The organism is Paenibacillus sp. CMM36, assembly GCF_053570945.1.
Window position 1 is genome coordinate 115343 of sequence record NZ_JBSEDY010000011.1, and the last position, 57671, is coordinate 173013.

The window sequence follows — 57671 nt, forward strand, 5'->3', positions numbered from 1 at the left end:
TTACAGAATTGGATAGTTACTATGAAAAAAGACCGCAATATGAGGAACGCTGGATCTTCTTGAAGAAGGACGGAAGTGTATGGAAAAATACAAGGTCCTTGCAGGGCTTCGAGCTTGTTCCATCATTAAAGGATATTACTGCTATCTCCAAAAACATAGCCTTAAAGAAAGACGGTACTGTATGGACATGGCCCAAAGAATTTGATAAAAATGTAACTCCGTCCGAAACTTTATCCGTATCGCAGATTCAAGCCTTATCGGACATCAAAATAATTAAGACCAATGGAAGTTCCAATCTCGCGATTGATCGACAAGGACGGTTATGGTTCTGGGGTGAAACGGTCACAGGTTACTCAGATAATACAACCTATCACAATGAAAATACCCCTGTGCTATTATCAGGAGTAAAAGATGTTAAAGACGCCTTTTTCGCCGAACGCTCCATACTCGCCCTCACCACAGCTGGGAATGTATATGTTGCGTCTCTAGATGGTGAAAAGTTACCATCCAACGCCCCCTTTACATTGCTTGCTAAAAATATTCAAAGTATCAAAGCAGGTCCACGGCACGTAATCATGCAAAAAGCAGATGGGGCCTTATGGGGCTGGGGTGTCAACAAACACGCGCAGCTAGGTATAGGAGACTATGAGTTTCTGTATAGTTCACCAGTTCCTGTACAAAAACCGATTCTTGTCCGTCTCAATGGTTCGCCTGTCTCTCTGAGTAATGGTGTCATTACCCGCAACGGGCAAGCGTTTATTCCCCTTCGTTCTGTTTTTGATAAACTGGGGGCCGAGATCGCTTATGATTTCAACAGCAAAATAGCAAAAATAGATCAGTCCAAGGCAGAAGATCACCCTGTCTTTCTAGAAATAAATTTCAAAACCAGCCAAGCAAAAGTGAACGGTAAGGCTGTAAAGCTTACCAATCCGCCCTTCATGGTGAATGGTATTGGTTATCTTCCATTAAGGCTGATCAGCGAAACGCTGGGGGCCAAGGTAGATTGGATACAAAAAGAAGATACTATTGAAATTACGACAAAATAGTAAATCAAAAACCAGTCCAAACATGATTCATGTTGGACTGGTTTTTAATGCTATATACTGTGTATAATATGCGATCTCTTATCTATTTCAACAATTTGTTATAGCGCAGAATCTGCTTATTGTTTAGCTTTATTCTCTTTTTCTCTTTCGACCAGCATATCTACGATCATATCAATCTGTCCTGTAATAGCGATTGGATCATAGCGATAATACGTATCAAAATCGTTAAAGAACACTCTATTGTTCTTCACCGCAGGAAGATTCCCCCATACAGCGGACGACTTCAGTTGCTTGAGCGCGTCACCCTTTTTCTCCGGGTCATACGTAGTCAGGAACATATAATCTGCGTCATACTGCGGCAATACCTCCATCGAAAGCTGTACCGTTTGTTCCTTGGAGTTCACTGTTTTCTTTGGCAAGTTCAGTTTGAGCGCATTGTACACGGCTTGTCCACCGCGACCCGCATTGTCGCCAAAGATCCAAAGTGCATGCTTGTCCGTCAGCTCATACAGACCGAAAGTTGCCTTTTCGTCAATCACACCTTTAAGACGTGCGCGACCTTCAGCGGCCTTTTTATCAAATGCAGCAATAAATTGCTCAGCCTTCTCCTTTTCCCCGGTGATATCGCCGAACAGCTTGACCGTATCATAAATATTAGTCGTCGTGCCGTACGGAATGTACAGGGTAGGTGCAATTTTAGACAAAGCCTCATAATTCGTATCCTTCATAACCACGATCAGATCGGGTTTGAGTTCCAACGTCTTTTCCAAATTGGTCGGATCACCCACCTCTTTGGTTCCTTGTTCCTTCAGCAAATCGGTCAGAAAAGGATTTTGAAACGCAGTCGGCTCTACACCCACCACGTTAGCACCCACGGACAGCAATTCTCCACCGTAAAAATCCGTTACAATGCGCTGTGGCTTGGTCGGAATTTGAATATCCCCTTTAACCGTTTTAAAGCTTCTCGTCTCTCCAGTAGAAGCCGACTCTTGCTTATCTCCTGAAGATGAAGCCGGATTACTTCCATTATTATTTCCGCCGCAAGCGCTGATGAATACAGACAATACAAGTAACATAGCTGTCATCATAAAATACGATTTCCTTTTCAACTGATTAGCCCCCTATATATTGTGCAGATGATCTCCCGATACATATGATAATGATTATCAATATCGTAAGAAATATATCAAGCGTCGTCCTTGCTGTCAACTGAAAAACGAACTTTGCACATTCCTTTTTAATAAACCAAAAGACCTGCCAAAATGATGGCCAGGTCTTTTTCGTGGAGCCGTCTTCAAAAACCTACACATTGGGGCTAGGTTGCTGAAGACTGCTTTCTGGTGATCGCTGTTTTGTTTTATATTCTTCTCCCCAATCTTTCATCAAGTTAATAATCGGTATGAGCGTTTTCCCGAATTCGGTGAGAGAGTATTCAACCTTAGGCGGAACCTGCTGGTATACTTCACGGTGAACGACACCATCCTCTTCCAGCTCGCGCAATTGGAGTGTCAGCATACGCTGGGTGATCCCCGGACATATCCGCCGAAAATCACTAAATCGCTTAGTCCCATACATGAGATGATACAAAATAATCCCTTTCCATTTGCCCCCAATCACGTCCAGCGTGAACTCAACTGGACACGCCTGATCATTTCCAGCGGTACATTCCCCAAAGCCGCCTTTCCGATTACGCATAGGCTTTTCTCCTCCTTAGTATCATTTTATATACTACAGCACATTAATGTGCGTACTTCAAAAACGGTCATGTATATTCTAATATTAAGCATGTCACTTGGTAAGCGTCAATTTTAATCAACATCCATAAGGAGTGGAATAACGATGGAAACCTTAGCTACTACTAAAGATCAAATCTTATCCGCATACGAGTTCAGACATGCAACGAAGGAATTTGATAGTCATAAGAAAATTAGCGATTCCGATTTTGATTTTATTCTTGAAACCGGTCGTTTATCTCCAAGCTCGTTTGGCTTTGAACCCTGGAAATTTGTTGTCGTTCAGAGTAAAGCTATGCGTGAGAAGCTACTGCCTTACTCTTGGGGGGCCCAAAAACAACTGCCAACAGCCAGCCATTTTGTACTCATCCTCTCTAGACTTCCTGAAGATATGATAGCCTCCTCCGATTATATCAAGAGTATGATGGAGAACGTGCAGCAATTACCAGCTGAAGTGATGCAAGGCAAAGAGAAAGTATATGACGCCTTCCTAAAATCAGATTTTGCGCTGGAGGAAAACAAAAGAGCCTTGTTCGAGTGGGGCTGCCGACAAACCTACATCGCACTGGGCAACATGATGACTGCCGCAGCCCAAATCGGCATTGATTCCTGCCCTATCGAAGGTTTTAATAAACAGGAAATCGAACGCATCCTCTCTGAAGAAGGCATTATGGATGCCAAGCATTTCGGTATTTCTTGTATGGTGGCATTTGGCTACCGTCTCAACGAGCCGCGTGGCAAAACTCGGCGACCTGTAGATCAGGTTATTGAGTGGGTGTAAAACCTTTTCTCTAAAACAAAGGGGTGTCCCCACAGCCATTTCGATGGCTTTGGGGACACCCCTTTTTCATAAAACCTCAGCTCTTAACTCTTTCCAATTACTTACTGATAATTTACTTCTTCTGCAAAGTAAATATCCTTCAAACGATCCTTTACGCGTTGAATTTCATCCGCTGTTAAAGGAGCAGTTGGACATAGCTTGAAGTTCCTTCCGGTGACATAGCTTACGTCCGTGTGACCATCCAAGTTGTAGTCCATCTTCGGAACCGGTTTTCGGGTATAATCGGTAAAGTCAATAATGGACCATGCCGCATCTCCATCCTCTTTGGATAAAATAATCCGCTGTGAGGCATTTTCGGTCCACAAATAGCGCAGATTTGCTGGTGAATTATTGGAATCCATAGCCGTCTTAATACCTGAGCCTCTAAACATGAGCGTAAACTCCGTATGATCATTATTGGATCCTGCTACCGATTCATAAATCTGTTTCAGCCCGTCCACGCCTACAATCTCAACCTTGCGATCAACAGGGAAGTGGTTCACAAAATTCTCCCATATTGGAGCCATGTTATGGGTGTTGGCAAGTGCGTTGATGTCCAAAATAATGGACAAGTAGCTTACCGTATTTATACGTTGATAAGGGTTATCCAAATATTGCTGTACTATATACAGTTGTGGTGCTGCATCCGTCTCAGTCACATATGGGTCAAGCGGATGAAGAGTCCAGCGTGAGGAATCTTTCGTATAGCGTGATCCAATCGGATCAATCGTAACCGAGTTCATGAATACGGTACCGCTATTATCTGCTAGTCCCTGTGCGGGAACAATTGGATTGTCCTTATGGGACCAGTAAGGCATCAATGGAGAGCCCTCACCATACATACCGTTCACATTATATTGTGTAGCCGACCATCCCATCGCGGAAGTAATCCGATAGTGATCTTTAAGCCATTGAGTCTGTTCGGGATTTACCGTAAAGCTGGTCAATGATTTCGGAAGATACTTCCGATATTGGTCTGTATCCATGCTTTCAAACACCGATGGTGATCCCATTGTACCGGATTGGTGCAGCTCATTGAATGCATTGTAACGATACATATACATCCACTCGTCCATTCGAGCTTCCCAAATAGGAAACTTTAACTGGTTCGGATACCCATCCAACATTCCGACTTCATCTCCATACTGATCGACGAATGCCAAAACCTGTTTAAGCTGCGGGCGATTTGCTTCTACAAAAACAAATCCGTTTTCCATCGCCCACGTCACTTTGACATTGGGACCAAAGTGGTCCATCAGCAATTGACGCGCTTGCTTGATTTGATCTACCGTCGTCGCGCTTCCCTGCAGCATGATGGAGACAGCAAAGTATTGCTTTTTGCGTTCCCCGGGTTCTACCGTTAATTCCGCATCAGATGTGAAGTGAACCCCTTGAGATGGCGACTCAACCGTGATCTTTAATGGAATGACCGAGTTTACTGTCGGAATCAAATGCAGGTTGGCAATCTTCCCATCCTCATCAAATATTCCTCTGGAATCCTCTACCCGAAGTATCAAGTCTGAGGGCAGCAATCCAGGAGCTATAACCTCTCCATTAGCATTATGAAATACGTAGGACATATTCCAAGCAGCAGGATCTAAAGTAGCAGCCTCTGAAATGGTATACGTAGCCAAGTATACGGACCTGATTACGTTCGGTGGCTCTGCCGGCGGAGTCTTCCCTTTCACGATTAGCTTGGCCTGAGCTGTAAGGACCTGATAAGGTTTGGCAACGGTGACCTTCATTTCTACAGGAATGAAGCTGTCCGCAACCGGAATATTTTCGGGATGTGCAATTTTCCCTTGTTCATCAAAAATACCTAACCCATCACTAAATGTGTACGTAACACTTGTGACGCTGGCAGCAGGAATGCTTACGGGTCGCCCTTTATTGTAGAGCTGAAAAGATAGCTGATACGAAGGGTATGTCTCCGGTTGATTTACCAGCTCCTGCGCCTTGATCACGACCTCATCTACCAGAAAATCCGAAGAATGATCCGGTGGATCTACCGGAATTACTGGTGGTTTGGGTTTAGGTCCCGGCGGTGTCACCGACGGTTCCGGCTTCGGTTCTGGTGGTGTCACCGGAGATGCTGGTGAATCAGGGCTTGGGCGATGCCTTTTAGGCTCCTCGACTTCCGAATTCACAGGTTGTTGACTAATTTCCGGTGTCACATCGACCTCGATCTTCTTCGATTCTTGTTGGCTGGTCGTCTGAGGCATCGTTGCAGTTCCATCTCCTAATGACCCTAGCAAACGCTTGGCACGTTCTCTCAGACCGTCACCGCCTAACCATATTCGATAAGCAACCAGCGTGGCATCCTGCCGTCTCACAGACTCTTTAGGATGGAAATAGTGATTCGTATCTCCCTCGATCAGTTCCAGCCGTTCCATCAGCCATACGCTCGTTTGTGCATAATCTGATATATCAGATTGATCCACAAAACTGGATATACCAGCCGATCGGGTATCTTCAGTAACACCAAAATAGCGGGCATACCAAACGGCCATATCCTGACGAGTCATATTGTGCTTGGCACCGAATAATTGATCACTAATTCCTTTCGTAATGCTCTCTTCCTGTAAGGCCTGTACATAAGGTAGAGCCCATGGTGACACATCACGAAAAGAAGTTACGCCTCTGTTATTCGATGTTCGCTTTAAGGTTTTAGCGAAAATGCTTGCCCATTCCTGTCGCGAGATAAAATGTAAAGGTCGAAAGCTCCCATCCTGATATCCCGTAACATAACCTTGAGCAGCCATGGCCTCAATCGCATCAGCTGCATAGGAATGTTCGATATCGTTAAAGGCTCTGTCCGCAAAAACAGGCGCACTATGTATACAGAACAACCAGACAGCCAGTAAACCAGCCATGTAATGCCTAATTTGTTTTAACTTTTTTTCATAATTCATTATTCGGAATCATTACACCTCCTTTACTAGATAGCACTGAGCCACTTTCGCCTGTACTTTCATATCAACTTTGAAAATTAGTCTCTCTTGTTTTCAATCGGTTTTTCATTACTGTTAACACCAAACTGTATATACTTGAATTATCGGAATAATCTCCCTAGGATTGAATAAAGCCAGTAAAAAAAGTAGTTTTGGCAATCTACTATCCTGTTTATTCACCATCTTTTTTTAAGCCGTAATTCCCTATCACTAAACAATGGTTTTCATTGGTAATTAAATATTTATCATCTTTTTGTGTTACTATGTTGATCCCGTATACAAATAAAAAAAGAGATAACATCTGTATCCGCATTCGCTTGAAGAATACAAAATGTTATCTCGTTCTCGTGTACATATATACTTATAAAATCCTGTCTGCTGTTTTAATTCTCTTTAAACTCAGAACCCTTATAAACATAAAAGTAGCCGTTTAAAGCCCCATTTTGTGGATAGGCAGCAGGATCTTTGCCTTTTATTTGACCAACCAACTCTCGATTTATAAACGCAGGGGGGCCTTCCTCAACTAGCGCTTCAGCAGACATTCCAGTGATTGATTTTACTGTGTTGGACCAGAATGTAACTAAGTAGACATCGTCAGCATTAAAATGATAGCGTCCTTCACTTGGAGTTCCCTCATAAAACAGCTCTGCCAAAGAAGCTGCCTCAGACCCTCTCATAAAAATTCGAATCTCATCGGTTCCGTTCCATGTATGAGGAACTCCACCTTTTGGATTAACGTATTCTACAGTTTCTGGCTCCTTGTCGCTAATAAAATCAACAACTGCATATTTATAAACCTCATCTGTTACACTCTTGGTTGCAATTTCAGTTGTTTTCTCTGTTCTATAGCCACTGAACTTTCCATACACATTCGGGGTTTTGCCAATAGCAGCTAAGGCCTTTTCCTGATCCATGAATCCGGCTCTTCCAGCTACTGGTGTCAGCCTGTACGTCTTGATTTCAGTCCCCTTGTACTGATCCCAAGTGTATTCGTAATAATATTTCGCATAAGATACTCCACTGTTCCAGCCTACGGATAACAGCATGAGAATACCTATCATGAATACTAACGGCCATTTTTTCAACTTCATACCCTCAACCTCTTTTCTCCAAGTACACTCAAATCATCATTAGCATTATAGCTTTTCAATAAATCTATCGACAGTTAAATATTAGAAGAAAGTGTGGATAAATTATGTCCTTGATAATTTACTATTTGCCTGTGTTTTACTGATCGGTTGCAGCTTTGAGACGTTTTTCCATTTCTGTAGACACCATAATGTTTAATAGCCCCATAAGATTATTGGTCTCATCTCTTGCTTTTTGATAGGCCGCAGCGAAGGCTTTTTCATTCGCGGCAGGGTTTTTAATGTCACTTAGTTTCTTCCACTCGGGCTTAACGCGTTGATCGTACATATCGTACAAGCTGATGTCTGTAGGTGTCTGGGCAACAGGCATCATAGACTCAAATTTCGAGGCAACCTTAAAAAATCCCAGCGTATTTTGGACCGATGGACTAGAATAATCATGCGTCTTCATCGCTTCTTCTAAAATATGAAGTCCCTCTCGTGACAAATAGAGCATTTTGACGAGTCCTCTTTCAGTATTAGAGGTTTCCTCCCACTTCTTGTAGGACTCACCTGGAGCAACTCCCTCTGTAAAAAAATTATAAGCTTCATGAATAAATTCATCTGTATTCAGGTGGATGGGTTCTTCTGTATATAAATTCACGACAGAATCACTGTAATTTGCAATGTTTACATGTTTCCCAGTTGGATCGGAAACCCGCCGAATCGGATGATCCTGCACTCGTACCAGTCCATAACGATCGGCAAAGGTAAGAAGCTGCTCCTGCGTCGTATTTAACCCTATTTGTCCTGCTGGCTGATCGGGTTTCGCTGCTTCTTTAGCCACGTCGGAATACGTCTTTCCATTACTTTTTGTAGCTTGGTCTGTAGTATTGCTCACAACACCATCCACACCAGCCTGTTCCGCATTGTCCGCCTTGGCATTCTGGGTAGTCGTAGTGGTTGCCGTTGCTGCTCCAGTCGTAGATTCACCTTCAATTTGCTTCTTGGAGTCACCGCATGCGGTCAGCATAGCAGTTAAACTTATTACAGCAGTCAACAAAATAATATACGCTTTTGCCTTCATCAGTATCTTCCTCATTTCCTTATGTATCATTCTTTCGTGGTTTGATAGTAGACTTCAATAATATGGAATTAATCTTATCAAAAATAAAAATGAGAGAATACTGGACCATACTCCTGATTATCTTCGATGATTCTATAGTAATTCGTTGTTTTCTGAACTAAAGTCGTGGCTCTCAACCTACATAATGGGCAAATTGCCCGTTGACTTTCGGAATACTTGATCCTCGGTACTACTCCTGCCTGTTCAAGTTACATCATATTTGGTTCCTAGTTTTCTAAAACCGATCGTGCTGTTTTAAATCAGTAGGTTGTAGTAAATCGAATATTACAAACGAAAGCACCTGTAATTCATATAGAAATGGATGAATTACAGATGCTTATCTATTAGTTAGTAATGAGACTCCCTATTTTATTGTTTTTATGAATATTTTCCGTTCCGGCATCCAATGCAGTTTTGTAATATGAGCATTTATGTTCAATAACTTCCATTGTTTTTTTAAGTTCTTCCATTTGTGCTTCTACAGTTGCTTTTCGTTCCATAAACATGTCATATCTTTGTTGTAGTGTGGAATCCCCACCAGAACACCAATCAATGAAATTTTTAATTTCTTTGATCGGCATCCCGGTGGATTTTAGACATTCAATTATTTTTAAAGCGTCGATATCGGATTCTTTAAATAATCTTGTTCCGCTAGATGTCCGTTCTACAAAAGGCATAAGTCCCTCTTTGTCGTAGTAACGCAAAGCGTATGCTGTAAGATTCAATTCTTTTGCAACTTCGCTGATAGAATACGTCTTCATCATGTATCTCCTATTCTTAATGACATAGACTTCGAGTTAACTCTATGATATAAGGGGGATTCTATCAAGGTATTTGTAGAATGTCAAAGTCCCCTTATAGGAAAAGTAGAATCAGATGCTATCTAACGAAATATAATTAGCAAGAAAACAACATTACTGAATAGACGCTTATAAACCTGCGCTTGACTTAGAGTTAACTATAAGGATTAACATTGATTTGCAAGAGAAAAAGTATAAATGGAAATGAATGAAGGGGAACTTCAACCGACTTCAGCTAGTTTTCAATTTATACCGATATAACTGCATTCTCTTGAAAAATAAAAATAATTGGAGGCTATTTATGATAACTGCTAAAGCACGAGCTGTCGATGGCCCAGACAAACCGTTTCGATCGGCTGAAATTAAACGACGGGATCTTGATTCACACGATGTTCTGATTGAAATTAAATATGCCGGCATATGCCATTCTGACATCCACACTGCTCACGGCGAATGGGGCCCAGTGAACTACCCTCTCGTACCTGGACATGAAATTGCAGGGATTGTCACGGAGGTAGGATCTGAGGTTACAAAGTACAGCGTTGGTGACCGGGTAGGGGTTGGCTGTATGGTTGATTCCTGTGGCGAATGTGAGAACTGTCGTAAAGGAGAGGAACAATACTGCCTTAAAGGAAATGTCCCTACCTATGCTGGTGTTGACAAATACGGCGAGCCTACACAAGGCGGATATTCTACCCACATTGTCGTAACTGAGGATTTTGTAGTGAAAATTCCAGATAACATTGAGCTTGACGTGGCTGCTCCATTACTTTGTGCAGGTATTACGACTTATTCACCGTTGAACCGCTGGGGTGCTGGTCCAGATAAAAAAGTGGCCGTTGTGGGAATGGGAGGCCTTGGTCATATGGCTATCAAGATTGCACATGCTATGGGTGCTGAGGTAACCGTTCTATCCCAAACATTAAAGAAAAAAGATGATGGCTTGCAATTTGGTGCGGACCACTATTATGCTACAAGCGAACCAGAAACATTTAAAAAACTTGCTGGGCACTTTGATTTGATCATTAACACGGTAAGTGCTGCCATCGATATGGATGCTTATTTTGCACTACTCAATCTAGACGGAACTTTGGTGAATGTCGGTGCCCCTGGGGAGCCGTTGTCACTAAATGTGATGTCCCTTATCGGACATCGCCGTTCATTTGCTGGTTCAATGATAGGAGGCATCCGTGAGACACAGGAAATGTTGGATTTTTGTGCAAAACACAATATTGTTCCTAAAATTGAAGTAATTTCGGCCGACCAGATTGACGAAGCCTACAAACGAGTGTTAGCTTCTGATGTGAAGTATAGATTCGTGATTGACATTAGCACAATGTAAGCTATGTAAATCATAAGTTGTACAAGTGATTTTAATTGTGAAGGTGTCCCCAAAGTATTACTTGGGACACCTTCACTTTATTCTGTGTACCATCCTATTGTCCATTTCCTCTTTTTGTATTTATTTGTAATCCAAAGATTCCACCCTTAGAATATAATACATTAGGAATAAATAGGAAGGTGGAACTTATCTATGTTTAAGAAAATGGATATTTACAAAATCCTCACTTTAATATTTGCTGTAGTTGTTATGATCTCTTCCTCTTTATCACTCGCATACCCAAACACCTACGAGGATTTGTACAAAGTCTCACAATTTTTTCTAGGGTTTATATTTTTATTTTCGGGAATTACAGAGTTTAAGGCTAACCGTAAGAGTATGGCAATAATCAACTTCTCCATTTTCGTTCTCACTTTTTTTGTATTTGTATTTACACTTGTAGTGCGAACTGGATAACCACACGGTTCTATACCTCAGTAACAACCTTTCCATAGCCCCTCCCTCGTCATGTAAAAGAAAAGCCGAGCGAACTCAGGTCATCTGAATTGCGCTCGGCAAATGTTACGTATTTAGCAATCTTTTAGTTTTCCTCTAATTCTTCAATTCTCTGCCGCTTTCCTATGCCAAAGACAAAATATCCAACAATGACGATCGCCATGAATGTTGCCCCGACAATCAACGACAAGCGTGTGTCTGGATTAAACCACATTCCAACGATCACAAGCAACAAAAAGACAATGGTGATGTAATTACTGATTGGAAAAAAACGAGATTTAAAGGTGTGATCCTTCATTTCATCCTTCCACTTTTTCCTGAATTTAAATTGACTGATGGCTAATGCAAACCACGGTACCATGCCTGGAAGAACACTGGCGCTGTAAATATACAGAAACAGTTTGGAATCAGGCATTAAATAGTTAAATAACACCCCTACCAGTAGCAAGGAAATGGTCGTTATTATACTATTTCTAGGGACGCCGCTTGGAGAAACTTTCCCAAAGAACTTAGGAGCTTGTCCGTTCTTAGCCAATGTATATAACATTCTGCCCGCACTGTAAATACCACTGTTACAACCAGACATCGCAGCTGTAAGTACAACAAAGTTAATGATACCCGCAGCAGCCACAATTCCTACCTTGGCAAAAGTCAGAACAAATGGGCTACCGATCTCTCCAATTTGGTTCCAAGGATAAATTGTAACAATGACAAAGATTGCACCCACATAAAAAATCAAAATACGCCAGATGATGTTTTTAATGGCTTTTCGCAGTGTCATTTTCGGATTTTCAGCTTCACCTGCCGTAATACCCACCATCTCTATCCCTTGGTAAGCCGCTGTTACAATGCAGAGTGCAAATAGAAACCCTTTCAAACCACCTGCAAAGAAGCCGCCCTGGCTGTACAGATTGGATAGACCTATCGGTTGTCCACCGTTACCGAGGCCAAAGAAGATCATCCCCGTACCCACTACTAGCATGAAGATAATGGCGACAATTTTAATCATCGCAAACCAAAACTCAAATTCCCCATAAAATTTCACAGCCGCCAAATTGGCCAATGCAATAATAATTACACCTGCCAAAGCCGGCAACCATTGCGGGATATCCGGGAACCAGTAGCCCACATATACCCCAATCGCAGTGACTTCTGCCATCCCTACGGTAACCCATAAAAACCAATAGCTCCAGGCGGTCAAGAAACCGGCTAAAGGGCTGATATATTTATGAGCAAATGTAGCGAATGAGCCTGTCACCGGTTCAAGAATCAGCATTTCCCCCATGATCCGCATGACAAAAAACATAATAATCCCAGCTAAGAGATAAGCCAACAGTACTGAGGGACCTGCCCATTTTATCGTACTTGCCGACCCCATAAACAAACCGACGCCAATCGTGCCTCCAAGCGCAATCAACTCAACGTGCCGTGGCTTTAGCCCTCTCGTTAATTGTTTCGATTCCAAAAGAACGCTCCCCTTCGTATATGTTCATCATCAAACGCTAATGATCCGGAAAACTGCCCCCAAACATTATTAATTTTTCAGACTGACGTGGTCGTGAGTGAACGACTACAAAGTAGTTCCACGATTCTTAAATATACAAGGAAACCACGTCCTATTTACCGTCCAAACCTTACTGTTTCTAAGACCGAGTCCGTAGCATTAGATGCATTGTATGACAAAAAACGCCTAAATACAACTGCTAATTAACAGACATATTTAGGCATGAAATGGAAAGGAAGGTGATTCATGTTTTCTGAACAATGGTCAATTTAATGCGATGCATTAGAGTACTAAACACAACTAGTTTTTCAATGATAAATATCACGATATTAAGCCTATGTATTTATTTAAGATTTTTTATAAAATTTTTCTGATCCTTGGTAAACATATAGCCACGTCGTTCATAGAACCTGTGGGCCTGTATCCGACTTGGGTGAGATAACAGTTTGATCCCGGAAAATCCATGGGACTTTCCCCACTGTTCAAGACGCTCAATCAACATGCTACCTACACCTTGATTTCTATACTTTTCTTTAACAACAAATCCTAGTATATTCACCAAAGATTCAGAAAAAAGTAATTCATGTGGGCTTCCATGAATATATCCTAATACCTCGTTGTTTTCTTCATAAACAAAGATCATATCTTTTGATTCCTTTATAATCCTTTCAATCTTCCCTTTTACTTTTACTTCAGGAAATAGATCTAGATTGGGATTAAAGTCTTGGTTTAACAAATAAATATCATGATAATCAGTTCCCCTAATTTCCCTAACATTTTTTTCTTTCACTTTTGAAATGCCCCCTATTTTCATCATCCGATGCTTTATATCGAATCATTACTCCTCGCGCTCTTGCCCGTTAAAACTCTTCAGCATATCAATAAACGCTTCAAGTTTGGAATCCTCCCATGTTGAAATGCGTTGATAAAACTCATTTTCTTTTTCTTTTAAAGCTTCTAGGGCTTTTTCACGACCATTAGCTGTCAGGGATATTAACACTCCCCGACGATCCTCAGGGTGAGTTTCACTTTTTACATAATTCAAGTGTTTAAGCTGAGTAACAAGTCGGCTGACAGAGCTTCGATCCATAGCGGTGGATTCCGCCAAAAATGTAGCGCTTGCCGGACCGTACGAAAGAAGGCAGCGTACGATCAGAAAAGCCGCAGGTTGTAATGATGGATCGAAAAGTGCCGCTGTTCTTACATTGAGTGCATGTGACGCGCTTATAAGTGCATTAAGTTGTTCACCAAGATTCAGTTCTAATTGCTCTCTTGTAGAATTTGAATGTTGAGTTTTATGATCCATATGTCTCCACCTTATTTGAATGAGTTTGAATATATTTGACATATATCAATCAAAATACATATACTTGATATATATCAATCATATTTTCGGCTTTGATAAGTGTCAAGCAGAAGATCTACAGTATAAAGCATCTACAACCTTAAAGCGTAAGCATGAATAAGAATGTAATTGGATCGAGAATTAGGAGGATGATGTATATGTCGACATACCCGACTATTGTAATCACTGGTGCTACTAACGGTCTTGGACAATTAGTAGCAATTGAATTAGCCCAACGCGGAGCGCATCTAGTCTTAACAGCCAGAAATGAAAAGCGTGCTGAAACGACTAAAAATGTTCTAAAAGATCTGGCGCCAAGTACAAAGGTAGACTTTTTTTTCGGGGACTTGTCTCTTATGAAAGATGTCAGGCGTATTGGTGATGAAATTAAAGCTAATTATCCAAAGATTGATGTATTAGTGAACAATGCTGGATTACATGGATTTGAACAGCGAATAACCTTAGAGGGTTTGGCAGAAATGATAGCCGTAAACTATCTTGCCCCGTGGCTGTTAACGCATACCCTACTCAATTCACTCATGGAATCCACAAATGCTAGGATCGTCAATGTGGCTTCTGAAGCATCACGCAACCATGGTGAATTAAAATTACCGGAGGATTTAATAGATACATCTGCATTTACCGCAAGAGGTTCATCTAAGATATACGGAAAGACCAAGCTTCTTAATATCATGTTTACAGAAGAACTTGCACGTCAGCTGGATGGAACCGGAATCGTAGTTAACGCACTTAATCCAGGATTTAACGTTACTGGCCTTGGCCGTGAGTTGGGATTTTCTTCAGTACTTGCAAAAATATTGAACGCTTTGCATATTGGAGACCCACGGAGAGGAGCAGAAATTATTATTCGTTTAGCAACAGAATCTCAATATCGAGAAGTGACAGGTGGATATTTTAATGTTGGCACTGGTAAGCCGATTGTGCCGACATATCCTGGTGGGGATAGCAAGATGCAACGCCTACTTTGGAGTACTACAAACCAGTTGTTGCGGCAAAAAGGGGTTTTGGAATGAAATAGAATTTAAAATCGAACAATGTAGCCCCCAACGAATGGTTCATTTTGTAAACTAAATCTCTCTTTTAACCGATAAATACATATGCTGGTTCTGTACTTAAATATCTCCTCCCATCTTTACATATTCAAGTACAAACGTGTATTTTTCCTAAAAGGGGGCTTCCTATGAACTATCTAGACGAGCATATACTTAGCCTCAAAGCTAAAATGGTGGATCGGAAGACAGCTAATAACGATAATGTGAAATCCATTCCAGCTCAAACTCAGAAATCGGAACAGGACGGTTCCATGTTTGAAGAAACAAAGCTACTTCATATTGAAAACGATTATCTCGCATTGGAGCCCATTACAATACTACACGGAGAAATTGGTTTCTACATTCCCAAGTCCTTTACTCCTATGCCAATGGAGCAAGCTATAATCAAATATCCTTCAGAGCATCGACCAAAGGTCATTTATACCTCATCTGAGGAGACTATCAATATCACTTTTAATCCTACAGATACTGCCCTGGAAGCGGAAGAACTGCCCGATTTTGTAGAGCAAATGGCGGATATTTTACGGTCTGTACAACCGATTCGCAACTGGTTAGGTACCGAAATGGTTATCAACGGTTCCGGACTTTCAGTTGGGCAGATTCGTTTTGTGGCGGCGGGGATCGACGGTAATCTATACAACGAAATGCTATTCTTCATCCACAATGGACGAGTTGTCATAGGTTCCTTTAGCTGTCTGGAGGTAGATCTCGAAATCTGGTTACCTGTAGCAGAATACTGGGTTCAATCCCTTTCTGTCCTTCCACCCTCCACCTATTCTACAAATGAGAAAGGAATGACTACACCATGAGTCTGGGATACGATCAAATTCACATTCACCCTTATGAACAAATGGATCTAGAAGAGCTTACCTTAACGAAAAAAGTTAACGAGCATACTCGGCTTTATTTTACAGGTGTTATCCCCGAAGACTTGCAAGACAGTTACGTGGAAACGACAGAAAAAAATACCATCATTGAAGTCAGTCAACAAGATGAGTCTGGCGTAAGCAAACCGCTATTTAGTGGGATTGCCCTCTCGGTCGAGGTAAAAGTCGTGCGAGGTGTGTACTATCTGGAAGTGGAAGCTATTTCCCATACGTACCGGATGGACATCAAGCAGCGTACCCGCTCTTTTCAGTATACGAAAATGACGATTCCTCAAATGCTGGAGCACATAGGTAAGGACTATGAAGGACTGGATGTGATCGACGGGGCTACTGGCGGAGAAGCCATCGGGCGGCTTGCCATTCAGTATCAGGAGACAGACTGGGCTTTTTTAAGACGCATAGCCTCCCGTTATCATACGAGTCTGATGCCTGTAGCCCGTTTTGACAGTCCCAAATTTTATTTTGGTATTGAGGACAGCCCTGCACAGGCGATACTGGATCATACCCGTTATACCGTACGTAAGCAATTGCTTCCTTTTCGTTATTTTCAGGAGAATGAACAGACCAAACTGAGTGAACACGATTTTATTTTTTATGAGGTAGAAACAGATGAGGTACTCGACTTGGGCGCTCAGTTGAATTTTCAGGGGCATAACTTGTATGTCATGGAAGCCTACACCGCCATGAGTCAAGGACTGCTGCGGCATCAGTATGTGTTGGGTTCTTACCAGGGATTTCGGCAAAAAAGCTACTACCAGGATAAGCTGGCAGGAGCCTCATTAAGCGGTACTGTGCTGGACGTACGTCAGGATCAGGTGCGCATTCATCTGGATTGTGACGAACAACAGGACGCAAGCAAGGCACATTGGTTCAACTATTCTACTGTGTACAGTGGCGGTGGCCATACCGGCTGGTACGTCATGCCAGAAAAAGGCGATTCCGTTTCCCTCTATTTCCCCGGTAGTCGGGAAGAAGATGGCGTGGCAGGTAGTGCCGTGAGACGGGCAGATCGCAAGAGTACGCATAACCAATTTTCCAATCCACAAATGAAAATATGGCGTACCCCGCATGGCAAGGAAATTCGACTGGGACCAGATGAACTGGTCGTTACAGCCAAGGACGGCGCTATTTACATCAAACTGGATGATAAAGAAGGCATTCATATCACCAGCAGCAAGCAAGTGAATATTTCGGCAGGAGGCAATCTCAGCCTGTCTGCGGGAAAGACGATGAGCCTGTCCGCAGGTAGTCAGCTCCGTATGGATTGTAACGGCAGTCATATTGAATTAAGCGGGTCAGCGGATATGAAAGGCAGCGAAGTGAAGTCGAATTAAGGATGATTAGCAATGGAAAAGCAAACAGATGTGTTAGATCAGCAACAAACAGCCCTTCAACAGGCTTGGTCACTCATTCGCAAAGAATGGGCGTTGAAATGTACATCAACACAAACACAACGATTACAGCATATAGTAGAACATTTTCGCGCCTTTTGTGAGCTGATTCGGCAAAAGCAACTCACAGATCGTAAAGGTCATATCGGTTACATCACCTACTCCATGCTGCGCACCACATGGCTTGAAGGGAAGCCCGTTTATCTTGTTGAAGCTACGGATGCCTTATGGATGCTTGATGCTGAGCCCGTTCAGTTGGAGTACGATGCAAGTTGGATTTTCCCCTATTGGACTCAATTACGTGAACAACTTGGGGCTGAAACTTTGAAGCAGCAAGTCTCCCTTTCCGAACTTGAATTGGAACAGATCATGCTGGAAGCAGCGGGATATCTTCATACGATGATCGTTAGTCTGGTTCGTCAGGCTATGAAGCAAGCAGTCGACCTACCAGAGTTTGAGGCGTTGGATCGTGAAGAAGCTTTTGAGATTCGCGTCGGAGAGTATATGGATCATAGTGTCTCTGTGTATCGGGAAGATCGAAGACCCGTGGATGCTAACATCATAAAGTCTTGGCTGGAGGAAAAAGAAGAATCGGCCTACAGCTACCATGCACTATCTCAAGTTCAACTGTCGGATGGAGATTATAGTTCCTTGGATTTTCGCTATACAGTCTTTCGCCAGATTGGGATGCAACAAAGTCGATTGCATCACTGTATCCTCGTAGGCACGATATGGCAAGAAGCTCAGCTAGATGGAACCGACTTTTCGCACAGCCTGCTTCACGGAGCTGATTTCCGTGGTTGTTCCCTGCAAAAGGCTGTGCTGGACGAAGTTATAAGCAATAGCGAATATGGATCGGATGCTTGGCTGGATTGGGAACCGCTAGGATTGGATGGAGTGGATTTTACAAGAGCTAATTTACAGGGAGCTCGTTTTCAACATGCACAGCTTCAAGGAGCTACTTTCCAAGATGCCACGCTGCAAAGAGCTTTATTTAACGGCGCGGATCTAACAGGTGCCTGCTTTGTAGGAGCCGATGTTACTGGCGCTTCGTTTATAGGTGCATGTTTAGTAAAAGCTAACTTTACAGGAGCAAAGCTACACCGGGCAAGCTTTACAGATGACCAACTAAGCGAAGCTATTGGCCTTGCTGCTGTAGAAGCACCCCTGGTTACACAGGTAACAGATACAGTGAGTAAAGGAGAGTGGGGGTAAATGAGATATTTTCGACTCATGGTGGACGAGCGTGTCAAGTATCGGGTGGAGCCTGCTTCCCTGTCTCCCTTGCAGGTGGAAGAACTCCTTTCAGGTCATACCCTTCAGACAGAGGACACTCCCCTATTTTTAGCAGTACATACAGATCCACGGACCGTATATCCTGATTTTCTGGAGTTCCCTTTGCCGCTGGTTTCAGACTTCATGAAAGCCCTGTTGGAAAAATATATGCCGGGACTGGAATGGAAAGCCACTATACTTACCGATTTCCAGCAAACCAGGCAGGATGTGTACTGGGTACTGCGTCCACCTGTGGTAGATTGTCTTTCCTCACAAACCCAGTGGTATCCCGACCATACCTTGAAGCAACTGGTACTTAAATACGGGAAAATCGAAGCTTCTATATTTCGGATCGCCGGCTTGTTGGAAGCACATATCTATATCAATCTCGCGGTAGCGGAAAGTCTGCTGCGTCGTCCATTTACAGGTGTCCGTGTGCAAAAAGTGGAGATGGCTAATGAGGAGGAATAATCCGTATGGAAGAAGCAAGTGTGCAGCCTGGAACAGGTGCGAAAAAAAGCTATGTCGTGGCAGGTGCGATTTTAAGCTGTAGTTATGGTACACAGCCTACGCGTTTGAAGCGCCCTTTTAGCCACGGGGTGTATGTCAAAAATAAAGCCCAGATGAATATTGGAGATTATGTGCCTGGAGTGAACATAAAATCTTTTGGAAATTGCTCCAGTCCGCTGAATCCGGCTGTGCAAGCCAGTGAGATGGTCGATATTTATGGGGTGAAAAAGGCTCCATGTATTCCTGTTCTTACGATGCCTTGGCTGAACGGAAAAAACGACATGCGCATCGAAGGCCAGCCTGCTCTTACACAGAACTGTACGCATCAATGTCTTTATTGCGGGCACATACAAATCGAAAATGACGGTCAAGAGCTGGATTAATTAGTTGCAGCCTACCAAAATAAAAACAAAATGCGCTGGTGAGAGAATGGCTATCTTCTCCACCAACGCATGAAATAGGTTATCATCGAGTTGTTCAACATGATTACATTACATTAGGTACCGCAAAAGGTTCGGTATGAGCAGTTGGATTTCTCAGGCAATGTAGAGTAAATAGCCTGTTCGTCAGAATAAGCATAAGGGTTCGAAAGAACTTCAAGAAGCTGCTCCATCACCCGGTAGTCTTCTCGTTCCACCGCAGCTTCCAGTGCTTCTTCTACCCGATGATTGCGCGGGATGATTGCAGGATTGCTGCTGCGCATCAGCTGATGCGATGAATCTTGGGATTCCTGCTGTCTGCCCAGTCTCGCCTGCCACTGCTCGTGCCACTGGGTGAATTCCTCAGTGCTGAACAGAACCGTATCCTCCAGCTTGTCCAAAGTTAGGGCACGGAAGGTATTGGTGTAGTCAGCACGATGCTTCTGCATGATATTCAGAAGATCCTCAATAAGAGATTCATCCTCCTGCTCTTCGTTAAAGATCCCTAGCTTCGCTCGCATTCCTGCAAGCCAATGATGGTGAAATATTTTTACAAAATCTGAAATTGCATCCTCAGCCAGTGTGACAGCCTGCTCCCTGTTGTCATGCAGCAGTGGCAAGAGCGTCTCAGCAAATCTCGCGAGATTCCACGCAGCAATATGCGGCTGATTGGCATAAGCATAGCGTCCCTGCCTGTCGATGGAACTGAATACCGTCTCAGGATCATAGGTATCCATGAAGGCGCAAGGACCATAATCAATGGTTTCTCCGCTAAGGGTCATATTGTCGGTGTTCATCACCCCGTGAATAAAACCAACCAGCTGCCATTTGGCAATCAGCTCGGCCTGACGCTTAATCACTTCCTGAAGCAGTGAAAGGTAACGGTTTTCGTCATTGGCAACTTCCGGGTAGTGTCTTTCCAATGTATAATCAGCCAGAGCACGGAGATCTTCGGACGTGCCCCATGCTGAGACGTATTGAAAAGTTCCGACGCGAAGATGACTGGCAGCCACACGGGTCAGAATGGCACCGGGCTGCTCGGTTTCCCGGATGATCGTCTCACCTGTGGATACCACCGCCAAGCTGCGGGTGGTAGCAATACCTAGCGCATGCATCGCCTCACTAATGATGTATTCACGAAGCATCGGACCAAGTGCCGCACGCCCGTCACCACCACGGGAGTATGGCGTTCTGCCAGAGCCCTTGAGCTGAATATCAACCCGTTCACCCAAGGGATTGATCTGTTCGCCAAGCAGCAGAGCACGACCGTCTCCTAACATGTTAAAATGCCCGAATTGATGACCTGCGTAAGCTTGAGCAAGAGGTGCGGCTCCATCTGGAACCTGGTTGCCGGCCAGCTCCGTTACGCCATCATTCCTTTGCAGCGCTGTACCGTTCAGCCCCAGTGATGCTGCCAACGGATGATTAAGTATAATCAGCTTTGGTGAGCGGACAGGAGTTAGGTTGAGCTTTGTAAACATGGATTCCGGCAGACGAGAATAACTGTTATCGAAGTTCCACCCTATTTGATCTGCTATTTCTTTTTTCTCCGTCATAGTGTCTCCTTTTCTGCTGTGGTATCTTGGATTTTCCCCTTTTAGTTTTTACTTCTGTCCAATTATTATCCACTTTTCACCATGCTATTGTGCTTTTTAGCTTTTAACAACCTTTTTATTATAATCGATTATCAAACATTAATTGTATTTGAATACCGAACGGGTCTTCAATAATACCGTAAGCTTGGCTAAACATATTATTAGATAAAGGCACCATAATTTTCACGCGATTATCTGTAATTAGGTTATGATAGAAATGTTTAATTTCTTCTAAGTTAGCACTTTGAATACATAAAGAAGTGTTATTACCAACTGTATATTTTTCACTGGGATTCATTGTATCTTCTGCTATCATTACTTTTGTTTTTCCGATGGATAAGACAGAATGAGCAATATAATTTTTATTTTTATCCGTAAGCTGTATGGAACTGTCACGTTGGGCCATGTCTTGATAGGTAACCAGAAACAATTCCTCTGCGTTGAAGTGTTTTTTGTAAAAATGTATAGCTTCCTTTGCCTTTCCGTTCATGGATAAGAAAATAGCTACTTCCAGTGTTGTACTCATGGTATCAATCTCCTTTATATATAATCTTAGTCAGGATTTTGTAAAATCCTCAGGTAGATATCTTATGAATTTGATATATTCCCTTAAGCTTATTATCATATAAAAAGGTATCAAAACATGACACCTTTATAAGGAGGTTTAGATGAAGAAATCAGAAAGATTAAATGATATGATCAGATACTTAAACAGTCGAGAGTTCTTTAATTTAAATGACCTGATGGATAAATACCATATTTCAAAAAGTACAGCTCTACGTGATATTCATTCATTAGAACAATTAGGTATGCCTATTTTTTCGGAACATGGCAGACATGGACGATATGGTATCTTAAAAAATAGATTGTTATCCCCCATTATTTTTACGATGGATGAAGTATATGCACTGTACTTTGCAATGTTGACGTTAGAAGCTTATCAATCCACCCCCTTTCACTTAAGTGTTAATAAACTAAACGAAAAGTTTGAACACTGTCTTTCTAAAATACAAATAAACCAGATTCATAAAATGAAAAAGGTTCTACAATTTGAAATATATCAGCATACTCATGTTAGTCGTTATTTAGATAAAATTCTAACAAGCATTCTTAATGAGAGCACCTGTAAAGTTAAATATGTAAAAAATAATCAGAATAAAAGTTACTATGTTCAATTTTTCAAAATTTCCGCTAAGTTTGGTCAATGGTATGCTACTGGCATAGAGTTAAATACGAATAAATATAGAGTTTTCAGATGTGATCGAATCACCTTTGTAGAAGAAGAGGACATCAATTCTGGCTTTTCTATAGATGAGCTCCTTAATCGTTCATTAGAAATGTATCAATCCGAGAAGAGCATTGACTTTGAAGTAGAGATTGTAGAACAAGCGAAGGACATTTTCTATAAAGAACATTATCCCTCTATGAAAATAGAAAATGGTGATAAGACAGTCATTAAGGGATTCTATAATCCTGGAGAAGAAGAGTTTATCGCTCATTATTTTATGAGATATGGTCATTATGTACGATCTGTGAAGCCTGAATCTTTAAAACAGATTATTAAAGAAAAAGTTGAGCATCTCTTGAACCACTATCAAAAATTATAAGATCATCGAAGGTTTGTTCAACATTTCCTCTACCTTTTAGCAAGGAAAAGAAGGATCAAGCTCCTTTTCCTTGCTAACGATGACATTTGAATTATGGCTTCCGTTTGGCGATAACAGCATAGGAGACCGTTCTTGTGAATCCAGTTGGATTCCATGCAGTAAAGAACCATCTGTCTTCCGCCGCAGAATAGTTATCGAGAAGAAACCCTTGCTGATTTCCAGAGAAAATCCATGAACCGCTAATCAGATTGTAGGCGTTACCGTTAATCGTAGTGCTTCTAAAGCTATTTGGGGGGATAGTAACCGCAGCGAAAGTGAAACGCGCAAATCCATCTCCAAGTTGAGTTACACGAATGGCTTTTTTAAGATTCATAACCACGTGACTTCTTTTTTTTAACTTTCTTCCCAACTTGGCTTCCGCATTTTTAATTTTCATTAAGGTTGCCTTTCTCAAAGAAATCATCTCCTTCATTGTTTTACTTATAGTTAATGATGGAGTAGATACTTTTGAATGGACAAAATCCCCGGTAAATTGGCTGGATTTTCTGGAGGTGCTAAAACAAAGAGCCCTTCCTTAAATAAAGGAGGGCTTGACACCGCTACTCTTATTATTTTCCGTTTCTATACCGATTTTGTTAAGCCAATACGAGTGATCATGGTGTCATACGGATCTAATTCCATCGTTTGTTTGCCATATTCCGTATCAACCGTCGTTCTTTGAAGTTGATCGCTATTGTTAATAACCACCAACATTTTACTTTCTGGATAATAAGCACACTCTGTATATAGGTTATCCGTAATGTACTTCGTTTCATGTAACTCATTACCTGCAAAGCGAATCATATTCAGCAACAACCTTGTGTTTTCCCAGCTGAATTCGAATGAAGGAAGGTAAATTCCCTTTCCTTTACCGAAGGCATGTGTAGACAGTGTTATCATACCACTTGCTTCCTCCACTACCGCAGCTGACCCATCCGTAAGATAAATGCTATTCTTTGGCGTTATACTTGCCCCCTCAGGCACCAAACCATACTCATCCCTAACCTCATATGTCCATCTTCCATGACCTACCCTGGAGCCTGTATCCTCATCCAGTCCGAGAACATGCGCCATTCTAAAAAAGCTGTCGTGACCTTCTACCGCCGAAGGCTGATTGATGCCAATAAAGATACCACCTTCGTAAACCCATTGGGTCAGTAAGTCCACACACTTGTTGTCATTCCAGTACTCCCCACCACTCCATGCTGAACCAGCAGAGCCGGCATTGATCACTACATCACAATCCTGTAGAATTCCCTGACGGATATCTTCAAAGTCAATGAACTGCACTTCAATCGGCAATCCAGATAAAGCTTCATTGACATGAATCAAATCATGCATATACGTTTCATGGAAATGTCCGGACAAGGTCCACGATCTCAATTTTCCCCAGCTATGCAGAATAGCTACCTTCGTCTTCATATGATAGGGTTTGCCTTCGTGGTGCAGTTCTTTAATTTCTCTGAATTCATTGGCAATCTTTTCGATGTAATCGCAAAAATCCGGGTAAGGCTCTACAAGGTGCAAATATCCGCCCAATCCAATCCGGTCAATAGGCTCCCGCAGCAAGGCGCGCCGGATATTAATCCAATACTTTTTGGCATCCAGCGTGGGGTCGCCCCCCTCCATAAAGGTAGGAAGCCCGCCTAAGCCAACCGGAAATAAGTATGGATGCAGCCGAATCTCATGCGTATTCACTTTCACACCTGAACACAGCCTCGCCTCATAACCTGAGAACACACATTTGATCAATCCGTCAAAACCAAGCTCTTGGAAACGGTCATTATAGGGCTCCATACCAACCCAACTGTCATCATAAAACACATAGGCCAGCTTGTCGTGCTTATGCACAATATCAATTAATTTCTTGCCAAATTCGATTACAAAATCATTGATAAATGCCATCCAATCCAGCTTGCGCTGCTCAGCCGGGATATGACTGACGCGGTATTTCCCGCCATTCACAAAATCCTCGGCAGTCATCGAATACCCGTATTTCTTGGCAAACAGATCAAGCGCTCTTGAACTTACCGTAAAATCGTATGAACCCCAGTCAGAGAACAGATGGCGATTGCGCTCATCGCTGCCCCAGATCCAGGCGAAATTATAAAATAAGGAAGTAAACCGAACAACCGTGGTTTCCTTATGATGGAGACACCAATCTTCCATCCAATCCAGCAGATACTGTTGCGTTTCTGCATAGATAGGATCTATCTGCATCAAATGCTCTTTGTCCCAATGATTCGTGGTGTGATTGTACATGGAAATCTCTTCCCAGATCCGGTAGACCATGAAGCTCACCGTGTATTTATGCCAAGGAGCAATTCCGGTAATGACCACGTTTCCGGATTCCCTTTCATAATTCCACTGTTCTCTTGGAACTTCCTCTCCGGTCGTTCTGTCAAAAACCTGCCAATAGTTAAACGCTTCTTTGGAATCATTCACTTTGAACTGTTCAGCAAAAAAATCCTCCATCAGATAGATGGACACATAATCTTGTACAGCTACCTTTGGATTTGTAATTAAAAAACACTGCTGCAGCTTATCCAGATTACGGGACGCCCACTCATTATGATCTCTGATGATACAGATTGTCGAATATATGCCGTACCCAGCGTTAATAATCTCATCGGACAATTGCGTGCCGTCACTATCACGGATGACATCGGCACCCCACCGTTCAGCTAATTTCAGGGTCAGCGCCTCATAACCGGATTCTCCCGGTAGTGTAAAGTTCCCCGTAGTTTGTTTGGACAACTTGCTTCCCTCCTAATTCAACATATCAGACAGAAAGGCCAATGCCAGGCCTTGACCCCAGCCCTGAATCCAGTCCTTTGGAATATTGCGATACCCATCCCGATCTTTCATGACCGCTGTGCCGCCCGACACACCTAGTACCCGTCCGTCCTCGCTGATATGGTTCAAGATGCCCTCCAATGCCTTTTGCACGTATTTGGTATGCAGCGGATTGCCGTTATTGATCATGGCCGCCGCGATACCGCAAGATGCCGACACTTCTTCATAGGACTCCTCGTCATCCAGTACCGTCCGCCACAAACCATTCTCCGTTTGAACACCCTTCAGTGCCGCCAGTTGATCCCGAAGCGAACACTCCACATCCATGCACTGCGGATACAAGTACCAGTCTTTCAAATGAATTTTAACTTGCGACATGGTATATGCTCCCCAAGCATTCGCTCTCCCCCAGAAAAATCCGGACATGTGATCCTGCTTGACATTATTGTAGCCATGGTACCAGAAACCGCTACTAGGGTCTTGCAGGTATTTGATATGCCAGTAATATTGATTTAAGGCGTCCTGGATCATGGCCTCATCCTTTAATTTGGTTCCTACACGGAGCAGAAAAAATGCCGCCATAAACAATGTGTCCGCCCATGCCTGTTCTGGAAAATCATTAGCCACGGATACCGTATGCTGCAAAACATGGTCTCCGAACCGGAGAGCATTGTTTTGGATGTAATCCACCTTGCTCATCACAATATCCCAATATTTTGGATCTCCTGTTTCTTCATACAACGTGATCAGCATATGGCCCATAGCACATGTGTTAACCGTCCAGTGTGGCAGACCCAACTCGATATATTCATCTGCCCACTGCACAAGCATATTCAAATACTCTTTATTTCCTGTTTTCGTATAGGCTCTGGATACACCATAATAAGCCACACCGCAAGGCCAGTCCCACGTCAAATCCATCGCCATGGTTTTTCTGACGACTTTGTCGATGACTCTTAATACCTCTTCCTTGTCATAAGTTAATTGAAGCATCTATGTTCTCCTCTCTTTTGCACACGCCCCCAAAGGCGCTTGAGAGCTGTTCGTCACTAATTTGAAAACGCTTTACTTATTCCATTGTACGCAGTAAAATAGTCTCCATCTAAGCATATTCGCAACAAAACTGCGCATTTCCAATCATTTATGTGAGGATTTTGCAAAATCCTGATGTATATCTGCTGGTTAAAACCAAAGTCATGGGGGTATTGATTATGCCCAGAAAAAAGAAGCCCGTTATAGAATATCGACACTATAGCTTGCCCATAAATTTCCCTGTCTTGCTATTAAGCGGTGAACGTTGGAAGATTTCTGATATTAAAAGTGAGCATCTCCATTTCCATAACCATTTGGAGATTGGTATATGCTATTCAGATAGCGGCGTCATGGAGATCAAAGGAGAATCTGTACCCTTCAAAGCCGGCGATGTGACCTTCATCCCCAGGTATCTTCCTCATACCACGTATAGTTCGCCAAATACAGCCAGTCTGTGGTCTTATATCTTTTTTTCACCAGAGGATCTCTTTCAACATTCATTTAAAAGTGCTTACAGCAACTTCGAACCAAATTTGTGGGTGGTGAAGGGAAAAAACTGTATATTGAATAAGGAGCAGTATCCCAAGGTTTATACACTTGCAACTTCGATCGTAGAAGAATTAAAACAGCAGAATCCTTACTATCAGGAAAGTGCCTATGGCTTATTGCTATCCCTTTACATAGAACTCCTTAGAATTCATTCCAGGAATGAACTGTTGGCAGATCAAGAAACAGAGCATAGCCTGAAAAACGATTTTGTCATTTCTCCGGTTTTGGAATACATCACGAAAAACTATATGAACCCCATTACGATGGATTTTTTGGCCGACCTGTGCCATTTAAGTACAACTCATTTTCGAAGAAAATTCCATGAAATTATGGGGACGTCGCCTCTCGATTTCCTAAACAGCACCCGAATCGAAGAGGCTTGCAAGCAGTTAAAAAGCACGGAGGATTCTATTCTTTCGATCTCCGAACAAGTCGGTTTTCACTCCATTTCCAGCTTCAACCGTTGCTTCTCCAGGCTTATGGGAAAGCCGCCAAAAGAATGGCGTAAAGGGGCACAATCTGAAGCGCAATCTGCGAAAGCGTCTATACTGGAGTTTACGGGATGGGTTTAGCATAACAGCAGAAATAAACTTGATAAAACGAACTCAACATCATGAATATGGATTAAACCTGAGCCATATAAATATAGTCTGCATGTGGAGCCTAAAAATAAACGTAATGATGAAATCGGTGAATCTCACAATATGACAACAGATGTTATATTATACTTTGGTTGAAGTTAAACAAAGGAGATGCTTATGATGAATCAAGAACTAAATCAACAATTAGGTGAGATTATTGAGCAGTTCATACATTCATTTATAGCAGAAAACAATAACATTCGATCTCAAAAAGTAATCAACACTGCAGATGGGGATACAATAGCTCATTTAAGGGGAATTGGTTTTCCGAAAAAAGGAAGACCGATACAAGAGGTCGTCGATGAAATGAGGAAAAACGTCTATCCTCACCAAACCTTCATGCAACACCCTCGCTTTTTCGCATTGGTTCCTGGTCCAATGTCTCTTTACTCGTGGTTAGGAGATATCATGACTAGCGCCTATAATACCCATGCCGGAAGCTGGATGCTGAGTTCGAGCGCAAGCCTTTTAGAGGGGGAAGTGATACGGTGGATGTGTGACCAAGCAGGATATCCCAATACTGCTGGAGGCTTATTTCTGTCGGGCGGATCGCTGTCGAATTTGACCGCTTTAGCGGCTGCACGCAATGCAAGGTTATCCGAGCAGGAATATGCCATTGGAACTGCTTATGTTTCAGATCAAACTCATTCATCGGTCGCCAAAGGGCTACGCATCCTCGGATTCCGTAGTGATCAAATCAGAAAGGTTCCAAGTGATAAAAATTTTCGTATGGATGTTTCAGCCTTAGAGAAAAAAATAATGGATGATCAGGCGACTGGCATGAAACCTTTTGCGATCATTGCCACGGCAGGCACAACCAATACAGGAAGCATTGACCCGCTAAACGATATTGCTGACCTATGTGAAAAACATAATATTTGGTTACACGTGGATGGAGCTTACGGTGCATCGATTTTGGCCTCTTCGAAATATAAGCCCCTTTTGAGCGGAATATCGCGTTCAGATAGCATTACCTGGGATGCACATAAATGGTTAATGCAGACATATTCCTGTAGCGTAGTTTTAGCCAAAGAAAATCAACAGCTCAGAAACTGCTTCAGCACACATCCAGAATATTTGAAAGATGCCGAGACTAATGAAGAACATATTAATTATTGGGATCTGGGTCCTGAATTAACGCGGCCTGCTCGAAGTTTGAAACTATGGGTGACACTACAAGCTTTAGGAACTAATGCTGTCGGTGAAGCCATAGAGCATGGAGTTCAACTCGCAGAATGGGCTGAAGATGAAATCAAAAAACATAATCATTGGGAAATTGTATCCCCCGCTAAGTTAGCGATTGTTAACTTTCGATATGCGCCAACTGGATTATCTGAGCAAGAATTAGATTCACTGAATAGAAGGATCTCCCAAGAAATGACGACAAACGGATACGCCTCTGTGCTTACAACACAACTTAATGGAAAAACGGTTCTCCGAATCTGTGCAATTCACCCAGACACTACGGAAGATGAGATAAGGAATACAATTCAGCTTTTATCGAATATAGCAAGATCATTGAATGAGAGAAAAGTTTTTTTATGATGATAAATTATGAAAATGAAGTGCTACACTTTCTGTAAATAAATGAAAATGCTCAGCATTACGAAAATAAGAGGGGCACACCGCCCCTCTTTGCTGTTTTCCCAGACATCCAAATTATTTGCCAATGTGCAATGCAGCAACAATGAACAGCACTTAATCCTGACACGACGTGCCCCCATCAATGAAAGTTATTTATTTTCATAACGTACTACGCCGTAGTTCATAAAAATACTGCACAATGGGATGCTTTAACTTCATCTTCTCGGTCATGTTTAATATTCGTTTTTTTCCAACTCGTCTGTCCACTAAAGCTAAAATATTCAATAAGATATCATTACTCTCTAAGCTTTCCTCTATAGAAGTAGTTAAAAATTTATTAGCTACAACATTAAAATTAGACTTGCTTAATGAGGCCTGTGCTGAGAAAAGCTCCTTTGCATGTTCTGATATTTTTCTACCTCTTGCAATTACTTGTAGACGCTCCTCGGGAACGTTCCCATTAGTATCTTTTCTGACCGTTTCAATGTCTTCATTGCTGATAGGAACTTGGATATCTGGATCATTCTTGATTTCCAACTCCGTCTGATACCATTTGATCGAACTAGTGATATCATTCATATTGAGTATGTTCTTCTTATCTACAGTTATATAACAGATTCCAGACTTATCAGGCAAATAACGGTAACTGGTCGCTCGGTATTCGACTCTTCCGTCTAACGCAGGACAGCGGAAGCTCTCCAGTTGTTGCTTCAATTTACTCCAGGACATATATCCTCCTATGTTTTCAATGCCTACTAACAGCCCGTCTCCCAACTTGGCAATTTAATTTCCACGTTCCTCTACCTCATCATGATCCTTGCTTCCAAACTCATCAAGCAATGTACGCACTTCACTTGTTGATTTGGCGTTCATTAAGCTGTTTCTGAGTTCACTTGCCCCTCGGAATCCACGGACATATATTTTGAAGAAGCGGGCGAGAGGGCTGAACGAACGTGGCTCCTGCGCTGAATAATGATCATGGAGATCTAGATGAAGCCGTAGCAGTTCAAGCAATTCCTCACTGCTGTGTTCCTTCGGCTCCTTCTCAAACGCAAATGGATTCTGGAAAATACCACGCCCAATCATAATGCCATCCACACCATATTGCTCAACGAGCTTCAAGCCGGTCTGACGGTCCGGAATATCTCCGTTAATGGTCAGCAGTGTATCTGGTGCCACCTCATCACGAAGTTTCTTAATCTCCGGAATTAGTTCCCAGTGAGCGTCTACTTTACTCATTTCCTCTCTTGTCCGCAGATGAATGGACAAATTCACAATGTCTTGTTTCAAAATATGGGTCAACCAGTCGCGCCATTCGTCTACGGTAGTGAAACCGAGCCTTGTTTTTACACTGACGGGCAGTCCCCCGGCTTTGGCGGCCTGAACGATATCCGCTGCGATTTCGGGACGGCAGATCAGGCCGCTTCCCTTCCCATTCTCGGCTACATTCGCTACAGGACAACCCATATTAATATCGATGCCTTTGAAGCCTTCTTTCGCCATACCGATGCTCATTTCACGAAAATATTCCGGCTTATCTCCCCAGATATGGGCCACCATGGGCTGTTCATCCTCTGTAAAAGTCAAACGCCCGCGTACACTTTTGTTCCCCTCCGGGTGACAATAACTCTCTGTATTCGCAAACTCCGTAAAAAACACATCCGGTCTGGCTGCTTCACTTACGACATGGCGAAACACAACATCCGTCACATCTTCCATCGGTGCCAGTATAAAAAAAGGTCGTGGCAAATCACGCCAAAAATTATTCGTCATATCAAAAACTCCTCTATAAATACCAGGACAAATCTTTGGTCCCAAAATGGTAAAGCTAACCTGTTCATGTCCTTGCTTCTTCTTCACATATAACATGTTTAAGCAACGTAGTTCAAACGGCAGTATATGTTAGCATAGACATCTAAATGAGTATATCATACTCAATAGAGGAGCATACTCCCCAAAAGACTCGCAAAAAAAGGAAGAGCGCCCGCCCCTCCTTGCCATCTTCTATAACGTACTGCGCCGCAGTTCATAGAAATACTGCACGGCATTACTTCCCCCAGCCTATGCCGTTCCCATGCGAAATAGCTAAAAAAAGCCAAGAAATAATATCCTTGGCCCACTTCGTCAATTTCTACACATGAATACCCAAAATTTTCAGCTGTTCATTGATTTTGGCTTCAAGTTCAGCGATTTCTTGTTTATCTTGCTCTAAAAGCTTACTCACTTCGGCAAGGTTAATGACTTGCTCTTCTTCAAACGTATCCACGTAGCGAGGAATATTTAAGTTAAACTCGTTTTCTTTGATTTCTTCAAGTGCCACGTGAGCATATTTATCAACATCTACACGATTTCGGTACGTTTCGATAATCTTATTGATGTTTTTATCAGTAAGTTTGTTTTGATTTTTACCTTTTTCAAACGCCAATACACCTCAACTATTAGTCCTTTCTGACCAATAGTGAACAGCACTCCACATGCACCGTATGCGGAAACATATCTACGGGTTGCACTTCCACAGTACTATACCCGCCATCCTCCAATATCCTTAAATCCCGCGCCAGTGTGCTTGGGTTACAGGATACGTACACCACGCGCTCTGGCTTCATCTCCAGAATGGTGTCGAGCAGGCGTGGATCACAGCCCTTACGGGGCGGATCGACGACGATAACGTCGGCGGTGATGCCTTGCTCTTTCCACGCAGGAATGACGTCCTCGGACGCGCCTACCTCAAATTTCACATTGCGCATTTCGTTCAACAGCGCATTACTCCGTGCATCGTCGATGGCTTCCTTGACGATCTCCACCCCATACACCTGGTCCGCATGCTGAGCGAGGAACAGAGAAATCGTACCGATGCCGCAATACGCATCAATCACCGTTTCTTTGCCTGTGAGCCCGGCATATTCGACGGTTTTGCCATACAGCACTTCCGTTTGTACGGGATTCACCTGATAAAAGGATCTTGGGGAAATCGCAAACTGTACGTTTCCAATGTAGTCGTAGATCACGTCACGACCCCACAGTACACGAGTCTCGTCGCCAAAAATAACGTTCGTTCGCTTTGTATTCACGTTCTGGCATATGCTTGCCACGTGTGGAATATGCTCACGGATACTGCCGATCCACGCATCTGCATGCGGAATATCTCGTCCATTCGTGACGAGCACCAGCATCATTTCACCCGTGCGAAAAGCGGTCTTTACAACGACATGGCGCAGTAGCCCACGTCCGGTTTCTTCATTATATGCACTGATGCCCAGCATTCGGCCAATCTCTTTCACACGTGCGACAACTTCGTCATTACGCTCGTCCTGAATGAGACAGGTGTTCATATCCACAATCCGATGGCTGCCACGTGCGTAGAAGCCACCGACAAGCCCGCCCTCTGTGACACCAATCGGCACCTGGGCTTTGTTGCGATATCGCCAAGGCTCACTCATACCGAGTGTAGGATGCACGACTACGCCATGTACACGCGATATGCTGTCGGCATTTCCATCCGCATTCATGGCCGAATCAGAAGTCGTGACTGTATCGGCCTCACCATCTGTATCTGCAGAAGTAGCCAAAACCTGTGCAGTATGCTCACTGGGCTCTGTAGCCACACTCAGCTTCCCGATACGCTCCAGCACATCCACGACATGCTGGCGTTTCCAGCTGAGCTGCGCTTCGTAGCTCATATGCTGGATCTGGCAGCCACCGCATTGATCGTAGATAGCGCACGGAGCTGCAATCCGGTCGGGGCTAGCCTGCGCGATATCCAGCAGCTTGGCATAGCCATACTGCTTTTTCGTTTTCAGCACCTTTACTCGCACCTTTTCACCCGGTAACGCACCTGGAACGAACAGCGTAAAACCCTCGACACGTCCTACACCCTCGCCATCGTGGTTCATGCCGATGATGTCTATCACGGCCTCATCGTTCTTTTGTACAGGCAGATCGCTACGCTCTACACTAGACCGGTTACGATTGGAAGCTTCCTGACTTCGTCCACCGTTGGAAGAACGACGAGTATCTCGTCCGTTCTTTCTCTTCTTCCGATCCGAATCATTCATATTTTCATTCACATTTCCATTTTTATGTTTGATTTCGGCTTGAAGTAGCCCATTTTCAGCTCTGACTTGAGACTGTTCCGGTTCGCTCTCTCTTGTCGCCTTCATAGTCTTTTTGTACTGCTTTCCTTGAACAGGAGTTGCTGTTGCTGCATTCCGGCGGCTTTTTCCACGTCCGCTACGGTTATTCGTCATGAATGTCACTTCTTTCTGATCTTCTTTTTATGCGGTATTTTCTTTCGTACGTCTAATTTGAATGGTCATCTAAACATACAAACATCAACTCGAAAATGCCGTTACTCCCCACGGAGAACGGCAAGAACCAATATGCTCACACAAAAAAACAACTACCTACTCTGCATTCCATATACTATATTGCGTTGCCGTCCGGAAGCAGAAATATTTCCTCATCATTCCTCACCGGAAAACATTCAAATGATGAGGTAAATTCCGGAAGGTCGCTGGCAAAGTGCCCCCCAGTTCGCCATCCAGATTAAGCTGGACATAGCCGGGTGAGGTCACTTCCATGTAATCTGTTTTGAAATAAACAATCTTCTTGTCCTGCAAATGCTCACCACGTAGCGCGAGTGTTACCAATCGGATCATTTCCGCCAGATTGCATTTCCGCACAGCGATGACGTCAAGCAGTCCATCATCTATTGTCGCCCCAGGAGCAAGCTTTTCAAACCCGCCCACCGAATTCGTATTCGCAATCAGGAAAAGCATAAATTCGTCGTGGATCACTTCCTGACCCGATGCCTTGATGATCAGCTCCTGTGGAGCAAGGCTGACCATTTTCTCCATACCTTTAAAATAGTACGCCAACTGGCCAATCATCGTTTTGAGCTTGCTCGGAACTTCATACGTAAGCTCGGTTAAAGTTCCCCCGCCTGCAATGTTGATAAAGTAGCGGTCGTTCGCTTTTCCGATATCCAGTGGCTTCGGATTTTGACGAATAACGAGGTCGCAATAATCCTCCCAGTGCTTGGGGATGCCCAGTGCTCTGGCGAAATCATTCGTCGTCCCCAGAGGAAACACACCTAGGGGCGGGCGGTTTTCTCTTTCAGCCATCCCGTTAATGACCTCATACAATGTACCGTCGCCACCAGCGGCGATAATCATGTCATACCCACGCTCAATGGCCTCTATTGCGGCACGTGTTGCGTCCCCTTCACCCGTAGTTGCATGGCAAGAGGCTTCAATACCACCTTCATCCAGGCGCTGCAAAACATCCGCAAGACGACGCTTCATTTCCTCACGCCCAGAGGTCGGATTATAGATTAATCTAGCTCTTTTCATTCCGTTACGCCACCCGTATATTTAATGATATTTATATTCACATCGCAGTTCATCATATTCAGTCTGTACAAAATATCATCATACTGGAAAAAGACCTCTTTTACAATAAAAGAAGCCAGACTTTGCCCAAATAAGGAAATTTAAGGCTGAAATGACGTTATAGCCGAACCAGACTATCTATTACTTGACCTCGCTTGCTTCTGCATGCTTTGCAATAATTCATGAATTTGCCTGTCCATCCAGCTTGTGAGCAAAGGATGCGGCAATAAAGGATCTCCCGAATAACGGTATTCGAGCCCCTGCAAGCGTTTAGGAATCATACGACTTGTAAAATATCCCGAACTCAAAAATAACGGCGCCACAATAACATCATGACCCCGCTCCTGATTCCAGTACGCTGCCTTGTCGTACACACTCTCGGGATTTAGCAAAGCGTAGTCCGTGATGATACCACTCACGTTTTGCACCGTACGGGCCAACGAAGAAATCCCCTGCTCCCAGCGCTGAAAAAAGCCGTTATGCACACTGCCGTGACCTACGAGTAAAATAACCTCTCTCGCAGGGTCGGCTGATAGCGGGCGAACCTTGTCCCACACCATGTGAGCAACATCTTCTCCGTCATCCAGCGGGCTACCAAAATGCACTCGCGCTTTCAATCGAAACGGCTCCAAATCTGTTTCTTTGTCCGGCGCATCTTTGACACCCAGCGCATAGCTAATCTCATCTACATGCGTACTACCTGATGACACAAACAAAGGAATAACCAATATATCTGTTACACCCAAGGCTTCCAGACGGTCAATACCATTTTGAATCAATCTTTCTTTAACCGTTTCCAAAAATGAAACCTCTACCGGTATTTCTTCCGGCAAATGAAGCTTTGCAACTGCCTGATCCACCTGTTCTACCCAATATGGCTCCCTAGAGCCATGGCTGATGACCAGTATCCCAGGGCTCCGCATTAGCGTCCCAGACGTTCCAGAGTCATTTTGTACCCGTCATTACCGTAGTTCAGGCAACGTTTAACACGTGAAATGGTAGCTGTACTGGCTCCTGTCTCTGCTTCAATCTGATTATATGTGCTGCCTTTGCCTAGCATACGGGCAACCTCCAGACGTTGGGAGAGGGATTGAATTTCGTTAATCGTGCACAGATCATCAAAAAACACATAGCATTCTTCCAAATTTTTAAGAGTTAAAATAGCTTCGAACAATTGATCAATACTTTTATCATTAAGCTTTTTAAGCTGCATGGATTATCATCTCCCAAGGTTACGATCTCTCCTCATTGTACCTGAGGAATAGTCAGTTTTTCAAGCATTAACGGTTTCACGCATTACAGAACAACATTATGATCATAGAAACATACCGTACGAATGCCCAAATCCGCTTTTATACCTGATTTCGGGACACGCGCCTAAACCCACTGTGCGTTTGTAACATACAGTAGAGTATCAACCTGCAAAGGAATGTGATCTCATGCCTGGACATTACTATCATCGGAGGGCGCAAACGCGTGCCATTTCCGATCCGTATAGTTCATCTCCTTATCCTGGACTCGATCCATACAGCGAGGTTCCGCAAGTCGATTCCTCCGCACTGGTTCCTTACGAGGCGCCAGCGAGTATAACAGACTCTGCCGTGGTTACACCAGACCACGCCCCTGCCAAAGGAGGACTGCTAGGCGGCCTTGGCAATCTTGGTAATCTCAACGATATTAAAGGTATTATTGACCGTATGGGCGGTATTGACGGGATTGTTGCTACGGTCGGCAAGGTACAAAAGATCATGTCTAGCGTACAGCAATTTGCTCCGATGGCAAAACTGATTATGGGCTCGCTCCCAGCATTCAACAAAAACGCAAGCAAAAAATCTACAACACAAATTACTGAGGAACTGGATGAATATACACCACCACGCCGACGCCGGAAAAAGACACAGCGCAAAAGTAGCACTACCCCGCGCAGACGTCCGCGCAAACGCACAAGAAAGTAGACTATACTATTTGAACCAGCCTCGGCGCATAAACCAGACCACCATGGCAACACTCAACAAAAACATGAAGAACAGTACGCCAAAATATCCATATTTCCAGCCCAACTCGGGCATATTCGAAAAATTCATACCATAGATTCCTGCAATCAGCGTCAAGGGCATAAAAACGGTCGTAATTACGGTTAGCGTCTTCATAATTGAATTCATGCGGTTGGAATTGAGCGATATATAACTGTCTCTCAGGTCGGCTGTCATCTCGCGGTCGGCCTCCAGCATGTCTGTCAACTTCAATAAATGATCATATATATCGGTAAAATAAGCCATATGATCTCCTTGGCCCTGCACATGCTGTGAATTCAAAACTCGGTACATCAGATCACGCATAGGTACGATGGTACGGCGCAGCTTGAGCAGCCTGCCACGCAGGTCAAACACCTGCTTCATTAATTCCTCTACGGATTCGCGACCGCCCAAGCCCTCCAGCTCAGCCAATTCGTCCTCAATCATAAAAAGGCTCGGAAAATAGTTATCTACCAGCTTGTCCATCACCGTGTAGGCTGCAGCCAGCGGTCCTCGCGACCATATTTTGCGTTCATTCGCATGCTGGACAATCCGCTCCCAGGCTTGATCCAGCTCCTCTAACTCATGATGGTGATATGTAACCAAAAAACGACTGCTAATAAACATATCCACTTCTTCCGCAGCTAACGTATCTGCATCAAGCGCATGCACGACCAGAAACTGCACATCCTCGTAATAATCCAATTTGGGACGTTGCAGAACATGCATACAATCCTCCACAGCCAATGGGTGAAAATGAAAATAACTCGTCAGCAGCTCCGTCTCGCGATCTGTAGGCTCGCTAAAATCTACCCACATCCATATGTAATCCTCCATGACGATCTGATCCAATGGTTTTCCCACTGTTACCTGATGATCATGACCTATAGCCAATGTACGTATCACCGTACGTCCCCCTCGCTTACACTTCCGTCTGATATGTCATTTATATTTTATATAAGCCAATCAGCATTATACAAATCTCACGCTCTACATTCCCATACACTAAATAAGAAAAGGATATCTCCGGGTCAACAAGCCGTCCCAAGATATCCTTTATCCTCGTGCAGAGCAGTTCTTATCTTCAAAGCAAGCCTTCCACTTCAGAATTTTGCAAAATTCTCACTTATGAAAATAAACATCATAAGCCACAAAGCGGTCGGATGCTTACCTCGCTATATCCCCCTCGGCGCAGCAAGCACCGAGCTGCGTCGCGCCCTCTTCCCCTGCACCCACTCATTCAAAAGTGAGGCAGGCTCATGGCACGAAAAGGGCAATCAGCGAGCCGTAGCGTAGCGGTCCATTTGAATCTGGAGAAGCGGAGCGTTCGCCTTTGCCCCTGTATTTTAACCTTTTCATGTGTTATACAATCCAAAAAAATTCAGGGGCAACAGCGATCGAAAGATCAAATGGAACGCGGAGCGTCTTACAACGAGATCCCCGCCTACATCCACAAACCCTGCCTCACTTTTAATCCTCTTACAATACTTTTTCTAAGAAACTAATGGTCCGCTCGTTTTTCGGATTACCAAATACCTCTTGTGGCGTTCCTTCTTCTACGATGTAACCACCGTCCATAAACACAACACGGTCGCTTACTTCGCGTGCAAAACCCATCTCATGCGTTACGATCATCATCGTCATGCCTTCACGCGCCAGATCATTCATTACGCCAAGCACTTCGCCCACCATTTCAGGATCGAGCGCCGAGGTCGGCTCGTCGAACAGCATAATGTCTGGGTTCATGGCCAGCGCACGTGCAATCGCCACACGCTGCTTCTGACCGCCGGAAAGCTGTCCTGGCAGTGCATCTGCCTTATCGGCCAACCCCACACGATCCAGCAGCTTCATGGCCGTTTCCCGGGCCTCTGCCTTGGACTGCTTCCCCAGTTCAGTCGGCGCGAACATAATGTTCTTAAGCACGGTCATATGCGGAAACAGATTGAAGTGCTGAAATACCATACCTATATTTTCACGAACTTTGTTAATATCCACGTTTTTGTCACTCAAGTTGTAGTCATCGACAATGACCTCACCTGCGGTAATTTCTTCAAGCATGTTCATACAACGCAAAAACGTACTTTTCCCCGAACCAGAGGGGCCAATGACACACACAACTTCGCCTTCACGTACTTGCATGTCGATGCCTTTTAGCACTTGATTACTACCATAGCTTTTTTTCAGGTTTTTAACGATAATTTTACCCACGGCGAACTCTCCCTTCAAGACGGTTGGAAATTTTGGTCAGGACTGTAATGACGATAAGATACATCACCGCTACTACCAGCCAAATATCAAAGGATTGGAATGTCCGCGCAATAATGATCTTACCCGATTGGGTCAATTCGACCAGACCGATAACAGACAAAATGGACGTATCCTTCAACGTAATAACCAACTGATTGATAAACGACGGGATCATGATTTTCACAGCTTGTGGCAAAATGATTTTAAGCATAGCCGTCCGATAGGGTAGACCAAGCGAACGGGCTGCTTCCATTTGTCCCGGATCAATGGACTGAATACCACCACGGATAATCTCAGTTACATACGCACCCGCATTCAGGGATAGCGTCAATACAGCCGCAACAAAAAGTGGCATTTTGAAGTCCAGTGCCTGTGGAATACCAAAGTAAATAAAGAAAGCAAGCACGATCAGCGGAATACCGCGGAATATATCGACGAAAACAGTTGCAATACCACGGAACACCTTGTTATGGCTTACTTTCATAAAGCCAAACACCAAACCTAGGATAAAGGCTACGAGTAAAGATACAAGTGTGTACAACAACGTATTTCCCATGCCTTTAATCAGCGAAGGCAGCGAAGCGGAAATCAGCCCCCAGCGGCTGGTCTCTACAGGCGCCACACCTTTGCCCGATTCGCCAAGGTATTTAGCCAAAATCTTATCGTATTCCCCGCTATTACGCAGATTAACAAGCCCTGCATTAAATTTCTCCAGCAACTCCTTGTTTTTGCCTTGGTTAACAGCAAACCCGTAAGAAGCACCTTTTTCCTTATCTGTTACCAGCTTAAGGCCGTTATTCTGGTTTACACCGTATGCCAGTACCGGATAGTCATCAAAGCAGGCAACCGAATTACCTGTTTTAACTTCATCATACATTTGAGAAGAATCGTCGAACGGTACTGTAGTAAAGCCGTATTTGGCCTTAATGGACTCTGCGAATGTATAACCTTCCGTGCCTGTTTTGACAGCGACACGCTGCCCTTTCAAGTCCTCATAGCGTTTAACCGTATCATTATCCTTACGGACCGCCATGACGACGCCTGAATCAAAATAAGGCTCAGAAAAATCAAATTTCCGCTTGCGTTCATCGGTAATACTCATCCCGGCAATGACACCATCCACTTGATTCGTTTCAAGGGCCTGCACTGCCGCGTTAAAGCCAAGAGGCTTAATGGTATATTCAAAATTCTGATCCTTGGCAATAGCTGCCAGCAAATCCATATCAATTCCGACGAATTTACCATCTACATCTTCAAACTCAAAAGGCGCGAACGTTGTATCCGTGCCGATATCATACTTTGTTTTATTTTCTGCATGTGCCACTACACCGAAATTACCGGCCAGGGCAACCACAAAAAACAAACAAATGATAAGTGCTATTAGTTTTCTAGATTTTTGCATAATTTCCTCCAGTCAGTTGAACGGTTCAAAGTTTTCTGTTTATTTTACAGGAGTTATTAAAAATTGACTACTTTGATGTCAGGTATTTTTGAAAAACGTTTCATGGAACTATCTGGAGGTGTAAACTTTGAAGAAGCCGTTTTGCCCCAGAATGCCAATAAGCCCCTGCCGCAAAAAGCGGACGGAAGCTTATTGTGTGTTCTATAGTGTGTACCTATTTTTCAAGAAATAATAACGAACTAGAAAAGAATTTTGAAAATCAATCCAGATAACAGCGCAGCAATCGGTATCGTTATCACCCAAGTAATAATAATTCGACCGGCCAGCGACCAACGCACAGCGGAAAAACGCTTCGCAGAACCCACACCCAAAATAGCCGAAGTAATGGCATGAGTGGTACTTACGGGCAAATGAAGCAATGTAGCTGTGAAAATAACAGAGGCTCCCGAAATGTCGGCTGCAAATCCGTTAATTGGCTCGATTTTAAAAATCTTGGTTCCCATCGTCTTGATGATTTTCCAGCCCCCGATAGATGTACCTAGCGCCATGGCTGTTGCGGCTGAAATTTTTACCCACATGGGTACTTCCAAATGGTCCTGATACCCCGACGAAACGAGTGCGAATGTAATAATCCCCATCGCCTTTTGAGCATCATTCGTACCATGCGTGAACGACTGAAGCGCTGCTGTAATGACCTGCATTGTACGGAACCCTTTGTTCACCGTATGCGGACTACGATGAGCGAAGATGTATTTTAAAATCATCATCACGATGTAACCGACAACAAAAGCAATCAACGGGGAGAAAATAAGTCCTTCGACAATCCCGATGAAGCCGCTCCAGTTTAATTTTTCCGATCCTGCACCTACATACACCGCTCCAGCCAATGCACCAATCAATGCATGAGAAGAGGATGAAGGAATACCGAACCACCAGGTTAAGAGGTTCCAGATAATCGCAGCGATCAGCGTCGCAATGACGATATCAATTCCATTCGTAAGCTTGGTTGGATCAGCCACACTTCCACCAATCGTCTTCGCAACCCCTGTAAACAATATTGCCCCGAGAAAGTTCATGACCGCAGCCATAATAATCGCACGTCGCGGGGTCAATGCACGGGTCGATACCGAAGTTGCAATCGCGTTCGCCGTATCATGAAACCCATTAATAAAATCAAATGCCAGAGCAAGAAAAATAACAATACCCAATACCAGTAAACTTGTATCCATGTAAAAGGACTCCTTACGAGTTACGCATAATGATGGATTCCAGCATATTTGCAACATCCTCGCATGAATCCGTTGTCGTTTCAAGGCGTTCGTACAATTCTTTGCGTTTAATCAGTTCAATAGGGTCAGTTACAGTTGCAAACAGGTTTTTGATGCAAATACGCAACAATTCATCCCCCTGATTTTCCAAATCATTCAGACGAATAGTGTATTCACGAATGGCCAGCAATTTTTTCTGTGAAAGCAGATGTACAGCTTTCTGAATTTCGTAAGCTGATTGACGCAGAATATCAGCGAACTGCACAATATACTCGTCCGGCTCCGTAATGTTGTACATATAAAAACGGGAAGCCGTCGCTTCAAGACCGTCCAACACATCATCCATGGTTGTTGTCAGTTCCATGATGTCGTCGCGTTCCAACGGCGTAATGAAGGTCTTGTTCAGTTCAGTAATAATCGTGTGTGTGTAATCATCACACTTATTTTCATACTTCTTCATTTCATTTGTAAACAAAGTCACATCTTGAAGATTTGAAGTATGTTGGGCAAAATAATCGGCTGCTTGCACGATCGTATCTGCCATATTTTCCAACGTCTCGAAGAATATATCCTTTTTCTTCAATCTCATAACGATTACCCCTTTACGAAAATATCCGCAACCTGTTTCGACTGCAATAGACAACCTTTGCTATCTTATCACACTCATCAATGTTTTTGTAATGTTTGTAAAAGCAAATTTCATGATATACGTATACAGTGCCCGACATATAAGCTCATTATCCGACAATTTTTTCCTAAAAAGGTGTAATTCGTTTTCTAATTCACTTCTATGGTTACATGTTCCTTTAGTGGTGTATCTGCAGGCACCACATGTATATAGGATGTACCTGGCGTTAACGGAATTTCAACCCCATTCTTCATAAAACGAATCGCATCACCTGGCGTATGTTGCCACTCAGCCTGTATTAACTGTCCTTGTTGAAACACCATGGCCTCTCCGCTGCCGTCCAGTTCAACACTTAATCTGCCTACATCATCCAACGTTCGATGCCTGGTGCTCATCACAATGACATTGGCTGCTGAGAGCTGTTGGTTATTATTTTGATCCACATGTGACTTTTCGTTCACAAAACGCTTATATTGTTGATCCGCTGGATCATAGGTATAAGATACCCGGTAGCTTTTAAGCAAAAACCGGATTTGTAAAGATGTTGCAGTCTCGTCCACCATAACTGGGGTTTCGCCGGATTTAAGGTAAGTATATACTGGAACGTCCGTATGCGTAGCATACCCTTTACTATCGCTTCCTTTGCGCAGTCTATTCACGTCCGTGTATAGATTATGCGGAGGACGACGATCTTTGCTTCGCCAGAAGTATGCCCCTCCATTTGAAATCTCATCTAAATGTTCCTTCCGCTGCTGCTGTAAAATCGCATAGGCATCTGTGCTTCCCCCTGCGTGTATCGGCAACGCACCATAAGTTTCGCCCAGCTCAATCAAATACGGACGAATGCTACGGACCGGACCAACCTTTACATCTCCGCCATGACTTTGGAAAAAAGCGACCAGACGGGTAATTCCGCCTTCTGCAAGAACTTCATATACCATATCTGCCTGACTAAGTCCTGCCTGCGGACGTGCTGCTGGAGCATTGTTAATCATGACAGCGAGCGGTCGCTCCAAAACTGGCTGCTCCACCGGAAGACCGGTAAGCGGAGCTGTAAATGCCGGAGTAGACTGCTCCTTCGGCGGTTCAAGCGCCTCCTTCTCTGTTTTATGCTTGGTCGGTTGAGGAACGGGTTCAGTATCTCCCGTATTGGACATAGCAGAACAAGACATCAGCGTCATGCATAACAGAGCTGAGGCCATTACACGCAACCAATGATTTCGTTGGGAAATGGGCCCGGACAAGTTCATCCCTCCACTTCGTTATTTTTCTCATTATAAGCTTTATTTCCTGTTTTTGTCTTGATTGAAGCATGACCTCTCTATAGAATACTTATCTGAAGACATTAAAATTTTAAAAATATTCATACTTTGTGATTTTTATCACAAATAACTGTAACTGAACCTACTACAATAAAGGTGTAGCAAAGATGATCATCCCAACAAAATGAAATACAACCAACATTATAGATTAAGAAAGAGGAGTGGTTTGAATGTTTAATAGCTGGTTACGTGAGAACAAAGTCGCAATGTGGTTGCTGACTGTCGTACGGGTTTATCTAGGTTATGAATGGATGACTCACGGACTTGAAAAGCTGACAGGTGGATTCGATGCAGGCGGATTTATCTCGGGGGCCATTGCTAAAACAGGTGGAGACCATCCCGCTGTACAAGGCTGGTGGGGATCGTTCCTCGAAGCCTTTGCCCTGCCGAATGTAGGTTTGTTCAACGTCCTGATCCCGTTGGGTGAGTTCTTGGTCGGGGTTGGCCTGCTTCTCGGTACATTGACTACACTGGCTGCTTTGATGGCCATGGTTATGAACTTCTCGTTCCTGTTCTCGGGTACAGTAAGCACCAATGCAATCTACCTGCTGTTTGAAATCTTCCTCGTAGTTGCTGGCGCAAATGCCGGAAGAATTGGCTTTGACCGTTGGGTACTGCCCTTCCTGCGTGGACTGTTTGGTAAAAATAAAGATACCTTTCCAGCGGACCCTAGTCGAAAAATAGCTTAAACATCCCCCAAATAACCGTTATCCTCCGGGATAATGGTTATTTTTTTTGCGCTGTTATGCTCACAAGGAGGATTTTAGCTCCTCCTAACTCGGACTCTTTTATCGGATTCATTATCCTCCCCAAACGTTTACAAGTTGGATACAACATGGAATGCTCACGATACATTTACCCTATACACTACAGTTACATCAAAGAACGTAATGGAGGGTTATATCATGAAAAAAATCACCAAAGCCTATCTCATGCTCGCAGCAGTAACTTTCACAGTGCAGACTATGGGATCGGGATATACGGCATCAGCCCAAGCGGCGACGTCTACTACGACATCTCAGGCAGAAAGTGTACAACATATCTCCAAGACCTTCGAGCAGCTACTAGGCCAACCCGGCAAGCTATCTCAGGCATTCACTTATTTGCAAAAGCATATTCAATCCATTCCAGCTTCTCAAGCTACCCTCATGGTGCTTCATCTGGAAAATGCACAGAACCAGCAATTGGATTCCTATGCACAGACCCTATACCCGACCTCTGTTCAAACCAAAATAAATCAAATCTATAAACCCGGTGATTCGTTCACAAATGTAATCAGCCGTACAAGCGATGCGAACCTGAAAAAGTTGCTAACTCAAACAAGAGATGCCGGCTACAAACTTGAAACCGCAGAAGGCATGTATTACCCAATCATCAACTATGAAAAATATAAAGTATTCGGGAAGCACACCACGGCAGATATCCGCAGCTATATTGACATCATGTCGATGGAATCCGGACAGGCTGCTACCAAAGATGCCGCGCTCCGTATCGGCTATCAACAGTTAGCCGGACGAGTGCTGGCACAGGAATTGTTTTTAAACCAATATCCACATTCCAATCGTACACAAGCTATAAAAAAATTGCACGATCTGTACTTTTTCTATACTTTCTACGGCACGAACAATACGCCATTATTCGATCATGATACCGGGAAGATTCATCCGTATGCCAAAAAAGGGTATCAATGGTTCGTTCAACGTAATATGGATTCGAAGAGCACCTATATTCAAAAGCTGAAAGCATTTATGACACTGTTGGATCAAAATGGAGATCAACGTACTTCGCAGGTATCCACTTGGCTAAAAAAGAACGTGCCTTCTAATTAATCGAAGACGCAAAAAACACAAAAGAACTTCCATTCCCACACAGCATGTGGATTCGGAAGTTCTTTTTTACATTTACGTATCACTTTCTTGACCAAAAGCCCAACAATTGAGACTCAGCGAGCCAAGGACATACGACTGAAAAAGCTTATGCGCGGAGCGCTCCTGATCCGCAGCCCCCATCGCATAAAACAAAGGTGAAAAATGCTCTATTCCATAAGAAGGTACCGCTTGTTTGGCATATGGAGCCTTCTTGTCATATTGGAATAAGTGACGTAAATTCCAGTCTTGAAGCTGCTGTGCAATCCAGTCATCATATTGAACGGCCCAATCGGCTGGCTCACTCGTCTGCTTGAGTGTCCGCAAGTTGTGGACCAATCCGCCGCTACCGATAATCAAAATCCCTTGTTCTCGCAACGGCGCCAGCATCCGTCCAATCTCGTATTGCTCTTGAGGAGCGCGCCGAGAATCAATAGATAACGGTACGACCGGTATGTCCGCATCAGGATATATATGCCGCAAAACCACCCATGCTCCATGATCCAGTCCCCGGTTCCGAACCGGCTGGTGGAACAAGTTATGCTGACTGAACAGATGCTCTATCTCCTCATACAGCTTTGGATCGCCTGGTGCAGGGTAATCGATTGAGTACATTTCTTCAGGAAAGCCATAGAAATCGTGCAACGCTGCATGCTGATCATCCGCGCCAATACATTGATCGGGGCTATCCCAATGCGCGGAAAAAATGACAATTCCTTTGGGTCGGGGCAGGCTCGCGCCCAGCTTTGCAAGAAAGCTGGTATATGCGTTATTTTCTACAGCCAGTGTCGGTGAACCATGCGCAACAAAAATTGAGGGTAATGTCATCGCTGCCAACCTCCACACGCCAGTATAGTGTTACTCTTCCATTTTACTCCGGCGGAGGCGCAATTTCCAATACAATCCGTTACACACTGAAATCAGATCATCCAGTGCTGCCAATCACGTTGAATATTTTCCTGTTCATCCAGCCATTCAAGCGTCCGATCAATGAGCCGTTGCCGCTCTTTACCTGACGAGAAAGTGTGATCTCCCTGGAAAATAATCTCTTTATCACAGCGTCCCTCTGGACGCATCCAGAATATCTTTTGAAACAGAAATGCATAATCGACAGGAATAATATCATCCGAGGTTCCATGAATGACGAGCACATCCCCGTTAAATTTAACGGCCTCCTGGAACGGCTGAAATTGAGCTAACGACTCAAAGTAAGCAGGCGTAAACTTATAGCCCAAATAATCGGCATGACCAGTTTTAACAGACTCATCGTACACGCTTCGCTCCGTAATTTTGACGATGTCATTGAACGGATAGCCCACTGCTGACCAAAGGACCAGATTTTGTACTCTCTTGTCCCGTACGGCTGTGAGAAGAGCAACCGCGCCCCCCAGACTGTGACCGATCAGCGTCACCTTGGTCGGGTCAATGTCCGCACAATTGACGGCGTAATCCAATACGGTACGTGTCTGATTAATCATGGACTCAAGCCCCTGCTTGCCGTATTCACCTGTGCTCTCCCCACAACCGGCAAAATCAAAGCGCAGGACAAAATATCCCCCTTCGGCCAGTTCACGCGCAGTCTTGACGAATAATCGATCTACGCCGATACGATTGCCTACAAAACCGTGACATATAACAACGAGGGGAACTCGTCTCTGACGCTCTCCCTCATTTGTACGGTTTGGATAATGAATTGTTGCGGCCAGCTCTTCATGTTCAAAACGAATTCCAATTTGCCGTTCCATCCTGATTCCCCCTGTTTCAAGCTTCACTACACATTTATGAATTCGAACTCATATAGTAACGTGGAATATCCATCCAGGATATTTATTCACTTTAATTCCGATAAGTTTAATAAGTTTTATAGTAAAGTCAGTCTATCATCGCCCTGCTTCCTTGTCAACCTGTCAGTTCACATCGTTAAAAAAGTAAACAAATAGCGCTCCCCGATGCGATTCCGGAGAACGCTATACTACACTTATGTGAGGGAATCCACTACATTTAAAGTGACATTCGTTATTCGTAGCTGTTCCTGAACATTTGGTGGGTCTCCGTTCGTCCTTCCCACTGCAGTTTACAAGAGTCGCCGTTATGTTCATCCTCATGCCACAGGCTGCGGTAGTTCTGTGCACCTAGCTCACCTGCAAATTCTGTATCCTCAGCCACTTCGATATCGTCCACTATACGGTACGTTGGAGATGTTCCTTGAACGCTCCGGTGACTCACATTTGTAGACGAGGCCGCCCCGCTATTCCCATTCGAAGCGTTTCCCAGTCGTTTTTGGACTAAATAATCTGCCTGGTTCTCCAGTTTCATGATGCCACATCCTCTCAACGTTTATATTCAGGTTGCTCCACGTGCTCACCCTCTATCCAGTTTGAGGAGAATGCAACGGTAATATACATGCTATAGATAAAGTCTTTTGCCATCCGACGCTTCCTCACGTATACTGTCTTTGTTACGAAATGGCGGTTCCATCAGCTTGGAATACGCTCATAAAGCAGGAGGAAGCAATGAATAAAGCAAAAAATTATACGCTTATTGCATGGGTTGCCTTGTCCATGTTTTTTTTGACACAGGCGATTATCGGATGGTTTGTCACCTTTACAGGCGGAGATCTCAAACCCTTTGAAGAAATCAGCCTATCCACCCTTATCATCATCGCCGCAGGAGCCATTCTACTCGTTGAAGCCCTGATGAATTTTATGGATCGTCCCGAAGAAGGCGAGGAGATACAACATCCAAACCCCGCCCCCGTAAAGCCCCAGATGAATCTTAAATCCATCTTGATGTATGTTGTTTTAGTTGTCGTGATTCTTGTCGCCGGACTAGCGCTGCGCAGTGTACTGCCAGTATTCAGGATCTCACCTTGGGTAAATTTAATTCTCGCCGCCATCGGCTTTATTGGACTCAAACCGATTTTTCTGCGTAAAAAACGTTCATAGCCCGCAATTTTCATTATATGGAGCTGCCCCATTTTGGGTCATAGCAGCTCCTTTTCATTTCGATCAGGCAATCGACTTACAGCTGGGGTGTGCGCCAAAAAGCCGTATTCCTGGCCTGCAAGAAGCTGCATGGAGGAATACGGCTTGATATATTTTAGAACTTATTTGGAAAATAGTTGTTCTGCATTATCCAGAGCCATTTTGTGTCCCATTGCGGAATAGTCCAGCCAAGGCTGTCCGTCCAACATGTAGACATGCCCTTGCTTCACCGCTTTGAGACCTTGCCATACTGTGTTTCCTTCCAGCTGCTTGTATACCTTTTGGGCATCCGCGCCTTTACTGATGATAACAAGAATCGCATCGGCATCATAATCCGGTAAAACCTCTTGGGAAACCACCTGATAAGCCTTGTTGATCTTTTCTACACCTTTGGCTGGCTTCAAGCCCAAATCCTGATATAACAGCGGTCCTACCGGACGCTTCATCCCCATAACACGAACCTCTTTCGCCGTCACACGTACAGCCATAACCGTTCCGTCCCCAATTTTTGAATGAATCAGCTTTTTGACTCGTTCCCTCTGTGTATCATAGTCTTTTAGAAATGCGTCTGCCTGTGCTTCATGTTTGACCATAACGGCTATTTTTTTCAATTGATCTTTCCATGTGCCTTCATCCAGATCAAAAACGTCGGTCGGCGCAATTTTTTCAAACTTGGCCACATCGGTTCCCGAATATTTTTTGTCTAAGAAAATATGATCAGGTTGAAGCTCCAGTACCGCTTCCATATCCGGATCAGTGACAACACCTAGCTTACGGGTACTTTGAAGACGATCTTTTACATGCGGTAGAAAATCCTTCACATCTCCGCCAATGACCGAACCAGCCGGAGTAATGCCCAATGCCAGCAAGTTGTTCGTCAAATGAATTGACATCGAAGCAATACGCGAATCCGCACTAATGGTTGTCTGCGCACTGTCCGCCGCTTTCGTATCGGCAGTCTGTTTGTCGGCTGCTTGTCCGCAAGCAGATAGCATGATCATGCATACAACAAGAGTTGTGACTACCCATGAACGTTTAAAACCTGAACCCTCAAATTTGTGTTTTCTCATGTTTATTCTCTCCTATGCTATAGAAGCTCTACATTATAATGATCATTATAGAAGGCTTCTTCTGTCATTTTGTTCGGGACAACAAGAATAGAAAATACGGAGCTCCTACCACAGCAACCACCACACCTGCGGGAATCGCATTTGGCTGAAACACCGAACGCCCAATCGTGTCGGCGGTGACCAGAATGACGACCCCGACCAAACAGGCTACTGGCAGCAAATGCTGGTACATCGGCCCAACCAGACGGCGAGCCAGATGAGGCGCAATCAGCCCGATAAAGCCGATGCCTCCGGCCATAGATACACTGGCACTAGATAGAGCCACAGCTGCGCCTAGCAGTAATAGGCGCTGGCGCTTCACACTTGTACCGATTCCAGCCGCGGTCTCGTCACCCAACGACAGGTTATTCAGACTGCGCGTCTGCGACAGAACGTAGGGTAATACAATGACTAACCAAGGCAGCAAAGCTGCTGCATGTATCCAGTCCCGGCCCCAAACGCTGCCAGCCAACCAACGTGCGGTAAATGCGTATGTATCCTCATCCAGCCGTAAGGACCAATACAGCGTTATAGCGCTAAGGCCCGAGGCTACACCGATACCGGACAAAATCAGACGCACTGGCACGATTCCTCTGTTACGGCTATAGGACAACAAAACAATCAGCATCGCCGCAATGACACCTCCTGCAAAGGTAAACAAGGGGATCAGGACGGCGGCCGAACCGTCCAAGTCGCGAAAAAAGCTAACGAACATTACCAGTCCCAACGCAGCCCCTGCATGAAGACCGAGCACTCCCGGATCAGCAAGTGCGTTCCGCGACAAGCCTTGCATGACCGCCCCGGCTGCGCCTAGTCCCGCTCCAGCCAGCACCGTTACAGCAATACGAGGCAGACGATACTCGAACAGAACGATATGATCACGTCCGCTGCCACCGCCAAACAACGTATCCAGCACGCGTAGCGGTGGAATACGAATCGTTCCGGTATTCAAACCCAAAACAAGGACGGCAAAGCTGATTCCCGCCAATACCAAACAAACGAGCCAAGCCTTTTTCGTTCTCGTGTCCCCAATCCCTAAAGAGCGACTCACTATAAATCCCTCCTTTCCTTACGGGCGAGAAAGAGGAAAAAGGGTACTCCGATAAAAGACACCATAATTCCAATAGCTAGCTCCTCTGGCGGATTTGCCATTCTCGCTCCCAAATCTGCCAGCACCAGTAACACGGCTCCCAATAACGCAGACAGCGGCACGATCTGGCGATAATCCACACCGATTAGCTTGCGAGCGATATGTGGGATAACCAAACCTACAAAGCCGATGGCTCCAGCAGCCGATACAGAGAGTCCCGCCAGTACCACTACGGTCAGCAGACCCAAAAGCCGAATGCGCCTGAGATTCAACCCAAGGTTTAACGCCACCTCATCGCCCATCGAAATCAGCGAAATAGAACGTGCCAGCCCCATAGACCAGGCGATCACAATAAGCAAAATCGGTGCAAGAATCTCAAGCTGCGACCATTTGATCCCGGCTACACCACCCGCATACCAGAAGGCTAAATCCTGACTTAAATCAAAATAAATCGCAATCCCCGAAGTCATGGAACCTAACAGGGCAGCCGTCACAGCTCCAGACACCGTCAGTCTCATAGGTGTCAATCCACCAGGCGCAGATGCTCCCAGACCAAATACCAGTAAGGTACTCATCAGCGCCCCCAGGAACGACAATACTATTAACGTCCCATAAGGAAGATCGGGAAAAAAGGCAAAACTCACTGCAACTACAAACATCGCTCCTGCGTTAATGCCCAGCACACCTGTATCTCCCAGCGGGTTGCGCGTAATGCCCTGAATCAGAGAACCTGCAACCGCCAGCGCAGCTCCAATAACAGCTGCACCGAGTACACGCGGCAATCTCAACTCATGAATGATCTGATGTGTCATCAGCGAACGATCATAGTGAAATACTGCCGACCACACGGTGCTTACGGTCAAGTCCTTGGCTCCGAGAGAAATGGCGGCGAATATGGCCAAACCCAACAATACAGCCGAAGCTGTGAACAACAACGCCTGCCGAATCCTACCCGCTCGAAGTACTGGACGTGCTGTTATGACTACTTCAGGAACTGCCCTCTCTGTCCGAGCTGTATGTTTGTCCATGCTGTCTTTAGACTGCATTTGATGAGGTCACTCCCTCCGTACCTGAAAAAATCATTACGTTTTCCAAAATGATAACGATAATGATAATTATTATCAACTTGATACATAATAGCATGTTTCTATGACATTGCAAGCCAAAAACTGTTCCCCATAAGAGGAACAGTTTTTGAATATATCTATATGATTTTACTACATAGGTGACTCCAAACGGTCCTCTCTTTAGTACGTAGGCCAGCCTGCCGAATCCCATTTCAAATCACTAATCAGAAGTTTTGGATTTCCTTTATCAGTGGCATCATAGGCATGACGCGCAATGACACTGTTATTATAGACGGATTGGCCGCCAGGTCCCTTCCAACGGTCATTCCCCGCATCCAGTATCGTTCCGCCGCCGTCCATCAGGCTTTTGCCGCTCTTGTCCACATACGGTCCGGTAATACTAGTAGAGCGCCCGTAAATAATCTTATAATTACTGTCTACGCCTTTGCAGCAGTTATCAATGGAAGCAAACAGATAATAATACCCATCACGGTATGTAACATGTGGCGCTTCCAAACCACCCGCCGTACGCTTGGCGATAGAATAGATCTGCCCCGTAGGCTTCATCGTATTCTTGTCCAATCGAGTCACTTTCAAGCCTGAATTCCATGAACCAAAGGAAAGCCACGGGTTACCGGAAGCGTCAATGACGAGATTCGGGTCAATCGCATTATAATCGTTGGCATCCGTCGTACGCAGCACGAGTCCATCATCTCTCCAGCTTCCCGCGCCAATGCTTGTTGCTGAAGTTAATCCAATGGCCGAAGTGCGTGACCCAAAAGTAGAAATGGAATAGTAAACCCAGACACGTCCATTGTACTTCTGAGCGTCCGGTGCCCACACATCGTTAGGCTTTTGCTTAGGTACATACGATTTCCACCATGATGGCGACGACAGGAATATTTGCGGCAATCTGTAAAAATTGCGTCCGTCGTCCGATCTTTGAACCTGTATCCCCTGCCCTGTGGAGAAAATATACCAAGCGTTGCCTTCTTTCGTAATGGACGGATCATGTACTGCCACATCACCAGTTAACGCCCAGTGCTCTGCGGATGCAGATGGCATCACTGAAAGTAACAAAGCAGCCGAGGTTACGGCAGCAAACGCCGTTCGGGTCAATTTACTCCGTACTGATTTTTTCCATGCTTTCAACATTTCTTTCGCACCTCCGAATGAGTATCTTATAATGGAATTCAGGTGACACACCTATTACATTAGTGTTTATACTTATGAAGTTACCCATATATTAACCTATCACATTCAGTTTTGTAAACGCTTTATTTCAAATAAAAAGAAATTTATAAACTACGCATAACGCTATACATACGAAGATTTCGCAAAATCCTGATACCAAAAAGGAGCCCGTAGGCTCCTTCTCAAATTAGCATATTAAATAGATTTTCGTTTTTATTCAGTTCCGTATATTTAAGCCCCTTGCGGTTCATTCGTTCAATTAAAGGAAGATAGTCTTCCTTGTGGAACAGCTCAATGCCGACCAGAGCTGGTCCATTTTCCTTATCATTCTTTTTCGTATATTCAAACCTAGTAATATCGTCGTCCGGTCCAAGCACATCCTGTAGAAACTCACGCAGTGCCCCAGCTCTTTGCGGGAAATTCACCATAAAATAATGCTTCAGTCCTTCGTAAATTAGGGACCGTTCCTTAATCTCCTGCATTCGATCTATATCGTTGTTACCACCGCTGACGATACAGACAACCGTTTTGCCTTGAATCTGCTCGCGATATAGATCAAGTGCTGCAACAGGCAGTGAACCCGCAGGCTCCACAACAATCGCATTTTCATTATACAGCTCCAGAATCGCGGTACATGCTTTACCTTCCGGTACCTTCACAATATCGTCCAAGGTATGTTTACAAATATCGTATGTCAGCTGACCCACACGCTTCACCGCAGCTCCGTCAACAAACTTATCTATTTGATCCAGTGTAACCACCTTGTGCAAACGCATCGCTTCCGTCATCGACGCCGCGCCAAGGGGTTCCACACCAATTACCTTGGTGGATGGACTCACGGTTTTAACATACGTACCTACGCCTGCCGCCAAACCGCCGCCGCCAATCGTTACGAACACATAGTCCATAGGTGTATCTAGACTCTCCATCACTTCCATCGCAATCGTACCATTGCCCGCAATAATTTTCGGCTGATCAAATGGATGGATGAAGGTCATTGCCTGCTCGCTACACACCTTCATGGCCTCATCATAAGCATCGTCAAACGTATCTCCGGTCAAAATGACCTCTACACTGTTTCCCCCAAAGCGACGAACCTGCTTCACTTTCTGATTAGGCGTTGTACTCGGCATAAATATTTTACCGTGGATACCAAGTGCATTACATGAAAAAGCCACACCTTGCGCATGATTCCCCGCACTCGCACACACGATGCCTTTTTCCATTTGCTCGGGAGTCAAGCTACGGATCATGTTGTAAGCTCCACGGATTTTAAAGGACCGCACGACTTGGAGATCCTCTCTTTTCAGATACACATTACAGTTATATTTGGCCGATAGGACGGCATCCCTCTGTAAAGGTGTACGTACAATCACCTCACGCAGCATATGATGCGCCCGTACAATATCCTCCATGCCAACGGTTGACGCCGTGGCCGGGTCAGTTTTCTGGGTTTCTGTTGGTTCCATAGGTTCTCCACGCTCCGCCTGAATATTTCTGTATTGAGCATTTTGCATAAATCCCAAGAGCAATTTCAAATCAGGAATCGAATTATGCAAAGTGCTGTATTTGAAATCTTTCAAATATCATACCACGTTTACCTATAGCTTGTGCAGATGATAGCATGAAAATGAGAATGAAAATCAATCAAATCTAAAAAAAAGGCAGACCGGGACAATACCCGATCAACCTTTTCTGACGTTGCACATTTCTTGTATTCAATCGCTCCATTGAATACCTCTCCGATTACCCTTTTACTCCACCTGCCGTCATTCCTTCAATAAAGTAACGCTGGAAGAACAGAAACACGACCAGAATCGGTAAAATAGCCAAAACGGAGCCCGCGATCAGCACATCATAATTGTTGCCATATGGCGTCAGCAGACTGGACAGTCCAATTGGCAGTGTCAGCATGTCGTTGGTCCGCAATACAATCATCGGCCACAGGAAGTTATTCCAACTGTTCATCGCCTGCAAAATAGCCATTGCCGCAAATGCAGGCGCCATTAGAGGCATCATAATGCGTACGAAAATGCCATATTCTGAACAGCCGTCAACCCGCGCAGCATCCATAAAATCCTTGGGTACTCCACTCAAATATTGACGGAAGAAAAAGATCGGGATCGGCGCGACGACGAATGGTAGAATTACACCCCATACCGTATTAATCAGCTTCATGCCGATCATTAGCTTGTAGAGCGGCAGCATGATAATTTCTACCGGAATCATCATTACAACCAGCACCAGTGTGAAAATCACATTTTTCAATCTAAAACGGTACATTTCCAGACCATAGCCCACCATCGCGGACAATATCAGACATAACACCGTAAACAAGACGGTAATAACAATACTGTTCCAGTACCATTGAAAATAATCCGTCGTCCCCTGAAAGATGAACGCATAGTTTTTCAAGGACATGATGTCCCACTCCAGCTTAAGATTCAAGCCGTAGCGCAACAGCTCCGTCGATGGCTTGAACGAGGCAAGCGTCACGGCAAATAGCGGAAACAAGGCAAACCCGGCAAACAGAATGAACAGGACAACGAGCAATGCGGATAACGAGCCTTTTTGTTTCTGAGCCATCGCTTAATCCTCCTTCCGGAACATGCCGAAAAATTTGAGCTGGATCAGGTTCAGCACGAGTGTAAATATGAGCAATACAATGCCCACCGCAGCTCCGAAGCCCATACTGTTCTGCTCCAGACCTTGGCGATAGAGATAGCCAACAATCGTTAAACCAATATCGTTCGGGGAGTTATTTCCGTTCCATAACATGTAGCTTTCCGTGAACATGGATAACCCCGCATAAATGCTAATCGTAAATACATAGATCGTTACTGGTTTCAGCATAGGAATCGTAATCCGCCAAAATGAATCGAAACGACTGGCTCCATCAATCTGCGCAGCTTCATACAACTCGGGAGGAATGTTCTGGAGTCCCGACATATAGTACAGCATGTTCACACCCAGCCATCTCCATAATGCCAGCACGATCAACGCTAAAAATCCGGTGTTGGCGTTCATCAGCCATTTATACGGCTCCAGACCGAATACCCCCAACAGGGAGTTCATCAGCGAACCATCCAATTCCCCGAACATGAGGCGGAAGATCGTTCCTGCTACCACCACCGAGGTAAGTGCAGGTATAAACATCACGGAGCGAAACAACCCTCTGCCCGGCATTTTAGGCGAATTCAGCAATACTGCCAATACCAGCGGCAGAGGAATCAGCACGACCAGTGTAAGCAGCGTGTACAGGACGCTATTCAATATCGCCTTTCCAAACGTAGGATTGATTAAGTCCTTATAATTTTCCAGTCCAACATAAGTTGTTATCCCTGGCAGGACTTCCTGGAAGCTCATAATGACCGTCGAGATGACCGGATAGGCAAAAAATAGTGCAAAGGACAGTAAAAATGGAAGGACAAACACATACGGTGCCGTACGGCTGGAATGAATAAAGCGACTCCATCGGCTTCTGGTCGGACGCTGAGGTTGTGGCGGCTGACCTGTCGGTACATTAGCGTTCGTATGAACGGGCGTTGCCATGAATCTCACTCCCTTTCCTGTTGGGGTCTATCTCAGTTCATCTGCCAGCTCATGTAGCACCGTGGCTGGATCTTCGCCACTCTGCAGTGTCCGATAAAGTATTTTATTGCGCACAGCACTGGCGATATCAGGCGTTTTCGGTCCGATATGCACCGCATTGATTTCATCTTTGACTTCGATGAGCGTGTCAAAAATATTCGTTCCGAAATACTCCGTAAATTTATTCTTAGCTTTGGCTTCCGGCATCGTCCACACTTCACTACGGATGGGATCAAAACCAAGCTGCTTCCAGATCTCCACATTCCCTTGCTTGGATAGCTTGGCAAAGGCCAGAAAACGCATCGCCAAATCCTGGTGCTTCGATTGGTTCGTGACTACCGTTCCGGTTCCGCCCATACCCGCTGAGCGATAGCCACCTTTTTCCCACGCCGGCATGGGTCTGATAATAATTTTACCTTTGAGGTCAGGCATGTAATCCGTAAAACGCCCCATGTACCACATCGGCATCCATACCGAAGCAGCCCCACCTTTGTTCATAAACCCGTAGTATTCCTCCATGTGATGCCCGCCACCCGGTGAGGGAATAGCGACTTTGTCTTTTACCATCTGTTGAAGAAACTCAAGTGTTTTAATATTGGTTTCGTTATCCAGCGTCAATTCGCCCTTGTCATCCAAAAAATCCGAATTTTGCTGGGAGATCATCGGCCAATAGCTCCACAGGTCATTCGTTTCTAAGGTCGCCATTGGCTTGCCTGTTTTCGCCAGTACTTGCTTGCCTGCAGCAGCATAGTCTGCCCAGGTGACGATGGAATCCGGGTTTACCCCCGCCTGATCCATAATCTCTTTATTGTAATACATCACTTCGGCCCCAACGTGGAAATCAATGCCGTAATATTTACCGTCTTTGCCGT

General features: G+C 44.3%; 55 protein-coding genes (2 of these 55 running past the window's edge). 17 read left to right on the forward strand and 38 right to left on the reverse strand.

Annotated elements, in window-relative coordinates:
• Positions 1-1046: the 3' portion of a stalk domain-containing protein gene (locus tag ACWA2B_RS20150; protein WP_069012903.1), read on the forward strand. 457 nt of this gene lie to the left of the window's left edge; only the last 1046 of its 1503 coding nucleotides appear in the window; its start codon lies beyond the left edge, outside the window; it ends in the stop codon at positions 1044-1046.
• Positions 1047-1162: 116 nt separating this feature from the next.
• Here the strand turns inward: ACWA2B_RS20150 and ACWA2B_RS20155 are convergent, their stop codons facing one another.
• The gene (locus tag ACWA2B_RS20155; RefSeq protein ID WP_449292563.1) at positions 1163-2155 is read right to left on the reverse strand and encodes an ABC transporter substrate-binding protein; all 993 of its coding nucleotides are present in this window, start codon (positions 2153-2155) and stop codon (positions 1163-1165) included.
• Between the two features lie 193 nt (positions 2156-2348).
• Complete coding sequence (locus ACWA2B_RS20160; protein WP_068938572.1) at positions 2349-2741, reverse strand: winged helix-turn-helix transcriptional regulator; 393 nt, start codon at positions 2739-2741, stop codon at positions 2349-2351.
• Positions 2742-2885: 144 nt separating this feature from the next.
• On the opposite strand from ACWA2B_RS20160, the gene ACWA2B_RS20165 reads away from it, so the two are divergent.
• Positions 2886-3560: an NAD(P)H-dependent oxidoreductase gene (locus ACWA2B_RS20165; protein ID WP_069012902.1), complete on the forward strand. Its 675-nt coding sequence runs from the start codon at positions 2886-2888 to the stop codon at positions 3558-3560.
• 101 nt (positions 3561-3661) lie between these two features.
• Here ACWA2B_RS20165 and ACWA2B_RS20170 read toward each other — a convergent pair whose 3' ends face one another.
• The 4 genes from ACWA2B_RS20170 to ACWA2B_RS20185 all read right to left on the reverse strand — a co-directional run bounded on the left by ACWA2B_RS20170 (position 3662) and on the right by ACWA2B_RS20185 (position 9504).
• Positions 3662-6511, reverse strand: coding sequence for an S-layer homology domain-containing protein (locus ACWA2B_RS20170; RefSeq protein ID WP_318628233.1), 2850 nt, complete (start codon positions 6509-6511; stop codon positions 3662-3664).
• Between the two features lie 422 nt (positions 6512-6933).
• Complete coding sequence (locus ACWA2B_RS20175) at positions 6934-7641, reverse strand: hypothetical protein (protein ID WP_029517090.1); 708 nt, start codon at positions 7639-7641, stop codon at positions 6934-6936.
• Positions 7642-7777: 136 nt separating this feature from the next.
• The gene (locus ACWA2B_RS20180) at positions 7778-8704 is read right to left on the reverse strand and encodes a hypothetical protein (protein WP_165149971.1); all 927 of its coding nucleotides are present in this window, start codon (positions 8702-8704) and stop codon (positions 7778-7780) included.
• Between the two features lie 383 nt (positions 8705-9087).
• Positions 9088-9504 carry a MerR family transcriptional regulator gene (locus tag ACWA2B_RS20185; protein WP_029517092.1) on the reverse strand — a complete coding sequence of 139 codons (417 nt, stop codon included), beginning with the start codon at positions 9502-9504 and terminating at the stop codon, positions 9088-9090.
• Positions 9505-9844: 340 nt separating this feature from the next.
• On the opposite strand from ACWA2B_RS20185, the gene ACWA2B_RS20190 reads away from it, so the two are divergent.
• On the forward strand, positions 9845-10885 hold the full coding sequence (locus ACWA2B_RS20190; protein ID WP_029517093.1) for an NAD(P)-dependent alcohol dehydrogenase: 1041 nt from the start codon (positions 9845-9847) through the stop codon (positions 10883-10885).
• 580 nt (positions 10886-11465) lie between these two features.
• Here ACWA2B_RS20190 and ACWA2B_RS20195 read toward each other — a convergent pair.
• From ACWA2B_RS20195 to ACWA2B_RS20205, 3 genes are all read right to left on the reverse strand, one after another.
• A complete protein-coding gene (locus ACWA2B_RS20195) occupies positions 11466-12845 on the reverse strand; it encodes an amino acid permease (protein WP_061831603.1) in 1380 nt (459 codons plus the stop codon).
• Positions 12846-13227: 382 nt separating this feature from the next.
• On the reverse strand, positions 13228-13674 hold the full coding sequence (locus ACWA2B_RS20200; RefSeq protein WP_341071688.1) for a GNAT family N-acetyltransferase: 447 nt from the start codon (positions 13672-13674) through the stop codon (positions 13228-13230).
• A gap of 48 nt (positions 13675-13722) precedes the next feature.
• Positions 13723-14190 (reverse strand): MarR family winged helix-turn-helix transcriptional regulator, encoded by a 468-nt coding sequence (locus ACWA2B_RS20205; RefSeq protein ID WP_039272432.1) that lies wholly within the window; start codon positions 14188-14190, stop codon positions 13723-13725.
• 197 nt (positions 14191-14387) lie between these two features.
• Here ACWA2B_RS20205 and ACWA2B_RS20210 point away from each other — a divergent pair, with 197 nt between their 5' ends.
• From ACWA2B_RS20210 to ACWA2B_RS20235, 6 genes are all read left to right on the forward strand, one after another.
• A complete protein-coding gene (locus tag ACWA2B_RS20210) occupies positions 14388-15263 on the forward strand; it encodes an SDR family NAD(P)-dependent oxidoreductase (RefSeq protein ID WP_449292564.1) in 876 nt (291 codons plus the stop codon).
• A gap of 167 nt (positions 15264-15430) precedes the next feature.
• Complete coding sequence (locus tag ACWA2B_RS20215) at positions 15431-16111, forward strand: hypothetical protein (RefSeq protein ID WP_039272430.1); 681 nt, start codon at positions 15431-15433, stop codon at positions 16109-16111.
• The gene (locus tag ACWA2B_RS20220; protein ID WP_449292565.1) at positions 16108-17523 is read left to right on the forward strand and encodes a phage baseplate assembly protein V; all 1416 of its coding nucleotides are present in this window, start codon (positions 16108-16110) and stop codon (positions 17521-17523) included. The genes ACWA2B_RS20215 and ACWA2B_RS20220 overlap by 4 nt, the downstream gene beginning before the upstream one ends.
• 12 nt (positions 17524-17535) lie before the next feature.
• Positions 17536-18795: a pentapeptide repeat-containing protein gene (locus tag ACWA2B_RS20225; protein ID WP_449292566.1), complete on the forward strand. Its 1260-nt coding sequence runs from the start codon at positions 17536-17538 to the stop codon at positions 18793-18795.
• Entirely contained in the window at positions 18796-19326 is a 531-nt protein-coding gene (locus ACWA2B_RS20230; protein ID WP_449292567.1) for a hypothetical protein, read from the forward strand. It begins immediately after the preceding gene.
• Between the two features lie 5 nt (positions 19327-19331).
• Positions 19332-19748, forward strand: a complete 417-nt coding sequence (locus ACWA2B_RS20235; RefSeq protein ID WP_449292568.1) for a DUF4280 domain-containing protein — start codon at positions 19332-19334, stop codon at positions 19746-19748.
• A gap of 113 nt (positions 19749-19861) precedes the next feature.
• Here the strand turns inward: ACWA2B_RS20235 and ACWA2B_RS20240 are convergent, their stop codons facing one another.
• Both ACWA2B_RS20240 and ACWA2B_RS20245 read right to left on the reverse strand, forming a co-directional pair.
• A complete protein-coding gene (locus ACWA2B_RS20240) occupies positions 19862-21340 on the reverse strand; it encodes a protein adenylyltransferase SelO (RefSeq protein WP_449292569.1) in 1479 nt (492 codons plus the stop codon).
• 118 nt (positions 21341-21458) lie between these two features.
• Positions 21459-21905, reverse strand: coding sequence for a VOC family protein (locus ACWA2B_RS20245; protein WP_449292570.1), 447 nt, complete (start codon positions 21903-21905; stop codon positions 21459-21461).
• Positions 21906-22047: 142 nt separating this feature from the next.
• On the opposite strand from ACWA2B_RS20245, the gene ACWA2B_RS20250 reads away from it, so the two are divergent.
• The gene (locus ACWA2B_RS20250) at positions 22048-22986 is read left to right on the forward strand and encodes a helix-turn-helix transcriptional regulator (RefSeq protein ID WP_449292571.1); all 939 of its coding nucleotides are present in this window, start codon (positions 22048-22050) and stop codon (positions 22984-22986) included.
• A 91-nt stretch (positions 22987-23077) separates the two neighbouring features.
• Here ACWA2B_RS20250 and ACWA2B_RS20255 read toward each other — a convergent pair whose 3' ends face one another.
• The 3 genes from ACWA2B_RS20255 to ACWA2B_RS20265 form a co-directional block, all read right to left on the reverse strand.
• On the reverse strand, positions 23078-23449 hold the full coding sequence (locus ACWA2B_RS20255) for a hypothetical protein (RefSeq protein ID WP_238437976.1): 372 nt from the start codon (positions 23447-23449) through the stop codon (positions 23078-23080).
• A 158-nt stretch (positions 23450-23607) separates the two neighbouring features.
• Entirely contained in the window at positions 23608-25782 is a 2175-nt protein-coding gene (gnpA, locus tag ACWA2B_RS20260; RefSeq protein WP_449292572.1) for a 1,3-beta-galactosyl-N-acetylhexosamine phosphorylase, read from the reverse strand.
• A 12-nt stretch (positions 25783-25794) separates the two neighbouring features.
• Complete coding sequence (locus ACWA2B_RS20265) at positions 25795-26814, reverse strand: glycoside hydrolase family 88/105 protein (RefSeq protein WP_449292573.1); 1020 nt, start codon at positions 26812-26814, stop codon at positions 25795-25797.
• Positions 26815-27032: 218 nt separating this feature from the next.
• Here ACWA2B_RS20265 and ACWA2B_RS20270 point away from each other — a divergent pair, with 218 nt between their 5' ends.
• On the forward strand, positions 27033-27974 hold the full coding sequence (locus tag ACWA2B_RS20270) for an AraC family transcriptional regulator (protein WP_069012887.1): 942 nt from the start codon (positions 27033-27035) through the stop codon (positions 27972-27974).
• Positions 27975-28163: 189 nt separating this feature from the next.
• Positions 28164-29588 carry a pyridoxal phosphate-dependent decarboxylase family protein gene (locus ACWA2B_RS20275; protein WP_238796277.1) on the forward strand — a complete coding sequence of 475 codons (1425 nt, stop codon included), beginning with the start codon at positions 28164-28166 and terminating at the stop codon, positions 29586-29588.
• Positions 29589-29786: 198 nt separating this feature from the next.
• Here the strand turns inward: ACWA2B_RS20275 and ACWA2B_RS20280 are convergent, their stop codons facing one another.
• From ACWA2B_RS20280 to ACWA2B_RS20310, 7 genes are all read right to left on the reverse strand, one after another.
• Positions 29787-30356 (reverse strand): SF0329 family protein, encoded by a 570-nt coding sequence (locus ACWA2B_RS20280; protein WP_340884425.1) that lies wholly within the window; start codon positions 30354-30356, stop codon positions 29787-29789.
• A 54-nt stretch (positions 30357-30410) separates the two neighbouring features.
• Positions 30411-31400 carry a tRNA dihydrouridine synthase gene (locus ACWA2B_RS20285; protein ID WP_449292574.1) on the reverse strand — a complete coding sequence of 330 codons (990 nt, stop codon included), beginning with the start codon at positions 31398-31400 and terminating at the stop codon, positions 30411-30413.
• A gap of 358 nt (positions 31401-31758) precedes the next feature.
• Positions 31759-32052: an N-6 DNA methylase gene (locus tag ACWA2B_RS20290; protein WP_449292575.1), complete on the reverse strand. Its 294-nt coding sequence runs from the start codon at positions 32050-32052 to the stop codon at positions 31759-31761.
• A gap of 13 nt (positions 32053-32065) precedes the next feature.
• Positions 32066-33874 (reverse strand): 23S rRNA (uracil(1939)-C(5))-methyltransferase RlmD, encoded by a 1809-nt coding sequence (gene rlmD / locus ACWA2B_RS20295; RefSeq protein ID WP_449292576.1) that lies wholly within the window; start codon positions 33872-33874, stop codon positions 32066-32068.
• Positions 33875-34096: 222 nt separating this feature from the next.
• Complete coding sequence (locus ACWA2B_RS20300; protein ID WP_013308843.1) at positions 34097-34978, reverse strand: diacylglycerol kinase; 882 nt, start codon at positions 34976-34978, stop codon at positions 34097-34099.
• A gap of 173 nt (positions 34979-35151) precedes the next feature.
• A complete protein-coding gene (locus ACWA2B_RS20305; RefSeq protein ID WP_069012882.1) occupies positions 35152-35940 on the reverse strand; it encodes a sirohydrochlorin chelatase in 789 nt (262 codons plus the stop codon).
• Positions 35940-36230, reverse strand: a complete 291-nt coding sequence (locus tag ACWA2B_RS20310) for a YerC/YecD family TrpR-related protein (protein ID WP_007428885.1) — start codon at positions 36228-36230, stop codon at positions 35940-35942. The genes ACWA2B_RS20305 and ACWA2B_RS20310 overlap by 1 nt, the downstream gene beginning before the upstream one ends.
• Positions 36231-36456: 226 nt before the next feature.
• Here ACWA2B_RS20310 and ACWA2B_RS20315 point away from each other — a divergent pair, with 226 nt between their 5' ends.
• The gene (locus ACWA2B_RS20315) at positions 36457-36972 is read left to right on the forward strand and encodes a tyrosine protein kinase (RefSeq protein ID WP_342434855.1); all 516 of its coding nucleotides are present in this window, start codon (positions 36457-36459) and stop codon (positions 36970-36972) included.
• 6 nt (positions 36973-36978) lie between these two features.
• Here the strand turns inward: ACWA2B_RS20315 and corA are convergent, their stop codons facing one another.
• The 3 genes from corA to ACWA2B_RS20330 form a co-directional block, all read right to left on the reverse strand.
• Positions 36979-37938 (reverse strand): magnesium/cobalt transporter CorA, encoded by a 960-nt coding sequence (gene corA / locus ACWA2B_RS20320; RefSeq protein ID WP_069012880.1) that lies wholly within the window; start codon positions 37936-37938, stop codon positions 36979-36981.
• Between the two features lie 573 nt (positions 37939-38511).
• A complete protein-coding gene (locus ACWA2B_RS20325; protein WP_029517121.1) occupies positions 38512-39240 on the reverse strand; it encodes an amino acid ABC transporter ATP-binding protein in 729 nt (242 codons plus the stop codon).
• Entirely contained in the window at positions 39233-40681 is a 1449-nt protein-coding gene (locus tag ACWA2B_RS20330; protein WP_029517122.1) for an amino acid ABC transporter substrate-binding protein/permease, read from the reverse strand. Before ACWA2B_RS20330 ends, ACWA2B_RS20325 begins: the two co-directional genes overlap by 8 nt.
• Before the next feature lie 63 nt (positions 40682-40744).
• On the opposite strand from ACWA2B_RS20330, the gene ACWA2B_RS20335 reads away from it, so the two are divergent.
• Positions 40745-40888, forward strand: a complete 144-nt coding sequence (locus tag ACWA2B_RS20335) for a hypothetical protein (protein WP_155271710.1) — start codon at positions 40745-40747, stop codon at positions 40886-40888.
• 32 nt (positions 40889-40920) lie between these two features.
• Here the strand turns inward: ACWA2B_RS20335 and ACWA2B_RS20340 are convergent, their stop codons facing one another.
• The 3 genes from ACWA2B_RS20340 to ACWA2B_RS20350 all read right to left on the reverse strand — a co-directional run bounded on the left by ACWA2B_RS20340 (position 40921) and on the right by ACWA2B_RS20350 (position 43821).
• A complete protein-coding gene (locus ACWA2B_RS20340) occupies positions 40921-41910 on the reverse strand; it encodes an inorganic phosphate transporter (RefSeq protein WP_029517123.1) in 990 nt (329 codons plus the stop codon).
• A gap of 13 nt (positions 41911-41923) precedes the next feature.
• Positions 41924-42538: a DUF47 domain-containing protein gene (locus ACWA2B_RS20345; protein WP_007428879.1), complete on the reverse strand. Its 615-nt coding sequence runs from the start codon at positions 42536-42538 to the stop codon at positions 41924-41926.
• Positions 42539-42726: 188 nt separating this feature from the next.
• Positions 42727-43821 (reverse strand): DUF3048 domain-containing protein, encoded by a 1095-nt coding sequence (locus ACWA2B_RS20350; RefSeq protein ID WP_165149957.1) that lies wholly within the window; start codon positions 43819-43821, stop codon positions 42727-42729.
• Between the two features lie 248 nt (positions 43822-44069).
• On the opposite strand from ACWA2B_RS20350, the gene ACWA2B_RS20355 reads away from it, so the two are divergent.
• On the forward strand, positions 44070-44588 hold the full coding sequence (locus tag ACWA2B_RS20355) for a DoxX family membrane protein (RefSeq protein ID WP_029517125.1): 519 nt from the start codon (positions 44070-44072) through the stop codon (positions 44586-44588).
• 216 nt (positions 44589-44804) lie between these two features.
• Positions 44805-45728: a hypothetical protein gene (locus ACWA2B_RS20360; RefSeq protein ID WP_029517126.1), complete on the forward strand. Its 924-nt coding sequence runs from the start codon at positions 44805-44807 to the stop codon at positions 45726-45728.
• A gap of 72 nt (positions 45729-45800) precedes the next feature.
• On the opposite strand, the gene ACWA2B_RS20365 is transcribed toward ACWA2B_RS20360, so the two are convergent.
• From ACWA2B_RS20365 to ACWA2B_RS20375, 3 genes are all read right to left on the reverse strand, one after another.
• A complete protein-coding gene (locus ACWA2B_RS20365) occupies positions 45801-46592 on the reverse strand; it encodes a dioxygenase family protein (RefSeq protein WP_029517127.1) in 792 nt (263 codons plus the stop codon).
• A 92-nt stretch (positions 46593-46684) separates the two neighbouring features.
• A complete protein-coding gene (locus ACWA2B_RS20370) occupies positions 46685-47509 on the reverse strand; it encodes an alpha/beta hydrolase (RefSeq protein ID WP_029517128.1) in 825 nt (274 codons plus the stop codon).
• 271 nt (positions 47510-47780) lie between these two features.
• Positions 47781-48080, reverse strand: a complete 300-nt coding sequence (locus ACWA2B_RS20375) for a hypothetical protein (RefSeq protein ID WP_029517129.1) — start codon at positions 48078-48080, stop codon at positions 47781-47783.
• A 197-nt stretch (positions 48081-48277) separates the two neighbouring features.
• Here ACWA2B_RS20375 and ACWA2B_RS20380 point away from each other — a divergent pair, with 197 nt between their 5' ends.
• Positions 48278-48709: a hypothetical protein gene (locus tag ACWA2B_RS20380; protein WP_029517130.1), complete on the forward strand. Its 432-nt coding sequence runs from the start codon at positions 48278-48280 to the stop codon at positions 48707-48709.
• 161 nt (positions 48710-48870) lie between these two features.
• On the opposite strand, the gene ACWA2B_RS20385 is transcribed toward ACWA2B_RS20380, so the two are convergent.
• From ACWA2B_RS20385 to ACWA2B_RS20420, 8 genes are all read right to left on the reverse strand, one after another.
• Entirely contained in the window at positions 48871-49818 is a 948-nt protein-coding gene (locus ACWA2B_RS20385; protein WP_449292577.1) for an ABC transporter substrate-binding protein, read from the reverse strand.
• A 64-nt stretch (positions 49819-49882) separates the two neighbouring features.
• Entirely contained in the window at positions 49883-50908 is a 1026-nt protein-coding gene (locus ACWA2B_RS20390; protein ID WP_340931360.1) for a FecCD family ABC transporter permease, read from the reverse strand.
• Positions 50908-51993 carry a FecCD family ABC transporter permease gene (locus ACWA2B_RS20395; RefSeq protein ID WP_318628218.1) on the reverse strand — a complete coding sequence of 362 codons (1086 nt, stop codon included), beginning with the start codon at positions 51991-51993 and terminating at the stop codon, positions 50908-50910. Before ACWA2B_RS20395 ends, ACWA2B_RS20390 begins: the two co-directional genes overlap by 1 nt.
• A gap of 201 nt (positions 51994-52194) precedes the next feature.
• On the reverse strand, positions 52195-53169 hold the full coding sequence (locus ACWA2B_RS20400; protein WP_342425667.1) for a glycoside hydrolase family 43 protein: 975 nt from the start codon (positions 53167-53169) through the stop codon (positions 52195-52197).
• A gap of 221 nt (positions 53170-53390) precedes the next feature.
• A complete protein-coding gene (gene ilvA / locus ACWA2B_RS20405; protein WP_307354054.1) occupies positions 53391-54677 on the reverse strand; it encodes a threonine ammonia-lyase IlvA in 1287 nt (428 codons plus the stop codon).
• Between the two features lie 277 nt (positions 54678-54954).
• Positions 54955-55794: a carbohydrate ABC transporter permease gene (locus ACWA2B_RS20410; protein ID WP_029517136.1), complete on the reverse strand. Its 840-nt coding sequence runs from the start codon at positions 55792-55794 to the stop codon at positions 54955-54957.
• A 3-nt stretch (positions 55795-55797) separates the two neighbouring features.
• On the reverse strand, positions 55798-56760 hold the full coding sequence (locus ACWA2B_RS20415) for a carbohydrate ABC transporter permease (protein WP_449292578.1): 963 nt from the start codon (positions 56758-56760) through the stop codon (positions 55798-55800).
• Positions 56761-56787: 27 nt separating this feature from the next.
• Positions 56788-57671: the 3' portion of an ABC transporter substrate-binding protein gene (locus ACWA2B_RS20420; protein WP_449292579.1), read on the reverse strand. Its footprint extends 409 nt past the window's final position; only the last 884 of its 1293 coding nucleotides appear in the window; its start codon lies beyond the right edge, outside the window; its stop codon occupies positions 56788-56790.

Coding starts and splice junctions, on each gene's coding strand:
- ACWA2B_RS20355 (WP_029517125.1), top strand. CDS start 44,070: ATGTTTAATAGCTGGTTACGTGAGAACAAAGTCGCAATGTGGTTGCTG.
- ACWA2B_RS20380 (WP_029517130.1), top strand. CDS start 48,278: ATGAATAAAGCAAAAAATTATACGCTTATTGCATGGGTTGCCTTGTCC.
- ACWA2B_RS20415 (WP_449292578.1), bottom strand. CDS start 56,760: ATGGCAACGCCCGTTCATACGAACGCTAATGTACCGACAGGTCAGCCG.
- ACWA2B_RS20180 (WP_165149971.1), bottom strand. CDS start 8,704: ATGAAGGCAAAAGCGTATATTATTTTGTTGACTGCTGTAATAAGTTTA.
- ACWA2B_RS20385 (WP_449292577.1), bottom strand. CDS start 49,818: ATGAGAAAACACAAATTTGAGGGTTCAGGTTTTAAACGTTCATGGGTA.
- ACWA2B_RS20175 (WP_029517090.1), bottom strand. CDS start 7,641: ATGAAGTTGAAAAAATGGCCGTTAGTATTCATGATAGGTATTCTCATG.
- ACWA2B_RS20360 (WP_029517126.1), top strand. CDS start 44,805: ATGAAAAAAATCACCAAAGCCTATCTCATGCTCGCAGCAGTAACTTTC.
- ACWA2B_RS20225 (WP_449292566.1), top strand. CDS start 17,536: ATGGAAAAGCAAACAGATGTGTTAGATCAGCAACAAACAGCCCTTCAA.
- ACWA2B_RS20315 (WP_342434855.1), top strand. CDS start 36,457: ATGCCTGGACATTACTATCATCGGAGGGCGCAAACGCGTGCCATTTCC.
- ACWA2B_RS20210 (WP_449292564.1), top strand. CDS start 14,388: ATGTCGACATACCCGACTATTGTAATCACTGGTGCTACTAACGGTCTT.
- ilvA (WP_307354054.1), bottom strand. CDS start 54,677: ATGGAACCAACAGAAACCCAGAAAACTGACCCGGCCACGGCGTCAACC.
- ACWA2B_RS20370 (WP_029517128.1), bottom strand. CDS start 47,509: ATGGAACGGCAAATTGGAATTCGTTTTGAACATGAAGAGCTGGCCGCA.
- ACWA2B_RS20265 (WP_449292573.1), bottom strand. CDS start 26,814: ATGCTTCAATTAACTTATGACAAGGAAGAGGTATTAAGAGTCATCGAC.
- ACWA2B_RS20165 (WP_069012902.1), top strand. CDS start 2,886: ATGGAAACCTTAGCTACTACTAAAGATCAAATCTTATCCGCATACGAG.
- ACWA2B_RS20330 (WP_029517122.1), bottom strand. CDS start 40,681: ATGCAAAAATCTAGAAAACTAATAGCACTTATCATTTGTTTGTTTTTT.
- ACWA2B_RS20190 (WP_029517093.1), top strand. CDS start 9,845: ATGATAACTGCTAAAGCACGAGCTGTCGATGGCCCAGACAAACCGTTT.
- ACWA2B_RS20285 (WP_449292574.1), bottom strand. CDS start 31,400: ATGACGAATAATTTTTGGCGTGATTTGCCACGACCTTTTTTTATACTG.
- ACWA2B_RS20220 (WP_449292565.1), top strand. CDS start 16,108: ATGAGTCTGGGATACGATCAAATTCACATTCACCCTTATGAACAAATG.
- ACWA2B_RS20305 (WP_069012882.1), bottom strand. CDS start 35,940: ATGCGGAGCCCTGGGATACTGGTCATCAGCCATGGCTCTAGGGAGCCA.
- ACWA2B_RS20300 (WP_013308843.1), bottom strand. CDS start 34,978: ATGAAAAGAGCTAGATTAATCTATAATCCGACCTCTGGGCGTGAGGAA.
- ACWA2B_RS20185 (WP_029517092.1), bottom strand. CDS start 9,504: ATGAAGACGTATTCTATCAGCGAAGTTGCAAAAGAATTGAATCTTACA.
- ACWA2B_RS20205 (WP_039272432.1), bottom strand. CDS start 14,190: ATGGATCATAAAACTCAACATTCAAATTCTACAAGAGAGCAATTAGAA.
- ACWA2B_RS20215 (WP_039272430.1), top strand. CDS start 15,431: ATGAACTATCTAGACGAGCATATACTTAGCCTCAAAGCTAAAATGGTG.
- ACWA2B_RS20375 (WP_029517129.1), bottom strand. CDS start 48,080: ATGAAACTGGAGAACCAGGCAGATTATTTAGTCCAAAAACGACTGGGA.
- ACWA2B_RS20345 (WP_007428879.1), bottom strand. CDS start 42,538: ATGAGATTGAAGAAAAAGGATATATTCTTCGAGACGTTGGAAAATATG.
- ACWA2B_RS20250 (WP_449292571.1), top strand. CDS start 22,048: ATGAAGAAATCAGAAAGATTAAATGATATGATCAGATACTTAAACAGT.
- ACWA2B_RS20395 (WP_318628218.1), bottom strand. CDS start 51,993: ATGCAGTCTAAAGACAGCATGGACAAACATACAGCTCGGACAGAGAGG.
- ACWA2B_RS20240 (WP_449292569.1), bottom strand. CDS start 21,340: ATGACGGAGAAAAAAGAAATAGCAGATCAAATAGGGTGGAACTTCGAT.
- ACWA2B_RS20340 (WP_029517123.1), bottom strand. CDS start 41,910: ATGGATACAAGTTTACTGGTATTGGGTATTGTTATTTTTCTTGCTCTG.
- ACWA2B_RS20275 (WP_238796277.1), top strand. CDS start 28,164: ATGAATCAAGAACTAAATCAACAATTAGGTGAGATTATTGAGCAGTTC.
- ACWA2B_RS20230 (WP_449292567.1), top strand. CDS start 18,796: ATGAGATATTTTCGACTCATGGTGGACGAGCGTGTCAAGTATCGGGTG.
- ACWA2B_RS20235 (WP_449292568.1), top strand. CDS start 19,332: ATGGAAGAAGCAAGTGTGCAGCCTGGAACAGGTGCGAAAAAAAGCTAT.
- ACWA2B_RS20270 (WP_069012887.1), top strand. CDS start 27,033: ATGCCCAGAAAAAAGAAGCCCGTTATAGAATATCGACACTATAGCTTG.
- ACWA2B_RS20365 (WP_029517127.1), bottom strand. CDS start 46,592: ATGACATTACCCTCAATTTTTGTTGCGCATGGTTCACCGACACTGGCT.
- rlmD (WP_449292576.1), bottom strand. CDS start 33,874: ATGACGAATAACCGTAGCGGACGTGGAAAAAGCCGCCGGAATGCAGCA.
- ACWA2B_RS20280 (WP_340884425.1), bottom strand. CDS start 30,356: ATGTCCTGGAGTAAATTGAAGCAACAACTGGAGAGCTTCCGCTGTCCT.
- ACWA2B_RS20400 (WP_342425667.1), bottom strand. CDS start 53,169: ATGTTGAAAGCATGGAAAAAATCAGTACGGAGTAAATTGACCCGAACG.
- ACWA2B_RS20160 (WP_068938572.1), bottom strand. CDS start 2,741: ATGCGTAATCGGAAAGGCGGCTTTGGGGAATGTACCGCTGGAAATGAT.
- ACWA2B_RS20255 (WP_238437976.1), bottom strand. CDS start 23,449: ATGATTTCTTTGAGAAAGGCAACCTTAATGAAAATTAAAAATGCGGAA.
- ACWA2B_RS20310 (WP_007428885.1), bottom strand. CDS start 36,230: ATGCAGCTTAAAAAGCTTAATGATAAAAGTATTGATCAATTGTTCGAA.
- ACWA2B_RS20170 (WP_318628233.1), bottom strand. CDS start 6,511: ATGAATTATGAAAAAAAGTTAAAACAAATTAGGCATTACATGGCTGGT.
- ACWA2B_RS20245 (WP_449292570.1), bottom strand. CDS start 21,905: ATGAGTACAACACTGGAAGTAGCTATTTTCTTATCCATGAACGGAAAG.
- ACWA2B_RS20410 (WP_029517136.1), bottom strand. CDS start 55,794: ATGGCTCAGAAACAAAAAGGCTCGTTATCCGCATTGCTCGTTGTCCTG.